Annotated in this window: 34 protein-coding genes; 18 read left to right on the top strand and 16 right to left on the bottom strand. The window is 68.6% G+C overall.

What is annotated here, in order from left to right; genetic code table 11:
- Positions 1-73: 73 nt before the first annotated feature.
- The 3 genes from V8201_RS16155 (at position 74) to V8201_RS16145 (ending at position 4,931) form a co-directional block, all read left to right on the top strand.
- Positions 74-1,450: a neutral/alkaline non-lysosomal ceramidase N-terminal domain-containing protein gene (locus tag V8201_RS16155; RefSeq protein ID WP_336545944.1), complete on the top strand. Its 1,377-nt coding sequence runs from the start codon at positions 74-76 to the stop codon at positions 1,448-1,450.
- An 82-nt stretch (positions 1,451-1,532) separates the two neighbouring features.
- Positions 1,533-2,579 carry a LacI family DNA-binding transcriptional regulator gene (locus tag V8201_RS16150; protein WP_271299077.1) on the top strand — a complete coding sequence of 349 codons (1,047 nt, stop codon included), beginning with the start codon at positions 1,533-1,535 and terminating at the stop codon, positions 2,577-2,579.
- A 168-nt stretch (positions 2,580-2,747) separates the two neighbouring features.
- Positions 2,748-4,931, top strand: a complete 2,184-nt coding sequence (locus tag V8201_RS16145; protein WP_336545943.1) for a TonB-dependent receptor — start codon at positions 2,748-2,750, stop codon at positions 4,929-4,931.
- Between the two features lie 72 nt (positions 4,932-5,003).
- Here the strand turns inward: V8201_RS16145 and V8201_RS16140 are convergent, their stop codons facing one another.
- The gene (locus V8201_RS16140; protein WP_336545942.1) at positions 5,004-5,897 is read right to left on the bottom strand and encodes an SGNH/GDSL hydrolase family protein; all 894 of its coding nucleotides are present in this window, start codon (positions 5,895-5,897) and stop codon (positions 5,004-5,006) included.
- A 189-nt stretch (positions 5,898-6,086) separates the two neighbouring features.
- Here V8201_RS16140 and V8201_RS16135 point away from each other — a divergent pair, with 189 nt between their 5' ends.
- Positions 6,087-7,409: an SGNH/GDSL hydrolase family protein gene (locus V8201_RS16135; RefSeq protein WP_336545941.1), complete on the top strand. Its 1,323-nt coding sequence runs from the start codon at positions 6,087-6,089 to the stop codon at positions 7,407-7,409.
- Between the two features lie 28 nt (positions 7,410-7,437).
- On the opposite strand, the gene V8201_RS16130 is transcribed toward V8201_RS16135, so the two are convergent.
- Positions 7,438-8,715 (bottom strand): MFS transporter, encoded by a 1,278-nt coding sequence (locus tag V8201_RS16130; protein ID WP_336545940.1) that lies wholly within the window; start codon positions 8,713-8,715, stop codon positions 7,438-7,440.
- 110 nt (positions 8,716-8,825) lie between these two features.
- Positions 8,826-10,103, bottom strand: coding sequence for a metal-dependent hydrolase family protein (locus V8201_RS16125; RefSeq protein WP_336545939.1), 1,278 nt, complete (start codon positions 10,101-10,103; stop codon positions 8,826-8,828).
- A gap of 28 nt (positions 10,104-10,131) precedes the next feature.
- Between V8201_RS16125 and V8201_RS16120 the strand changes: the two genes are divergently transcribed.
- On the top strand, positions 10,132-12,324 hold the full coding sequence (locus tag V8201_RS16120) for a penicillin acylase family protein (protein ID WP_336545938.1): 2,193 nt from the start codon (positions 10,132-10,134) through the stop codon (positions 12,322-12,324).
- A gap of 4 nt (positions 12,325-12,328) precedes the next feature.
- Here V8201_RS16120 and V8201_RS16115 read toward each other — a convergent pair whose 3' ends face one another.
- The 6 genes from V8201_RS16115 to V8201_RS16090 all read right to left on the bottom strand — a co-directional run bounded on the left by V8201_RS16115 (position 12,329) and on the right by V8201_RS16090 (position 22,141).
- Positions 12,329-14,119, bottom strand: a complete 1,791-nt coding sequence (locus tag V8201_RS16115; RefSeq protein ID WP_336545937.1) for a family 43 glycosylhydrolase — start codon at positions 14,117-14,119, stop codon at positions 12,329-12,331.
- Positions 14,116-14,790: a DUF6445 family protein gene (locus V8201_RS16110; RefSeq protein WP_336545936.1), complete on the bottom strand. Its 675-nt coding sequence runs from the start codon at positions 14,788-14,790 to the stop codon at positions 14,116-14,118. Before V8201_RS16110 ends, V8201_RS16115 begins: the two co-directional genes overlap by 4 nt.
- Positions 14,791-14,800: 10 nt before the next feature.
- Positions 14,801-17,827, bottom strand: coding sequence for a TonB-dependent receptor domain-containing protein (locus tag V8201_RS16105; protein WP_336545935.1), 3,027 nt, complete (start codon positions 17,825-17,827; stop codon positions 14,801-14,803).
- A 160-nt stretch (positions 17,828-17,987) separates the two neighbouring features.
- On the bottom strand, positions 17,988-19,502 hold the full coding sequence (locus tag V8201_RS16100) for a tryptophan halogenase family protein (protein WP_336545934.1): 1,515 nt from the start codon (positions 19,500-19,502) through the stop codon (positions 17,988-17,990).
- Positions 19,503-19,718: 216 nt separating this feature from the next.
- Positions 19,719-21,143: a glucoamylase family protein gene (locus V8201_RS16095; RefSeq protein WP_336545933.1), complete on the bottom strand. Its 1,425-nt coding sequence runs from the start codon at positions 21,141-21,143 to the stop codon at positions 19,719-19,721.
- Positions 21,140-22,141, bottom strand: coding sequence for a LacI family DNA-binding transcriptional regulator (locus V8201_RS16090; protein WP_336545932.1), 1,002 nt, complete (start codon positions 22,139-22,141; stop codon positions 21,140-21,142). The genes V8201_RS16095 and V8201_RS16090 overlap by 4 nt, the downstream gene beginning before the upstream one ends.
- Positions 22,142-22,310: 169 nt before the next feature.
- Between V8201_RS16090 and V8201_RS16085 the strand changes: the two genes are divergently transcribed.
- From V8201_RS16085 to V8201_RS16075, 3 genes are all read left to right on the top strand, one after another.
- Positions 22,311-24,590, top strand: coding sequence for a glycoside hydrolase family 3 N-terminal domain-containing protein (locus V8201_RS16085; RefSeq protein WP_336545931.1), 2,280 nt, complete (start codon positions 22,311-22,313; stop codon positions 24,588-24,590).
- 137 nt (positions 24,591-24,727) lie between these two features.
- A complete protein-coding gene (locus tag V8201_RS16080) occupies positions 24,728-26,434 on the top strand; it encodes a GH39 family glycosyl hydrolase (RefSeq protein WP_336545930.1) in 1,707 nt (568 codons plus the stop codon).
- Positions 26,435-26,594: 160 nt separating this feature from the next.
- Positions 26,595-29,195 (top strand): M1 family metallopeptidase, encoded by a 2,601-nt coding sequence (locus V8201_RS16075; RefSeq protein WP_336545929.1) that lies wholly within the window; start codon positions 26,595-26,597, stop codon positions 29,193-29,195.
- Between the two features lie 17 nt (positions 29,196-29,212).
- Here V8201_RS16075 and V8201_RS16070 read toward each other — a convergent pair whose 3' ends face one another.
- Together V8201_RS16070 and V8201_RS16065 are read right to left on the bottom strand one after the other, a co-directional pair.
- Positions 29,213-30,466, bottom strand: coding sequence for an aspartyl/asparaginyl beta-hydroxylase domain-containing protein (locus V8201_RS16070; protein ID WP_336545928.1), 1,254 nt, complete (start codon positions 30,464-30,466; stop codon positions 29,213-29,215).
- A 100-nt stretch (positions 30,467-30,566) separates the two neighbouring features.
- The gene (locus V8201_RS16065; protein ID WP_271299092.1) at positions 30,567-33,584 is read right to left on the bottom strand and encodes a TonB-dependent receptor domain-containing protein; all 3,018 of its coding nucleotides are present in this window, start codon (positions 33,582-33,584) and stop codon (positions 30,567-30,569) included.
- 232 nt (positions 33,585-33,816) lie between these two features.
- On the opposite strand from V8201_RS16065, the gene V8201_RS16060 reads away from it, so the two are divergent.
- Together V8201_RS16060 and V8201_RS16055 are read left to right on the top strand one after the other, a co-directional pair.
- Positions 33,817-34,299: a hypothetical protein gene (locus V8201_RS16060; protein ID WP_037533603.1), complete on the top strand. Its 483-nt coding sequence runs from the start codon at positions 33,817-33,819 to the stop codon at positions 34,297-34,299.
- A gap of 48 nt (positions 34,300-34,347) precedes the next feature.
- Entirely contained in the window at positions 34,348-35,991 is a 1,644-nt protein-coding gene (locus V8201_RS16055) for a M28 family peptidase (protein ID WP_336545927.1), read from the top strand.
- Positions 35,992-36,019: 28 nt separating this feature from the next.
- Here the strand turns inward: V8201_RS16055 and V8201_RS16050 are convergent, their stop codons facing one another.
- The 4 genes from V8201_RS16050 to V8201_RS16035 form a co-directional block, all read right to left on the bottom strand.
- Positions 36,020-37,855 (bottom strand): DUF885 domain-containing protein, encoded by a 1,836-nt coding sequence (locus V8201_RS16050; RefSeq protein WP_336545926.1) that lies wholly within the window; start codon positions 37,853-37,855, stop codon positions 36,020-36,022.
- 67 nt (positions 37,856-37,922) lie between these two features.
- Positions 37,923-39,350, bottom strand: a complete 1,428-nt coding sequence (locus V8201_RS16045) for a M20/M25/M40 family metallo-hydrolase (protein WP_336545925.1) — start codon at positions 39,348-39,350, stop codon at positions 37,923-37,925.
- Positions 39,351-39,419: 69 nt separating this feature from the next.
- Entirely contained in the window at positions 39,420-40,421 is a 1,002-nt protein-coding gene (locus V8201_RS16040) for an acetamidase/formamidase family protein (protein ID WP_336545924.1), read from the bottom strand.
- A 23-nt stretch (positions 40,422-40,444) separates the two neighbouring features.
- Positions 40,445-42,331 (bottom strand): gamma-glutamyltransferase family protein, encoded by a 1,887-nt coding sequence (locus V8201_RS16035; RefSeq protein WP_336545923.1) that lies wholly within the window; start codon positions 42,329-42,331, stop codon positions 40,445-40,447.
- Between the two features lie 170 nt (positions 42,332-42,501).
- Between V8201_RS16035 and V8201_RS16030 the strand changes: the two genes are divergently transcribed.
- Complete coding sequence (locus V8201_RS16030) at positions 42,502-44,328, top strand: DUF885 domain-containing protein (protein ID WP_336545922.1); 1,827 nt, start codon at positions 42,502-42,504, stop codon at positions 44,326-44,328.
- Positions 44,329-44,390: 62 nt separating this feature from the next.
- Here the strand turns inward: V8201_RS16030 and V8201_RS16025 are convergent, their stop codons facing one another.
- Positions 44,391-45,470, bottom strand: coding sequence for a sodium:calcium antiporter (locus tag V8201_RS16025; protein WP_336545921.1), 1,080 nt, complete (start codon positions 45,468-45,470; stop codon positions 44,391-44,393).
- A gap of 244 nt (positions 45,471-45,714) precedes the next feature.
- Between V8201_RS16025 and V8201_RS16020 the strand changes: the two genes are divergently transcribed.
- The 7 genes from V8201_RS16020 to V8201_RS15990 all read left to right on the top strand — a co-directional run bounded on the left by V8201_RS16020 (position 45,715) and on the right by V8201_RS15990 (position 57,551).
- On the top strand, positions 45,715-46,242 hold the full coding sequence (locus V8201_RS16020; protein WP_336545920.1) for an RNA polymerase sigma factor: 528 nt from the start codon (positions 45,715-45,717) through the stop codon (positions 46,240-46,242).
- Positions 46,239-47,261 carry a FecR family protein gene (locus V8201_RS16015; protein ID WP_336545919.1) on the top strand — a complete coding sequence of 341 codons (1,023 nt, stop codon included), beginning with the start codon at positions 46,239-46,241 and terminating at the stop codon, positions 47,259-47,261. Before V8201_RS16020 ends, V8201_RS16015 begins: the two co-directional genes overlap by 4 nt.
- A gap of 109 nt (positions 47,262-47,370) precedes the next feature.
- Positions 47,371-50,607, top strand: coding sequence for a TonB-dependent receptor domain-containing protein (locus V8201_RS16010; RefSeq protein WP_336545918.1), 3,237 nt, complete (start codon positions 47,371-47,373; stop codon positions 50,605-50,607).
- Positions 50,608-50,653: 46 nt separating this feature from the next.
- A complete protein-coding gene (locus V8201_RS16005) occupies positions 50,654-53,092 on the top strand; it encodes a glycoside hydrolase family 95 protein (protein WP_336545917.1) in 2,439 nt (812 codons plus the stop codon).
- A gap of 24 nt (positions 53,093-53,116) precedes the next feature.
- A complete protein-coding gene (locus tag V8201_RS16000; RefSeq protein ID WP_336545916.1) occupies positions 53,117-55,030 on the top strand; it encodes an alpha-L-fucosidase in 1,914 nt (637 codons plus the stop codon).
- A 618-nt stretch (positions 55,031-55,648) separates the two neighbouring features.
- A complete protein-coding gene (locus tag V8201_RS15995; protein WP_336545915.1) occupies positions 55,649-57,043 on the top strand; it encodes a L,D-transpeptidase family protein in 1,395 nt (464 codons plus the stop codon).
- A 115-nt stretch (positions 57,044-57,158) separates the two neighbouring features.
- Positions 57,159-57,551, top strand: a complete 393-nt coding sequence (locus tag V8201_RS15990; RefSeq protein WP_271299107.1) for a DUF1622 domain-containing protein — start codon at positions 57,159-57,161, stop codon at positions 57,549-57,551.
- Positions 57,552-57,671 lie beyond the last annotated feature (120 nt).

Genomic DNA, 57,671 nt, shown 5'->3' with positions numbered 1-57,671 from the left:
TAGCTATCGAGCGCTGTTGTAATCGATTGTCGAGCGGTTATGCTGCGGTAAAACAAGCAGACAGGAGAGGTTGATGACAAGGATTCCGCTGGCGATGGCTGCGTGCGTGCTCGCATTGCAGAGCCCGGCCATGGCGCAGGCGCAAGCGCAGGCCGAGGCACCGGCGGCTGACGTGCCGTTCCGCGCCGGCGCCGCCAAGATCGACATCACCCCCGCCAAATCCTCGCTCCCCAAGGGGTTCGAAGGCGTCAACGATCCGATCTACGCACGCGTCGCGGTGCTCGACGACGGCAGCAGCCGCGCCGCGCTGATCTCGGTCGACGCCGGTGCGATCCCCAATGAGATCTGGTCGGCGGTGACGCAGGGCGCACAGACGGAATTGGGCGTCGCGCCCGAACGGCTGATGATCACCGCGACGCACACCCACAGCGTCCCCTTCCGCATGGATCCGACGATGAGCGGCAAGATCATGACCGCGCTGCGCGAGGCGGCGGGCAGGTTGCAGCCGGCGCGGATCGCTTATGGCCAGGGCGTCTCCTACATCAACGTCAACCGCAACATTATCGACCCGAAGACGCATCGCTGGTGGGAAGGGCCGAATTACGAGGGGCCGTCGGACAAGACCGTCGCCGTGGTGCGGATCGAGACCACCGCCGGCCAGCCGATCGCCATCTATTACAATTATGCCGTCCACGCGGTCATCAACGGCCAGCTCGACCAGGTCAGCGGCGACATTCCCGGTGCGACCTCGCGCTACATCGAGGATTCGCTCGACAACAAGGCGGTGGCACTGTGGAGCGAGGGCGCCGCGGGCGACCAGAACCCGATCTTCTTCCAGCAGACCTACGACCTGCGCGCGATCCGCGTCGCCGATTACGCCAAGCGCGGCGAGGATATCAGCAACGCCATGCCGCCCGGCGGCCAGGGCCTCAACAAGCGCGACCCGCAGGTCGTCCGGCTGATGAACCAGCAGCGCCAGCTCGCCAACGCCATGGGCCAGATGCTCGGCGAGGAGGTGCTGCGCGTCAATCGCGACACGCTCGACCGGCCGGAGGTCGCGCCGCGCCTGTTCGGCGCGAGCAAGACGATCACCTGCCCCGGCCGCACCCGCACCGATCAGGGGCGCGCCGGCTATCCCGGCACCTATACCGACGGCGATCCGCTGCCGATCCGGCTGAGCATGCTCAAGATCGGCCATATCGAGATCGGCGGCGTCAATGCCGAGGTGTTCAACCCGATCGCGCAGCGCTTCAAGGCACGGGCCGGCTCGGCGCGGACGATGATGGCGACGCTGACCAACGGCATGGCCGGCACCGGCTATATCCCGAATGACGAAGCCTATGGCCAGAACACCTTCGAAGTCGTGTCGTCGCGGCTCAAGCAGGGTTGCGCCGAAACCGGCATCATCAACGGCCTGCTCGATCTCGAACAACAGGCGGACCGCCGCTGATTTGCCGGACAGCGGGGCGGCCGGCCTTGACGGGGCCGCCGCCTTCGCGTTCGGTGACCGCCCGTTGACGAAGAGGCGCCCCTTGGCCCGCAAGCCCGATCCCTCCCCCGCCGCCACCCGCGCCAAGCCACAGAATATCCAGGAGCTTGCCCGGATCGCCGGCGTCTCCTCCGCGACGGTGTCGCGCGCGCTGGCCGGCACGGGCAATCTGTCCGTACAGACGCGCGAGCGGGTGCGCGCGCTGGCCGAGGAACTCGGCTTCCGGCCGAGCAGCATGGCGCGCAACCTGCGCACCGGCCGGACCGGGGCGATCGGCGTCGTCGTGCCGCTGGGGCACGAGCGGACGCAGCATATCTCCGACCCGTTCTTCATGACCCTGCTCGGCCATATCGCCGACAATGTCACTGAGCGCGGCTACGATTTGCTGCTCACCCGCGTCGTGCCCAACGATCCCGCCTGGCTCGACGCGATCGTCGACGCCGGCCGCGTCGACGGCGTCATCGTCGTCGGCCAATCGGATCAGGCGGAGGTGCTCGATCAGGTCGCGCAGCGCTACGCACCGATGGTCGTGTGGGGCGCGCGGATTGAGGGGCATCATTACACCACGGTCGGCAGCGACAACCGGTTGGGCGGCCGGATCGGCGCCGAGCATCTGCTCGCCCGCGGCTGCCGCAAGCTCGCCTTCTTCGGCGATCCGCGCGTGCCGGAGGTCGAGCAGCGGCTGCACGGCTTTCGCGATGCGATCCGCAGCGCCGGACCGGGCCATGTCGGCGCGCTGCTGCCGGTGCATTTCGTACCGGAACTCGCACTCACCACCATCTCCGACTATCTCGCCATCGCCGAGGGGATCGACGGCATCTTCGCCGCTTCCGACACGATCGCGATGATGACGATCCAGGCGCTCGCCGATCAGGGTCGTGCGGTGCCCGACGACGTCAAGGTGATCGGCTTCGACGATCTCGACATCGCCCGCCACACGCTGCCGCCGCTCAGCTCGGTCCGGCAGGACCTCGCCGCGGGTGCGGGCGCGCTGGTCGATGCGCTGATGCGCCGCCTCGCCGGCGCGCCGGCCGAGGCGATCAGCCTGCAACCGACCGTCACCGAGCGCGCCTCGACCAGCGCCGGCTGATCCGCCGCCCGCCGCGTCCGGCACGCGGCGGCTGTGGTATCGAAGACGCACCCGCGGTGTCGTCTGCAATCGTTAGCCAGGATAACGGACTTCCCCTTGCATTGTGCGTCGATTGGGTTACGCAATCGATTGTCACGATAGATCAAAACGATCATCAGGGAGAGGAACATGCATTTGAAGACGGGAGCCGCGATTCTCGCGCTCGCCGCCGGCCTGGCCGCCGGCACCGCCGGCGCACAGACGACGTCGACCACCGACGGCGCGCCGCAGATCACCTCGCCGAGCGCCACCGCGCAGGAGACGACCTCCGCCGACCCGAGCCAGGCGCCCGAACAGGCCTCGCCCGATACGCAGGACATCGTCGTCACCGCATCCAAGACCGGCGCGCAGACGTTGCAGACGGTCCCGCTCGCCATCCAGGCGTTCGGCGGCGAGGACCTGCGCGAACGCAACATCAACAATGTCGCCGACCTGATCTCGAACATTCCCGGCGCGTTCGAAAGCCAGCGCCAGTCGGTCGCCTCGCGCTCCTACAGCATCCGCGGCGCCGGCGCCGGCGCGGCCAACGGCGACTCGCCGATCGGCTATTACGTCGACGACGTGCCGTTCGTCGTCACCAATTTCGGCATCGCGCCGCCGATCCGCTTCCAGGACCTCGACCGCGTCGAAGTGCTGCGCGGCCCGCAGGGCACGCTCTACGGTCAGGGCTCGGCCGGCGGTGTGTTCATCTTCCACACCCGCGATCCCGACCTCAAGAAGATCGAGGGCGCGGTCGAGCTGGAAGGATCGTCGACCAAGGGGGCGGACGCGCTCAATTACGGCGTCGCGGGCGTCATCTCGGTGCCGATCGTCAAGGACCTGCTCGCGATCCGCGTCAGCGGCGGCCATTCGTTCAATCCGGGCTGGGCCGACGAATATTACGGCGCCTATGACGGCACGCCGGACCGCAAGGGCGTCAACAAGGTACGGAACGACGACATCCGCGTCGTCGCGCTGTTCAAGCCGGCCAGCAACCTGACCTTCCGTGCGCAATATTGGCATTTCCGCCCGCGGCAGGATTTCCTCGGCAGCCTGCAATCGGTCAGTCCGCCCTATTACGAGAATACCGCCGCGCAGCCGAGCTTCGGCAACGGCGACTTCAAGCTGTACAGCCTGTCGGCGACCTGGGACCTCAAGCATTTCTCGGTGACGAGCGCGACCAGCCAGCTCGACGGCAATTTCGGCATCTATGTGCCGATCTCGCCCGCCGGCTTCTTCTCGAGCCAATTCTATCCGACGATGTTCAGCCAGGAGGTGCGGATCAATTCGAACGGCAACGGGCCGTTCCACTGGCTGCTCGGCGGTGCCTATCAGAACGGCAAGGGGCCGCAGGCCAACCAGCTCGACATCCCGCCCTTCGTCTCGATCAACGCCGACAACAATACGATCACGCGCAACTATGCGGTGTTCGGCGAAGTCAGCTACGATCTGTTCGACGGCAAGCTGGTGCCGCTCGGCGGCCTGCGCTTCTATCACGACAAGCGCACCTTCGAGGATGCGAGCACGACCAACAGCAACACGCGCGACGTGACGACGTGGCGGCTCAACCTCTCCTATCTGCCGACCAACGCGCTCACCGCGTTCATCACCGCGGCGACCGGCTTCCGCGCCGGCATCGTCCAGTCGCAGGTGCAGGCGGATCTGCTCGGCCAGATCGGCATTCCCGCCGGCACGCAGACCAAGCCCGAACGCTCGCGCAATTACGAGGTCGGGGTGAAATGGCGGACGCCGGACCGCAACCTCAGCATCGGCCTCAACGGCTATATCACGCAATATAAGGACCTGCTGACGCCGACGCCGACGCTCAACGCCAGCGTTTCCGGCTTCTCCAACTTCGGCGACGGCACGACGCGCGGCGTCGACATCGACGTCCACTGGCGCACGCCGGTCACCGGCCTGTCGGTGGGCGCGGTCGCCAACTTCAACCACGGCGAATATGACCGCGTCGATCCGGTCGTGCAGGCGGCGCTGCCCTATCTCCAGAAGGGCTCGCGGCTGGTCAACACGATCGAGCAGAACTGGCGCGTCGATGCCGCCTACACCCATGCGATCACCACCGACTGGGAGGGCTTCGCCAATGCCGCGTGGAGCCACACCGGCAACCGCCTGCAAAGCCTCAACCTGACCGCGCGGCCCTATGAGAATTTCACCGCCAGCGTCGGGGTGCGTCACGGGCCCTATGAGCTGGTGCTGTTCGGCGACAATCTGTCGGACGCCAAGGGGCCGACGATCATCCTCAACAACAATCCCAATGCCGGCGCGCGCCCGACCCCGCGGACGATCGGCCTGCGCCTGCGCGCCAACTTCCAATGAGCTGGCCGCCCCCTCCTGCCGAGGGGGCAGGAGCCGCCGTGATCCTGCGTTCGCAGGAGCACGGAAGGCGCCCTAGCGCGGCGCCTTGGCCAGCGCGCTCGACAGGGCGCGCTGCGCCAGTGGCTCCATCACCGCATAGCCGGCGCGGGTCGGGTGCACGCCGTCATTGGCATAACGCGGATCGAACGCGCCGTCCGGCTGCGCGAACGGCGTGTAATAATCGATGAAGGCGATCCGCCGCTCCGCCGCGAGCGCCTTGAGCCGCGCGTTGAGCGCGCGCACCACGGGCCGCAGGTTGAAGTCCGGCCGCGGCAGCAGGCGCGACATCGGCGGAATGCTCGCCAGCACGACGGTGATGCCATTCGCCTGCGCTAGGTCGATCATCGCGCGGACGTTGTCGATCGATTCGTCCTCGGTCACCGGACCGGTCGCGCCGCCGATGTCGTTGGTGCCGGTCATGATATGGACGACACGTGGATGCAGCGCGACGACGTCGTGATAGAAGCGCACCACCATCTGGCTGCTGCTCTGCCCGCTGATGCCGCGGTCGACGTAATTATGGCTGGTGAAGAAGCTGGGGTCGGCGTTGATCCAGCCTTCGGTGATCGAATCCCCCATGAACACGACATCCGGACGCCGGCCGGATTGCTTGAGCGCGGCATTGGCGTCGCGATAGCGGCACAGGAACGGCCAGTCGGTCGCCTGCTGCTCCGCCTGCGTCTTGCGGAAGCCCGCGCCGATCGGATTGGCCGGGTCCATGAAACGCTGCGCCATCGCCGACATCTCGTCGAGGTTGCGCGGCCGCGTCTCGAACTGCGCCGCCTGCTGCGCCGCGGCGGGCGGCACCGGCAACGGACAGCGGATCGTCGTGCCGTTGACCGCCGCAAAGGCTTCACCGAGCTGCGGCGTCGGCGGCGCGACCGGTGCCTGCGCCATGGCGGTGGTCGCTCCCAGGGCCGCGATCATGGCGGCCCGTATCGTGATACGCGGCATATCCCCTCCTGTCTTTGCGCCAGCATAGCCGGGGGAGCCGGTCAGGCAAAGGATTGTCGTGAGCCTGACAGCGCGAGATGTCGCCTCCCCGGGCCGTGGACGTAATGGTTTGCACAGGGGCTGGAGCGGTCCTAATCTCCCCGGAAAACAGGAGAGACGGGCATGAAGACACGGGCAAACGGGCGCATCGCCGCGGCGGCATCGACGATCCTGATCGCACTGGCCCCGCCGGCCGGCGCGCAGACCGCCGCGTCGCCCGTCGCCTTGCAGACCCCGGCGATGGCCGGCTGGATCGAAAGCTGGGGCACCGCCCAGCCGCTCGGCCCGGTGCCGCCGCCGCCCGCCTTCGCGCGGCCCGCCCCGTCCCGCAATGCGGCCCCGACGCCGCCCTCGCCGATCGTCCCCGTCCCGCCGACCCTCGCCGACCAGACGGTGCGGATGATCGTCCGCGCCAGCGTCGGTGGACCGCAGGTCCGGCTGGCCTTCCGCAATGCCGCCGGCGGTCCGACGGTGACGCTGGGGGCGATCCACGCCGCCCTCGCCCAGCCGGACGGTGACATCAGCACTGCCAGTGATCGCGTCGTCACCTTCGGCGGCCGGCGCAGCGTGACGATGTTCCCCGGCGCGACGATCGTCAGCGATCCGATCCCGCTCGCCGTCGCGCCGCTCGCCGACGTCGCGGTCTCGATCCACCTGCCGGCCGCCACCCCGACCAACACCGTCCATTCGCTCGGGCTCAATCCCGCCTATATCGCCGCGGGCGACCAGACCGCCGCGACGACGCTGACCGCACCGCAGTCCGTCCGGTCCTATTTCTGGCTGTCGGGCCTCAGCGTCCCCGCCGCCGCTGCGGATGCCGGCACCATCGTCGCCTTCGGTGATTCGATCACCGACGGCTATGCGACGACACCCGGCGCGCACCGCGCCTGGCCCGAGCTGCTCGCCGCCCGCCTCCAGGCAGAGGGCGGCGGTAGGCTCGGCGTGGTCAACATGGGCATCTCGGGCAATCGCATCCTCAAGATGGGCGCGGGCGAGAGCGCGCTGCAACGCTTCGACTCCGACGTGCTGGCGCGGCCCGGCGTGCGCTGGGTGCTGCTGCTCGAAGGGATCAACGACATCAACATGAGCATCATCCCCGGCGTCCCCGCCAGCGAGGGCGTGACCGCGGCGCAGATCATCGCCGGCCTCGACCAGCTCATCACCCGCGCGCATCAGCACGGCATCCGCATCGCCGGCGCGACGATCCTGCCGACCAAGGGCCTGCCCTTCTATTCGGCGGCGGGCGAAGCAATGCGCGGCGCGGTCAACGCCTGGATCCGCGGCAGCGGCCGTTTCGATGCGGTGGTCGATTTCGACGCGGCGGTGCGCGACCCCGCCGATCCGCTGCGGCTGCGCCCGTCGTTCGATCCGGGCGACCATGTCCATCCCAACGACGCCGGCAATACCGCTATGGCGCGGGCGATCCCGCCGACGCTGTTCCGCTGAACCGCCGTGCCGTGCCGTGCCGTGCCGGTCAGGCCGGCACGGCGGTGGCGAGCGTGTCGGCCGGATCGGCGGCATAATCCTCGCGGTTCCGTCGCGCGAGCCGCGCCGCGGCGGGCTTGCGCACCAGGTTCCAGCCGCACAGCGCCGCGAGCAGCGTCGCGAAGCCGCCGCCGAGCACGATGCTGTAGACGCTCGTCCCCATCAGGTCGCCGACCGCGCCCATCGCCAGCGGCGCGAGCACCGCGCTGATGCAGGTGAAGAACAGCAGAAGCCCGGCGATCGAGCCATGCCGCTGCCGCTCGAAACAGCTGATCCCGGTCGAATTGATCGTCGGATAAAGGACCGACATGAACAGCCCCGTCGCCGGCAGCGCATAGGCGGCGACATCGCGTCCGAACACCACCGCCAGCCAGAACAGGACCGCCATCGCGCCGCTGCACGCCGCGATCACGATGCTCCACTCGAGCCGCGCGAGCAGCCACGCGCCGAGGAACCGCCCCGCCGCGCGCAGCACGAAGAAGACCGACACCGTATAGGCGACCAGCCACGCCGCCGGGCCCTGATAGCCCGCGAAATAGGTCGGCGCCCATACGTAGATCGCCGCTTCCGCGCCGACGTAGAGCATCAGCAGCGATCCGAAGAACCACGCCATCGGATCACCCAGCAGCGCGAGGCTGCCGCGCATGTCGACCGGCGCGTCGGCTTTCGCCGCCGCCGGTTTCGGAAACGGCGTCACCACGGCGCCGACGATCAGCAGCACGCACAGCGCCGCCGCGACCAGATAGACCCATTTCCAGCTCGCCCCCATCGCGAGCGATCCGCTCACCACCGCCGGACCGACGATCGCGCCGACGCCGAAGAACGCCTCGATGAGGTTCATCGTGCGCGCATGTTCGCGCGTCGAGGTGGAGATGTCGCCGATCAGCGCCAGCGCCGCCGCCTTGAACACGCCGATACCGATCCCGGCGACGAACAGCAGCACGACGAACAGGCCGAAGCGATGGCCGAGCGCGAAGAAGGCGGAACTCGCGCAGAACAGCACCAGCCCGGCGAGGATCGCCCGCTTGCGTCCGATCCGGTCGGCGAGGAAGCCGAGGCCGATCGCCGCCAGCCCGATCCCCGACATGGTGGCATATTGAAAGGCGCCCGCCGCGGTCAGCCCGAGCCGGAACTCACGGATGATCTCCGGAATCACCGTGCCGACCGAATCGGTGGTCATCGCGAAGGCGGCGAACATCAGGAAGACCAAGGCCTTCACCGCACGCGCGGCGCCCCTGCCGCCGCCATCGTGCCCCTGTGCCGCCATGTCCGATCCTTCCCTGTCTTTTTCGTCGTTGCAGCGAGTGTAGCCATGGCGGGCACAATTAGGCAATCGGTTGCGTCGCGGCTTCATCGGACGGGGCGGATCGCCGGCGGCTATCCGTCGACGACGATACCGCCCTTCATCACCAGCCGCACCGACCGGACGGCATCGATGTCCGCGGTCGGATCGCCCGCAACGGCGACCAGGTCGGCGAGCAGGCCCGGCTTCACCGCGCCGAGCCGGTCGCCCATCCGCATCCAGCGCGCATTGCCCGAGGTGGCGGCGAGCAGCACCTGCGCCGGCGCCATCCCGGCCGCCGCCATCAGCGTCATCTCCCGCGCATTCGTGCCATGTGCGAAGACGCCGACGTCGCCGCCCATGCAGATCGGCACGCCCGCGGCGCGGGCCAGGCGGAACGCCTCGCGGCTCGTCCGCACCGCCGCGGGCGCCGGCTCGGCGCCGCTCCAGCCGCGGTAGCGCGCGCTCGCGTCGGCCGCGGCGAGCGTCGGGCAGAAGGCGATCTTCTTCGCCGCCATGCTCGCGAAGATCGCGGGCGTGCCGCCATAGCCGTGTTCGATCGTGTCGACCCCCGCAGCGATCGCGCGGCGCATGCCTTCCGCGGTCGCGGCATGGACCGCCACCGGCCGGCCCGCGTCATGCGCTGCCGCCACCGCCGCCTCGATCTCGGCGAGGCTCAGCGTCGCGCGGCTGTCCTCGCCGGCCCGCCAGCGATAATCGGCGTAGAGCTTGATCCAATCGGCGCCGGCGGCGATCTGGCGGCGCACCGCGGCGACGATCGACTCGACGCCCGAAACCTCCTCCGCCCCCTGCGGGATGGCGACGCCCGGCTCGAACCCCTTGGGGCCATAAGCGCCGAGCGCGACGATCGCGCGCGTCGCGACGCTCAGCCGGGGCCCCTCGACGATCCCCTGATCGATGGCCGCCTTCAGCCCGACATCGGCATAGCCAGCGCCTTCGGTGCCGAGGTCGCGCTCGCTGGTGAAGCCGGCCCGCAGCGTCGCGCGCGCCTGCGTCACCGCACGCGCGGTGCGGAGCGCGAGTGGCTCGTGCAGCACCTGATCGTCCCAGCTCGCCTCGTCATAGGGGTGGAGGAAGAGATGGCCATGCCCCTCGATCATGCCGGGCATCAGCGTGTCGCCGGGCAGATCGATGCTCCGCGCGCCCGCGGGCGCGACAAGGCCGGGTCCGACCGCGACGATCCGGTCGCCGCGCACCAGCACCTGCCAGCCGGCATGGCGCGTCCCGTCGACGCCGTCGAACACCGCCGCGGGCCGCAGGAGGATGGCGCCGCCGGTGGCAGGCGCGTCCGGCGGCGCGCCGGCGCCGGTGAGCAGCCCCGCCATCATGATCGCCAACCAGCGCTTGGCCATGTCCCACTCCTCGTTCTAGGCTCGCCTCATGGTTACCCTGCTCCGGCGCGCGTGCAATCCGCTGATCTTCGCAAGCCTGCTGGCGACGACCGCCGCCGCGCCGCTGCCGGACATGGCGCGATGGCAGGCCGAGGCGGCGCGGGTGACGATCACCCGCGACGATTGGGGCGTGCCGCATATCCGCGGCCGCAGCGACGCCGACGCGGTGTTCGGCATGATCTATGCGCAGGCCGAGGACGACTTCGCGCGGATCGAGGCCAATTACCTGACCGCGCTCGGCCGTACCGCGGAGGCGGAGGGCGAGAGCGCGGTCTGGAGCGACCTGCGCCAGCGGCTGTTCGTCGACCCGGCCGGATTGCAGGCGCAATATGCCGCCAGCCCCGGCTGGTTGCGGGCATTGATGGCGGCCTGGGCGGATGGGCTCAACTTCTATCTCGCGACGCATCCGCAGACCAAGCCGAAGGTGCTGACCCGGTTCGAACCGTGGATGGCGCTGAGCTTCACCGAAGGCAGCATCGGCGGCGATATCGAGCGCATCTCGCTCGCCGACCTCAAGACCTTCTACGGGCAGCCCACGCCGCCCTCGCCGCAGGAGCTGGGCGCGATCCCGCGCGAGCCGTCGGGATCGAACGGCATCGCCATCGCGCCCCGGCTGACCCAGGCGGGGCATGCGCTGCTGCTGATCAATCCGCACACCAGCTTCTACTTCCGCTCGGAAGCGCAGATGACCAGCGATGCGGGGCTCGACGCTTATGGCGCCAGCACCTGGGGGCAGTTCTTCGTCTACCAGGGATTCAACGCGCACGCCGGCTGGATGCACACCTCCGCCACCGTCGACAACGTCGACCAGTTCGCCGAGGCGGTCGTCCGGCGCGGCGACGGCTGGGCCTATCGCTACGGCCGCGATCTGCGGCCGGTCACCACCCGCAGCGTGACGATCCGCGTCCGCCAGCCCGATGGCAGGCTGGGCGAACGGCGGTTCACCACTTGGGCGACGCATCATGGCCCGATCGTTGCGACGAAGAACGGCCGCTGGATCGCCACCGCGCTGATGTGGCGCCCGGTGCCGGCGCTCGAACAAAGCTGGCTGCGCACCAAGGCCAGGGATCTCACCGCCTATACTGCGATCGCAGAGCGCAAGGCCAATTCCTCGAACGACACGCTGTTCGCCGACGATCGCGGCGAGATCGCGTTTCTGATGCCGCAATTCATGCCGGTGCGCGACGACCGCTTCGACTATACCCGCCCGGTCGACGGCAGCGACCCCGCCACCGACTGGAAGGGTCTGCACGCGCTCGCCACGCTGCCCAGCGTCGCCAATCCGCGCGTCGGCTGGGTGCACAATACCAACGACTGGCCGTGGAATGCGGCGGGTCCCGACAGTCCGAAAGCTACGGCCTATCCGCGCTACATGGACCAGATCGGCGGCAATGCGCGCGGCGACCATGCCGACCTGCTGCTGACCGGCAAGAGCGGCTGGACGCCCGAGCGACTGCGCGCCGCCGCCTATGACCCATATCTGCCCGCCTTCGCGCGGCTGCTGCCCGGCCTCGTCGCGGCGTGGCGGTCGCTGCCGGCGGGCGATCCGCGCCGGCGCACGCTCGCCGCGCCGATCGCGACGCTCGCAAGCTGGGATGACCGCTGGGGCTATGACTCGGTCGCGACCAGCCTCGCCATAATCTGGGGCGACCAGTTATGGCGCGAGGTCGGCGCCTTCGCCCAGGCCGAGCGGATCAACGTACCCGACTATATCGCCACGCGGGTCACCCCCGCGGCCAAACTCGCCGCGCTCGACGCCGCGGTCGCGCGGCTGACCCGCGATTTCGGCAGCTGGCGCACGCCGTGGCGTGCGATCAACCGGTTCCAGCGGCTCGACGACGCGATCCAGCCGCATTTCGACGACGCACGGCCGTCGACCCCGGTCCCCTTCACCTCGGCGCAATGGGGCAGCCTCGCGTCGTTCGGCGCCAAGACCTGGCCGGGGACGCAGCGCTATTATGGCACCAGCGGCAACAGCTTCGTCGCGATCGTCGAGTTCGGCCCGCGGGTGCGGGCGATGGCGGTGATGGCCGGCGGCCAGAGCGGCGATCCCGCCTCGCCGCATTTCGCCGACCAGATCGACCGCTATGCCACCGGACGGCTGCGCCCGGTCTATTTCTACCCGGACGAGCTCTCCGGCCATGTCGAGCGTCGCTATCGCCCCGGCGATCCGACGCACTGACGCGCTACATCGCCACGACGCGGCTGAGCGGGGAAACGCCATTCTCGTCGAACGCCTCGACCGCGACATGATAGCCCTGCCCCTTGGTCAGCGCGCGCAGCGGCAGCGTCGCCGCCGGTCCCGTCGCGACGCGATCGGCGAACACCTGATAGGTCAGCGCGAGCCGGTCGGGCCGGATACCCCAGCGGACGTTATAGCCGACCGCACCGGGAACGCGGCGCCAGCGGATCGTCGCGTCGCGCGTATCGGCGGCGCGCGTCGCCGCGATCAGCGCGGGGGCGGCGGGCGCCGCTCCGCCGGCGGTGCCGAAGACGCGCAGGTCGCTGATCGCGAGATGCGCGCCGCCGATATGGACATGGACATAGCGGACGAAGCGTGCGGCGGTCGGTCGCGGCAGTTCGAAATAGGCGTTCGGCCGGTCGCGCCGCGGCTGTCCGGTCCGCGCCAGCGGCCGCCATGTCCGCCCGTCGCGCGACGATTCGAGGCGGAATTCGGTATAGATGTCGGGCGCGTCGCCGAACCGCCCGGCCTGATAGTCGGCGAAGTTGACCTGGACCGCGCGCAGCGTCTTCACCGCGCCGAGATCGATCGTCAGCGTCGCGCCCGGCGCCGCGTCGGGCGACAGCCAGAAGCTGCGCGGGTTCTCGTCGGCGGCATCGCTCGGCGGATGCCCGGCGACGCTGCCGCTCGCCTGCATCGGCTTGTGGTAGGAGAGCAGCATCCAGCCGGTGAACAGCGAGTCCGGATCGGTGACGCGCGTCGTCGGCACGCGCTGCGGGAAATCGCCGAAGCGGGTCGAGACGCGCATCTGCCCGTCGGCGTCGAACACCGTCGGCCACAGGCCGATGCGCCGCTCGAACGTCCAGTTATAGCCGATCCACGGCGTACCGGTGTTCCACCAATTGCCGTGCAGGTCTTGGAAGGTATTGCCGTGCCCCGCCCCCTGGGCGAAGCCGCCCGGCTTGTAGCCGACCGGATTATAGGGCGCATAGGTGAACGGCCCCATCGCCGACGCGCCGACATAGGTGCCGGTGGCGTAGGAATTATATTCGGTGCCCGGGGCGCCATATTGCAGATAGTAGCGCCCGCCGACCTGGGTCATCCACGCGCCCTCCATGAACGGTTTGATCGGCGTGCCGTCGGGCAGGGTGCCGCTGTGATCCTGGCCGAACCGTTCCCAGCCATGCCGGTCGGGATCGAGCCGGATGAACGCCTTGCGCGGGCTGCCATAGGTCATCCTGCCCTCGGCGAAGCGGACCGGCGCGCCATAGATCGGAAAGACGTTGGACGAGTTCCAATAGAGGTACCAGCGCTTGTCGTCGTCGCGGAACAGGTCCGGGTCCCACGGGCCGGGCGGCACCTGATCGCCCGTGATGCTGTCCTCGAACCCCGACTTCACCGCCCCCGGCAGGACGGGCATGCGCCGGACGACATAGTCGATCCGGCCGCTCGCCGGATCGGAGGTGCCGTAGATCGCCCCCTGCCCGGTCATCGACGGCATGATCAGCAGCCGCTCGCCGTCCGAACTGACGGCCGGCGCGACGATCCCCTCCGCCGGCCAGCGGCTCGGGGTGACGAAGCGCCACGTCACCAGGTCGGCGGACCGCCAATAACCGTCCGCCAGCGTCAGGAAGAGATAATAGGCGCCCTTGAACGGCACGATCACCGGATCGGCGCCGGTGCGGTACGACACGCCCTCGTTGATCTGTTCGAAATTGTAGCGATAGTCGAGGTCGACCGGATTGGCATAGGTCTGGCCCGGCGCAGCGGCGGCGAGCGCGAGCCAGGCGATCATCGTTGCGCCTGCACGAACAGATTGGCGGTCAGCCGCCCCTGCCGCGGATCGGCGCTAAGCGGCAGGTCGTCCGGGATGATCCCCGAATGGAGCAGGCAGCCCTGATAGATGACGACGCGGTCGCGCCGCGCCTCGACCCGGCCGATCTGCTCGAACGCGGCGTTGCTCGCGGTGATATAGCCGGCAGGCGCCGCGCCCTGGTCGCGCGCGGCGGCGACGAAGGCGGCGCAATTGCCCGCGTCGACCCGCTCGATGCCGGTGGCACGCTGGCGGTAAAAAGCGGTGCCCGCGGGCTGATCGGTCAGATAATGGAGCACGGCGATATAGCCCTCGTCGATCGCGTCGAAATGCGGCGCACGTTGCACCGGGGTCAGCGCCGCGGGCGCGGCGGTGACGATCGAGAAGCTCGCCTCGATCCAGTCGAAGCCATCGACATCGAACGCGCCGCCGATGAACGGCGCGACGCGATCGAGCAGCGCCGCCGCATAGTCATAGGCCGCGCCGTCGCCGGTGCCGAGCACGCGTCGCACGCCGGGATAATGGCCACCCGCCACCGGGAACGGCGCGAGCGCCGCGGCACTGGCGACGATCCGGTCGACGTCGCCGCTCGCATCGTCGACGATGACGACCGGGCTCCGGCTGTGCCCGACGCGCAGCAGGCTCGGCGTCATCGCACTGGCCTCAGAACTTGTACCGCGCGCCGACCTGGAACGAGCGCGGCACGCCCTGCGTGTCATTCTCGCGCTTGCTCGGATTGACGCCCGATCCCGCGCCCCACGCCGAATAGGTGCGGTTGACCGAATCGAACAGGTTGAACGCCGCGAAATTGACCTCGAGGTCGGTCCCCCACGGCATCCGGAACGTCTTGGAGATGCGCGCATCGACCGAGGCATAGCCGACGATCTGGTCGGGCCAGAATACGCCGCCGAAATTGCCGTAGGCAGAGGCGTTCTCGGGTTTGACGGCCGGGAAGATGACCTGCCCGAACGACGGCCCCGAACTGAACGTCCCGGTGAGCGACAGCTTGGTGTCCCATGGCCCGCGCGCGATGCCGGTGCCGACGAAACGCCATTTCTCGACGCCGGCGACGTAATTCCAGCCATAGGCATCGACGCGCGGGCCGTTGAAGAATTCGTCGCTCTGCAATTCCTGCGCGACGTTGCTCTTCGCCTGCTGCAAGGTCAGCGTCGCGGTGAAACCCCATTTCGATCCGGTGACGAACGGCTTCTCCGCGGTGAAATAGACCGCATTATATTCGGCCTTGCCGTCGTTCGAACCGATGTTGAGCTTGCCGCTGTAGCCCGGCAGGATGCCAGAGGCGGGGAAGTTATCCTCGATCCACTGGTCGCCCTGGCTGGTGTACTGGCCGCTCGGCAGCCGGTTGCCGCGCACGTACTTGAAGATGTTGTGGCTGCGGATGTGGCTGAAGGTGATCGAGGTCTGCACCACGCCGAGCCGCTTGCGGACGCCGAAGTTGAACTGGTCGGAATAGGGCAGCTTGGTATTGTTGTTGAGCAGCCAGACGTCGCCGCCGACGCCGGTCGCCGTCGCCGCGGCGCGGAGGTTGTCGACGTTCTTGTAGCTGTCGTTCCACACCAGGGTCGTCGCGGGCAAGACCCCGCCATTGCCCTGGCGGAAGCTTGCGCAGGTCGGCTGCCCCGGACCATCGCAAAAGCTGAGCGTGACGGTTCGCTGGTACAGCGCCTTGACCGTCTCGATCCCCGACGTGATGAACAGCGGCCGATCATAATAGCGTCCGGCACCGGCGAACAGCACCGTGTCGCGGTCGCCATTGATATCGTAGGAGATACCGAGGCGGGGCTGGAATGCTTTCCAATATGGCTTACGATTACTGCCGTTCGAGATATAATCTTCGGGATTGATCCCCGCCGCCTGCCACGGCTGATAGTTGCGCAGCGCGGTGGCAATCGCATCGGGGGTGACGAACTTGTCGTTCTTGGCGTTGGTCTCGTAATCCCAGCGGATGCCGGCGTTGACGGTGATGTGATCGTTGACCGTCCAGTCATCCTGGATGAACAGGCCGATCTGCGTGTCCTTGACCTTCGCCGCCTGGACCGGAACGACGGACACCGCCGCCTGCTGGGGCGTCGAGGCATCGAAGGTCGTGTAGGTCGAAGGCGTGAAGTAGTACGAGCCGTTGCCGAGATTGTCCTCGGCGCGCGACAGGTCGTTGAGCGAGACTTTGGCGCCGGCCTTGATGACGTGGTTTTCGCTGAAGAAGGTGACGTTGTTCTTGAACGTCCAGGTCTTCTGATTGTCCGACTGCTCGAAGCCGTTGGTGCCGAGCGCCGCGACCACCGCGCCCGGCTGGCCGAGGATGATCTCCGGCCCGCTGCTCGTCCGCGGCGTGCCGTTGAAGACGGTGTTATAGGCGATCGTTGCTTCGTTCAGCCAATTGTCGCCGCGGTGGTTCCACTCGAGCTGATAGAGGTCGATCTTCGATTGCAGCAGATGGCCGTGCGACGGCACCGACGTACCGCCGAAATCAGCGAGGTTGCTTTCGCGGCGGAAGAATCCGCTGAAGTTGACCGTATCGGCGCTGCTGACGAACGCGGTGAGCTTGCCGAAATACAGCTTCTGGTGGAAATCCTGCGCATAGCTGCCGTTATATTGATCGGCGATCGCCTGCGGTACGACCTGCGTCGGCTGATCGCTATTGGTGGTGCCGAGCAGTACCGCCGCCGACGGCGCCTTCTGGTCGGTCGCCTCGAACGCACCGTAGAAATGTAGCACATCCTTGATGATCGGGCCGCCGAAATCGCCGCCATATTGCTTGCGGTCGTAATCGCCCTGCTGGAGCGAGCCGTCGCGATTGTTCGCCTTGCCCGGCCGATCGAAATATTTGGTGCCGTAAAACCCCTTGGGCTGCCATTCGCCGAAGATCGTGCCGTGGAACGAGGTGCCGCCCGACTTGGTCACCGCGGTGATGATCGCCGAACCCGCCTGCTCGTACTCCGCCTTGAAGTTCTGCGTATCGACCTTGAACTCCTGCACCGCGAGCTGCGGGAAGGGATTGCCCTGGCTGAAGTTCTGGCCGGCGACGCCGCCGTGATTGACCTGGTTCTTGAGGCTGAGGCCGTCGATGAAGACGTTGACGTTGTCGGCGCTGATCCCGCCCGCCTGCACCTGCCGGTTGCTGCGTCCCGGCGTCACCGCGACGCCCGGCGCGAGCGCGGCGAAGTTGAGGAAGTTGCGGTCGCTCTGCGGCAGACTCTCGATCTGCTGCTGCGAGACGTTGGTGGCGACCTCGGCGGTGCGCACCTCCTGCGTACGGCGGCCGGTGACGACGATGTCGCTGCCCGAGCCGCTGCCCGCATCGGCGGCGGTCGTCGTCTCGGTCGCGCCCGCCTCGGTCGCGGCGGCCGCGGTGTTGATGTCGAGCGTGATCGTCTGACCGACCGGCACCACCACCTGTTGCGGCCGCTGGCCGTCGACCGCGACGCGGTAGGTGCTCGGCCGGATGCCGGGGATGGTGTAGGTGCCCGTATCGTCGGTACGGCCGCGAATCACCTGCCCGGTGGTGAGATCGGTGATGACGACGGCGGTGCCGGGCGCGACGCCCTCCACCTTGCCGCGCAACGTCGAGGTCGACTGCGCAAGCGCCGGCGCACCGACGACGAGCGCCGCAGCCAGCGTCACGGCCGAAATGCCGCGACGGAACCGTGCGGCGTGAATCCCTGCTGCCATTGCAAACCCCTCCATCCGTTACCCGATCTTTGCTCCCGCCGGCACGTCGACGAGCGACGGCAGCGGATCGCGCTGGGCGTATGAAACCGGTTACTCGCGTCCGTAACCGGTTACAACCGGGCTGATGCTAAAGGCTGGCAGTGTTGCCGCCCGGCAACAGTCAGGCCTGGCAGTGACGGGCGATGAACGCTTCGTGCGTCGGCATGCCGGCGGCGACCTCGCCGATCACCTCCTCGACATCGTGGAGGAACGCCGTGGCCTGTTCCGCCGGCACCATGTCGACCATCGGATCATAGGTCGCGTGTAGCCGCTGGCCGAGCAGCACCTGCACCCAGCTCTCCTCGCGGAACAGTTCGGCGCTGCCGTGCAGGAAGAAGCGCGCCGACGCCGCGAACAGCGCAAGCCGTTCGGTGAGGCTGTCCGGCACCTCCATATGCTTGACGTAGCGCCAGAACGGCGTGTCCTCGCGCTCGGTGACCTTGTAATGCGCGATGATGAAGTCGCGCACGTCGCGATATTCGAAGTCGGTCTGGCGGTTGTATTCGGCGATGTCGGCGGGATGGAAGCCGCGCCCGGGAAACAGCGCGAGCAACCGCAGGATGCCGGTCTGGATCAGGTGGATGCTGGTCGATTCGAGCGGTTCGAGGAAACCGCCGGCCAGGCCCAGCGCGACGACGTTCTTCTCCCATGCGCGCAGCCGCTTGCCGGGCCGGAAGCGCATCGGCCGGGGATCGCCGATCGCCGGGGTGTCGAGATGCGCGAGCAGCGTCCGCGCCGCCGCCTCGTCCGAGACGAAGCGGCTCGCATAGACATGGCCGTTGCCGGTGCGATGCTGCAACGGGATGCGCCATTGCCAGCCGGCATCGTGCGCGATCGAGCGCGTATAGGGCGTCAGCGGCCCCTGCCGCGCGCTCGGCACCGCGATGGCCCGGTCGCAGAGCAGCCAGCGATCCCAATCCTCATAGCCGACGCCCATCGCGTCGCCGATCAGCAGCCCGCGCATCCCCGAGCAATCGACGAACAGGTCGCCGTCGACCGTCCGCCCGTCGGCGAGCACGACATGATCGAGGAAGCCGTCCTGCCCGCGCCGGTTGGCGGCGACGATCCGCCCCTCGATCCGCTCGACCCCCGCCGCCTCGGCGCGGCGGCGCAGGAAGGCGGCGTAGAGGGCGGCATCGAAATGATAGGCGTAATCGAGGTCGGCGATCGGCGAATGGGGATGCGCCGGATCGGGCAGCGCGAACCGGTTCATCCGCGCCGCGAGCGTGTTGAGGGAGTAATGGTCGAACGGCCGCGCATCGCCCGCCGCGCGCGCCTTGAGCCAGAATTGGTGGCAGTGCAGCCAGTAGAGATCCTGGCCGATCTTGCCGAAGCCGTGGATGTAGCTGTCGCCGACGCCGCCCCAGTTGCGGAATTCGATGCCGAGCTTGAACGTCGCCTGCGTCGCGCGGACGAATTCGAATTCGTCGATGCCGGCGAATCCGTTGAACGTCCGGATGGCGGGGATCGTCGCCTCGCCGACGCCGATCGTGCCGATCTCCGCCGATTCGATCAGCCGGATGGTATAGGCGCCGAGCAGCAGCCGCGACAGCAGCGCCGCGGTCATCCACCCGGCGGTGCCGCCACCGACGATGGTGACCGTCTTGAGCGGCGGATTGGGATGGGCGGCGGTCATGCGCCCTGCCCTGTCGCGGTCGGCCGCGCGAGCACGAGACCTAGGGAAAACGCCACGCTCCACCCCGGCGAAGGCCGGGGTCCAGCTGGGAGACGGCCGCCCGTCATTATCAACCCTTACCCCACTGGACCCCGGCCTCCGCCGGGGTGGGACCGTCAGAAATCGAACCAGGAGTCCGCAGCAGTCTCACGCGTTCGGCACCTTCGAGTATAAAGCTCATCCCAGCCATCCCCCCGCGAAGCCGGCGCGCTGCAACCCGCGCCGGATCGTCGGCGAGCGGCGCATCACCTGCCACACGCCCTCGTCGCGCGTGTTGGCGATCGCGCCGAGAATCGCACCCTGATCGATGCCGAGATAATCGCCATCCACCCAGCCCGACGTCGCATCCACCGATCCCGCCTCCAGTCTGGCGTCGGTGTAGCGGAACGACGGGTTGAAGCTGTCGAGGAAGCCATATTGACCGTACAGCCTGGGCCGGGCCTTCATCGCCTCGGCGCAAGGGACGACGATCTCCGGCGCGAAGGCGAGGCTGCCCAGCGCGGCGGTCGGTGCCAGCGTACCGTCGTCGCGCCCGTCAGGCTGGCCGAGCGGTCCGCGCGCCGAATAGCCGAAGAAGGTCGCGGTCCGGCCCTTGAACGGCAAGGTGAGATTGCCCGGCCCGTCGCAGGCGGTCAGCCCCCAGATATCGCGGCCATAGCCGTCCCAGCGCATTGGATTGGCGATGCAATAGGCGCGGTTGGCATAAGTGGCGCGGCGGCTGTTCTCGAAATAGTCGATCCCCGCCCGGCGCATCACCGCATCGCGGATGCCGCGGAAGTCGATCCACATCTGGCTGTATTGATGGCCGAACAGCGGTGCGAAGGCGAGGTGCCGCGTCTTGCCCCGCCCGCGCCAGAAGGCGGGATAGGTCTTGGTCCACGCCTCCCACGCGCCGTCGGCGAGCGGCTTGCCACGACTGCCGAGGCCGACGACATAGACCATCATCCCCTCGTTATACCCCTCCCACGCCCGGTCGATGAAGCCCTGCCCCGGGTGCCAGCCCATCGACACGCTGCCGCGGGCGTTGGTGAACCAGGGCCAGTCGGCGCGATCGGTGATCGCCTGCGCCAGCTGCCGGATCTCCGCCTCGGCCGGGTCGGCGGCATCGTACCAGGCACCGGCGAACAGGATGCCGAGGAAGAGGAGCGTGGTATCGACGCTGGAGAGTTCGGTGTCGCGAAAGCGCGTGCCGGTCTTCATGTCGAGGAAATGGTAGAAGAAGCCCCGGTGCCCGCTCATCCCCGCCGGCGCATCGCCCTGCGGCGCGGTGGCGAAGAAGCGCAGGGTGGCGAGCGTCAGGTCGCGCGCCTCTTCGCGGCGGATCCAGCCGCGTGCGACGCCGATCGGATAGGCGGTCAGCGCGAAGCCGACCGCGGCGATGCTGGCGAAGGACGGGGTCGGCCAGCGATCCGGCACCAGCCCGTTGTCACGATTGGCGAGGTCCCAGAAGAAGCGGAAGGTGCGCTCTTCGAGGTCGTCGAACCAGCCGGGCAGGACGACGCGCGCCGGCGCCGCCCCCGCCGCCGCGGGCAAGCAGGCGGCGGCGGTGGCGAGCGGGGCGCGGGCGAGCAGCGCGCGGCGGTCGATCGGGGCGAAGGTCATGTCGGCAAAGGTCCGGTGGTGGAACGGATGATGAGCTCGGTCGCGATGATCTCGATGTCCGGCGACAATGCGCCGCCGTCGAGCGCGTCGATCAGTCGCGCGGTCGCCCGCGCGCCCATCTCGGCGAGGGTGATCCGCACCGTCGTCAGACCGAGGTAGCGGGCGAGCGGCACGTCGTCGAAGCCGGTGACGGCGATATCACCCGGCACCGCCATCCCCGCCTCGCGCAGCGCGCTCATCGCGCCCAGCGCCATCATGTCGTTGGCGGCGACGATGCCGTCGCACGTCTCGCCGGTTTCGATCAGCCGGCGCACGGCGGCGACGCCCGATTCCTCGCGGAAGTCGCCCGCGACGACGATCGGGGCGATGCCGGGGGCATGGACCGCCATCGCCGCGAGGAAGGCATCGCGGCGTTCGCGTCCGTCGATATTGCCCTCCGGGCCGCTGATGTGCAGCAGCCGGCGACGGCCGGTCGCGGCGAGATGCGCGACCGCGGCGGTGATCCCGGCGGTATTGTCGATCCGGTAGGCGGCGCGGCCGACCGTCTCGCGGCAATTGACCAGCACCGCCGGAACGTCGCGCGGCAGCGCCTCGTCGAGCTCGGCGGCGTCGAGTTGCGGCGCCATCACGATCAGCCCGTCGACGCGGCCGCGCATCGACCGCATCGCCTGTGCAGCCAGCGCCGCATCGGCATGCATGTTCGACAGCAGCAGGTGATAGCCGCGCGCCGTGACCTCGCGATCCATGCCGCGGACGATCTCGGAGAAGAACTCGCCGTACAGATCGGGCAGCACGACGCCGATCGCATGGCTGCGCGCCAGCGACAGGCTGCGCGCGCCGGCATGCGGCACATAGCCGAGCGTCTTGGCGGCGGCGAGCACGCGCGCGCGCATGTCGGGGTGGACGCTGCTGTGCCCGTTGAGCGCGCGCGATACCGATGCCACCGATACCTCGGCGACGCGGGCGACGTCGCGGACCGTGGCGGATGCCTGTTTCATACCCTCCCCTTGCAAGCCATCCCCGGCCGTCTATCGTCGCGACACATCTTGTGCGACGCCTGCGAGCTGTGTAACCGGTTACAGGACAGCGTCAACGCGAAAAGCACCGGGGTCGGTCACGGGTACCGCCGGGCACGCGCTATGACGGCGATGAGGGGACGACCTGGATATGAGCGACTTCACCATCTCGCGGCGCGCGGCGCTGCTCGGCGCCGGAACGATCGCCGCATGGGCGGCGAGTCCGGCGCGCGCGCTAATCGCCGCCGCGGAGGACGAGGCCCTGCCCGCCGCGATCGAGGCGCTGCTCGCCCGGATGACGCTGGAGGAAAAGGCTGGGCAGTTGCAGCTCAACGCCGCGGCGTGGAGCGGCGGCATCGCCACCGGGCTCAATCCGCCGTCGAGCGGCGGCCCGAGTTTCGACGACCAGCTCGCCGACGCGGTCGCGGGCAAGCTCACCGGCGTGTTCAACGGCAATGGCGCGGTGATGGCCCGGCGGATGCAGCAGGCGGTGATGCGCCAGTCGCGGCTCAAGATCCCGCTGCTCTTCGCCGCCGACGTGATCCATGGCCACCGCACCATCTTTCCGGTGCCGGTCGCCGAGGCAGCGAGCTTCGATCCCGATCTGGCGATGCGCACCGCGCGCATGGCCGCCTATGAGGCCGCCGCGGCGGGGATCGACTGGACCTTCTTCCCGATGGTCGACATCGCCCGCGACCAGCGTTGGGGCCGGACGATGGAGGGCGCCGGCGAGGACACGATGCTCGGGCAGATGTTCGCCGCGGCGCGCGTCCGCGGCTTCCAGGGCAGGAACCTCGCCGATGCCGACGCGGTGATGGCGTGCATCAAGCATTTCGCCGCGTACGGCGCGGCGGAAAGCGGGCTCGACTATAACAGCGTCGACCTGTCGGAACGGACGCTGCGCGAAGTGTACCTGCCGCCGTACAAGGCGGGGTTCGACGCCGGTGCGCTGAGCGGCATGGCCTCGTTCAACGAGATCAACGGCGTGCCCGCGACCGGCAACGCCTGGCTGATGCAGCAGGTGCTGCGCGACGAGTGGAAGTTCCCCGGCATCATCGTCTCCGACTATACCGGTGACGAGGAGATGATCGCCGCCGGCTTCGCCAGGGACGGCAAGGACGCGGCGCGCCTCGCCTTCCTCGCCGGGGTCGACATGAGCATGCAGTCGAACCTCTATGCGCTGCATCTCGCCGACCTCGTCCGCGAAGGCGCGGTGCCGCAGGCGGCGCTCGACCGGTCGGTCCGGCGCGTGCTGATGGTCAAGCACCGGCTCGGCCTGTTCGACGATCCGTTCCGCCGCATCGACGCCAGGCGCGAGACGGCGCGCTCGCGCACCAAGGCGGCGCTGGCGCTGTCGCGCGAGGCGGCGCAGAAGTCGATGGTGCTGCTCAAGAACGACGGCGACCTGCTGCCGCTCGATCCGGCGCGGCGGATCGCGCTGATCGGCCCGTTCGCGAGCGGCCAGCACGATCTCAACGGGCCGTGGGTCGTCTATGGCGACAACAATCAGGCGATCGATCTCGCCACCGGCGTCAAAGCGGCGGGCGCGCGCGCGGTCAGCGTGACGCTCGGCTCGGGCGTCGAGGCGCCGCTCGCCGGCGGCATCGACGCGGCGGTCGCGGCGGCGCGCGCTGCGGATGTCGTCGTGCTCGCGATCGGCGAGAGCGAGACGATGTCGGGCGAGGCGCAGTCGCGCACGTCGATCACCGTGCCCGCACCGCAGATGGCGCTTGCCGAGGCGGTCGCGGCGACCGGCAAGCCGATCGTCGTGCTGCTCAAGAACGGCCGCGGCCTCGCGCTGGAGGGCGCGGTCCGGGATGCGCCGGCGATCCTCGTCACCTGGTTCCTCGGTTCGGAGACCGGGCATGCGATCGCCGACGTGCTGTTCGGCAAGGTCGGGCCGTCGGGCCGCCTGCCGCTCAGCTTCCCGCACGAAAGCGGTCAGGAGCCTTATTATTACGCGCATAAGGCGACCGGCCGGCCCGCCCCCGACGGCCCGCGCGAGCCGTACAAGGCACAGTGGCGGACGTCGCCCAATGCCGCGCTCTACCCCTTCGGCCACGGCCTCACCTACGGCAAGGTGAGCTATGCGGTGCCGGTGGTACCCGCGACGCTGGCATGGGACGGGCGGATCGAGGTGGCGGCGACGATCACCAACACCGGCAGCCGCGCCTGCGAGGAGCTGGCCCAGCTCTACATCCGCGACCGCGTCGCCAGCATCACCCGGCCGGTGCGCGAGCTCAAGGCGTTCCGCAGGCTCGCGCTCGCCCCCGGTGCCAGCGAGACGGTGCGCTTCACGCTGACCCGCGCGCAGCTGACCTTCCTCGGCCAGGACCTGCGCCCGACCGTCGAGCCGGGGCTGTTCGACGTGTGGATCGCGCCCTCGGCGCAGGCCGACGGCGTGCATGGCAGCTTCACGCTGACCCGCTAGTCGCGCTGTCCTGGCGGGCGCGGGGTGCGGCGGGCGGGGCGACAGCGGCCGTCCCGCTCGGAATCGGCAAATAGATCAGCCGTGTTGACCATGATGCTCTTGGCCCGCATCATCGGGTTCCGCAGGAGCACGACACGATGAAACGGCTGATACTCGCTGCGATCCTCGCCACTGCGCCGGCCGGTGCCGGTCCCGCCCCTGCGCCCGCCTTCCCGGTGACGATCGAGGTCGACGCGGGCCGGCCCGGCGCGGCGGTCGATCCCGTCTGGCGCTTCTTCGGCGCGGACGAGCCCAATTACGCGACGATGAAGGACGGGCGGACGACGCTGGCGACGCTCGGCGCGCTGGCGCCCGGCCGCGTCTATTTCCGCACGCACAATCTGCTGACGTCCGGCGACGGCACGCCCGCGCTCAAATGGGGGTCGACCGGCATCTACAGCGAGGATGCGGACGGGCGCCCGGTCTATGACTGGACGATCGTCGACCGGATCTTCGACACCTACCGCGCGCGCGGCGTCAAACCCTATGTCGAGCTCGGCTTCATGCCCGAGGCGATGTCGACCAAGCCGATCCCCTATCAGCATGACTGGCGGCCGGGCAGCGGCACCTTGCGCACCGGCTGGGCCTATCCGCCGCGCGACTATGCGCGCTGGGAGGAACTGATCCACCAATGGGTGCGGCACTGCATCGACCGCTATGGCCGCGCCGAGGTCGCCAGCTGGTATTTCGAGACGTGGAACGAGGCGAACCTGCCGCAATATTATTGGGGCGGCAGCCGCGAGCAATTCTTCCGCCTGCACGATGCCGCCGTCCGCGGCGTCCGCCGGGCGCTGCCGGAGGCGCGCGTCGGCGGGCCGGACAGCGCCGGCGCGGGTGACGATTTCCTGGGCGCGTTCATGGCGCATGCGCAGGCCGCCGGCACGCCGACCGACTTCCTCTCCTTCCACGCCAAGGGACAGCCCGAGGTCGTCACCGACGCGACCGGCAGCCATGTCCGCATGGGCCTCAACACCCATCTCAAGGCCGCAGACCACGAATTCGCCGCGATCGCCGCCAATCCGGCGTTCCGGTCCAAGCCGATCATCATCGGCGAGTCGGATCCGGAAGGCTGCGCCGCCTGTCAGGGGCCGGCCAACGCCTATCGCAACGGCACCGTGTATTCGAGCTATACCGCCGCCGTGTTTCCGCGCCTGCTCGCGCTGGCGCAGCGGCGGGGCCTGTCGCTGGCCGGCATCCTGACCTGGGCGTTCGAGTTCGAGGATCAGCCGCCGTTCGCCGGCTTCCGGCAATTGACCTCGAACGGCATCGATCTGCCGGTGATGAACATGTTCAAGCTGTTCGCCAAGATGACCGGCCGATACGTGCCCGCCACATCCGACCATCAGCTCGACCTCGATACCGTCATGCGCGATGGCGTGCGCGGTGCGGCGGACGTCGGCAGTGTGGCGAGCCGGGACGAAAGCTCGCTCGCCGTGCTCGTCTGGCATTATCACGACGACGACCGGCCCGGTCCGGACGCGGCGGTCCGGCTGCATCTCCGCCGCCTGCCGCCGGCTCTGTCGCGCGGCGCGCTGGTGACGCAATATCGGATCGACGACCGCCACGCGAACAGCTTCGCCGCATGGCGCGCGATGGGATCGCCGCTCGCGCCGACCGACGCGCAGCGCGCGACCCTGCTCAAGGCGGCGGAGCTGACGACGCCCGACGCCAGGCCGACCCGGCTGGCGCTGCGCAGCGGGACGGCCGATCTGGCGTTCGATCTGCCGCGTCAGGGCGTGACGCTGCTGATGGTGACGCCGGCGGCGCAATCCGGTGCGACGACACGGCGGCCGGTCGCCGGGTAGACCGCGCCTGCCCTCCTCGTCGCCGGCCGTCGACGGGAGCGAACGGCCATGCCCCGATCATCGACAGGCGACGCCCGGTCGCGTTAGGGATATCTCTCCACCACCACAGGGGGCCGACCTGCAGTTCCTCAACACCCGCCGCGCGTTGCTGCGCTCCGCCATGCTCGCGCCGCTGGGGGTCCGGACGATAGCGCAGGCCGGTGCCGCCGGCAGGTCGGCGGAGGCCGGCCTCGGGCGCGGCATCGCGCTCGATCTCGCGCGGCGGCGGGCGACGCAGCTTACCCGGTTACACTACGACCTGTCGCTCGACGTGACGGCAGCGGCGGTCGCGGTCGGCACCGTCGCCATCCGCTTCGATCGGGTCGCTTCGGCCGACGATCTGATCCTCGACTTTCGTGGCCCGACGCTGGCCGATCTGACGGTCAACGGCCATCCCCTGCACATCGGGCCGCGCGCCGACGGGCATCTGGTCCTGCCGGCGCGCCTGCTGACGAAGGGCGCCAACCGCGTCACCGCGCGGTTCGAGACGCCGATCGCCGCCTCCGGCGCGGCGATCATCCGCTATCAGGACGACAAGGACGGCCAGACGTATCTCTACACCTTGCTCGTGCCGTCCGACGCCAATCTGCTCTTCCCCTGTTTCGATCAGCCCGACCTCAAGGCACGGTTCCGCTGGACGCTGACCGCGCCCGCCGGGTGGACGGTGATCGCCAACGGCGCCTTGGAGGGACAGGAGACGACATCCGCCGGCACCCGCTGGCGGTTCGCCGAGACCGAGCCGATCTCCACCTATCTCGCCGCATTCGCCGCGGGGCCGTGGACGCGCTGGACGTCGGCACCCGCGGGCGAGCGCCCGATCAGTCTCTACGCCCGCGCCTCGCGCCGGGCGGAAGTCGATGCCGAGGCGCAGATCGCGACCAACCGCGCCGCGGTCGGCTGGCTCAGCCGCTGGTTCGATATCCCCTTCCCCTTCGCCAAGCTCGACCTGCTGCTCGCGCCCGCCTTCCCCTTCGGCGGCATGGAGCATGTCGGCGCCGTCTTCTACAATGAGGATCGCTTCATCTTCCGCGAACCGCCGACGCTGCCGCAGCGGCTGGCGCGCGATGCGACGATCTACCACGAGATCAGCCACCAATGGTTCGGCGACGACGTCACCATGCGCTGGTTCGACGATCTGTGGCTGAAGGAGGGCTTTTCGACCTATATGGCCGCGCGCATCCAGGCCGAGCTCCAGCCGGAGAGCAACGCCTGGACCACCTTCCTGCTCTCGACCAAGACGCCCGCCTATCGCGCCGATGCGACCAGCGGCACGCAGGCGCTGTGGCAGCCGCTCGACAATCTCGATGCCGCCAAGAGCAATTACGGCCCGATCGTCTACAACAAGGCGCCGGCGATCATCAAACAGCTCGCCTTCCTCGTCGGCGAGGCAGGCTTTCGTCGCGGCCTCAACCGCTTCCTGACCGACCATGCCTATGGCAACGCGACCTGGCAGGATCTGCTCGGCGCGGTCGGTGCAGCCTCGGGCGTCGATCTGACCGCCTTCGGTCAGCACTATGTCCTGCGTGCCGGGCTGCCGCGCATCGACACGCAGCTCCGGCTGGCGGGCGGCAGCATCGCATCGCTCGCCCTCGTCCAGAGGCCGGCGCGGTCGCTGCCGGGCGACCGGGGCGGCGCGTGGCCGATGAAGGTGCGCGTGCGGCTCGGTTATTCTGACCGCGCCGACGTGGTGCTCGACGCGACCTTCGACGGCCAGACCGCCACCGTGGCGGCGGCAGCGGGACTGCCCGTGCCGGACTATGTCTGGCCGAACGACGACGATCAGGGCTATGGCCTGTTCCTGCCCGATAACCGCACCGTCGCCTGGATCGTCGCGCAGGTCGGGACGGTGTCGGACCCGCTGCTGCGCGCCATGCTGTGGAGCGCGATCTGGGACATTCTGCGCGAAGGCCGTTTCGCGCCCGCCCGCTACGTCACCATGCTGCTCGATCATCTGCCCGGCGAACGCGACGAGCAGATCTCGCGCACCATCCTGTCGCGCGGCGCCACCGCGCTCGACCTCTATTTGCCGGAGGACGGCGCTGCACCGCTGAGAGGCCGCTGGGAACAGGCACTGCTCGCGCGTATCGACGATCCTCGCCTCGGTTACGGCCTGCGCAAGGATGCGCTCGACCGCCTGATCGCGACCGCGCGCACGCCGCTCGCGCTGACGCGGCTGCGCGACCTGCTGGCCGGCCGGGCGACCTTGGTCGGTGCCGCGATCCGTCAGCCGACGCGCTGGGCGATCGTCCGCCGCCTGATCGCGATCGGCGCACCCGATGCGACCGCGCTCTACGCGAGCGAACAACGGCTCGACCAGTCGAGCGAGGCGGTGAAGGACGCCTTCGTCGCGCGCGCCGCGACCCCCGACCGGTCCGTCAAATCATCCTATTTCACCCGCTATTTCGACGATGCGGCGCTCAACGAAGCCTGGGCGAGCGAAAGCCTCGGCGCGTTCAACACGATCGAACAGGCGACGCTCACCCTCCCCTTCCTGCGCCCGGCGCTCGACCGGCTGGAGTGGATCCGTCAGAACCGCCGGATCTTCTTCCTGCCCGCGTGGATCGAGGCGTTCATCGGCGGCCAGCGCGATGCCGCGGCGCTTCAGATCGTCGACCGGTTTCTCGGCGACCATCCCGACCTGCCGGTCGACGTCCGCCGCAAGGTGCTGACGGCGCGGGACGAGCTCGCCCTGACGGTGCGGATCAGAACGACGCGATACTGAGGCCGGCGGCTGACCGGTCAGGGCGCCGTGCCGCCCTGGCCGGTCAGCCGGAAGACCTCCTGCAGCATCGTCTGTTCCGCCCCGGTCAGATGGGGGTTCCAGACGTCGAAGATCAGCACGATACGGGATTGGTCGCTGTCGTTCCACGCTTCATGCTCGATGGTATCGTCGAAGGCGAAGGCCTCGCCCTCGCGCCACGCACGGGTCTCGCCGCCGACGCGGAAGCGGCACGGCTCGGGCACGACGAGCGGCAGGTGGACGATCGCTCGCGTGTTGGTCACTCCGGTATGGGCGGGGATATGCGCATGGGGCCTCAGGATCGAGAAGAACGCCGTCGGCGCCTTGCCCGGAATGTCGCTCTGCGGCACGGCGGCGAGCGCGGCCGCCGTTTCGGGGCAGAGCGCGCAGACCGGATCGTTCCGTTCGCCATATTCCCATAGGAAACAGGCGCTCCAGTCGGCATTGCCGTCGAGCGGCGACCATTTGTTCGCCGGCGTCCCCTTGTCCTGCCGAACATAGGGCCGGATCGCATCGCCGCCCGCCGCGACCAGCGCCAGCGCCTCCGCGCGGATCGCCGGCGCCTTCGCCTCGAGGTCGGCGAACCAGGGAAACAGCGCGCGGTCGAAGAACTCGTCCGCCGGCAGGAACGGAAAATGGATGCCGGCGCACTGATTGGTGTAGATGGCGCGCCGACCCAGCATATGATCGACGCAGGCGGCCATGCGCCGCGACGGATTGCCGGCAAGCGCGTCGTCGATGCGGCGGCCGAGGGCGGCGGTATGATCGGCGAGATAGGCGCGCCCGCGTTCCAGCACCGTGTCGATGGCGGGCGGGCGTTCCGGCATCGCTGCGGCCATCTGCACCACGCCGGACCAGGCTTGCGCGGCGTCGATCTCGCGCCCGCACCGCTGGTGCAATTCCGCCATGCGCAGCTGCGCCGTGAAGTTGAGCCGGTCGATCGACAGCGCCCGCTCGAGCATATCGCGCTCCGCCGCGTCGTCGCCGATCATGCGATGGACCGTCGCCTGATTGATCCAGAGGATGACGGCCTGCGGATCCTCCGCCGCCGCGCTGGCGAAAAAGCCGAGCGCCTCGGCAAGCGCGCCGTCGGCGAGCGATCGCATGCCGCGGGCATTCAACAGCTGCGGATGCCGGGGCGAGAGCGCCAGGGCGGCATCGAGCAGCTGTCGCTCGCCGGCGGCATCGCCGCGCTCGCGGGCGGCGATCGACTGGGCCACCAGGGTGCGGGCACGCGATGATAAGTCGGTCATTGTCTAAAGAAGCCTCGCGCAGCAGGGGCTTGGGATCAACGAAAAAAGGGGCGGCCCGCAGTGAGCCGCCCCTCCGCAACGATCGGTGCGACGCCAGCGCTTAGAAGCGCAGCTTGCCCGACACGTTGAACAGCCGTCCCAGGACGTCATAGGTCGAGGGATAGGTGTTGCCGCTGTTGAACGACGTCGAACCCGCGGTGGAGCCGACCAGCGGCGCCTTCTTGTTGAGCATGTTGCGCACGCCGAACGTGAAGGTGAGATGGTCGTTGACTTCGACCTGCGCGCTGAGGTCGAGGTAGTTGTACGCGCCGATGCGGTTAAAGTTGTAGGTGCCGCCGGCGAGCGGGGTCGGCCCGGTCACGACGCCCGAGAACAGCGGCGTCGTCACCTGACGCAGCGCGGCGTCGGGGGCGAGGGCCTCATATTTCACCGCGCCGATATGCCGCCACAGCAGCGACAGCGTGCCCGGACCGAAGCTCAGGCTGGTACGCTGGTTCCAGGCGAAGGCCGGCTGGATCGAGGCGCAGCTGGTGCTGAAATAACCCACGCAATCACGATCGTACGACGTCTCCGACGCACGGAAGTAATTGTGGTTGGTCCAGGTGCCCTGGAAGCCCACGTCGAGGCCGATCTCGCCCAGGGTGCGCTTGTAGTTGGCGTTGAGGTCGATGCCGTCGGTGCGCAGACGCCCGCGGTTGGTCAGCGGCTGCGGCAGGCCGGCGACCGACGCGGACGAGCCGCTGAGGCTGCCGTCCGCCGAATTGCGGCGGATGCTGGTGCAGGCCGAGGACGCCGCCTGCGCCGCGGTGATCGATGCTGGGCTCGACCCGAAGCAGGCCGACAGGATGTCCGCCGGGGTCGCGAATGCGATCGCGTTTTCGATCTTGATGTTGAAATAATCGACCGCGACGCTCAGCCCCGGCACCACGCCGCGCGGCTGGATGACGACACCGACGGTATAGGTTTTGGCGATCTCCGGACGGATGTCGGGATTGCCGCCGCCGGTGACGTTCGGCTGGCCCGAGATCGGCTCGCTGATCGAACCGATGCTCGATGCGGGCGCACCCTGGTTGCGGCACGCCAGCGCCAGATTGGCGCTGGTCAACGGCAGCGCGCCGACGCAGGGGTCGAGGCCCGGCGACAGGTTGTCAAGCCCGGTCGCCACCGGCGAGAACAGTTCGCCGATGTTGGGCGCACGCACCGCGCGCTGGTAGTTGCCGCGGAACTTGATCTCTTCGACCGGCTCGAAGCTGCCACCGACCTTGTAGGTCGTCGCCGAGAACTTCGGACTGTTGGTCGCCTGCACCTTATAGTCGGAATAGCGGACGCCCGCTTCGAGCGTCAGCGAGTGGAAGAACGGCTTGTCGGCGACGAGCGGCGCGATCAATTCGCCGAACGCCTCGCGCACGTCATAGCTGCCCGAGAAGGGCAGCACCGCACCGCCCGCACCGCCCAGCTCACCCGGGCTGAGCGCATAGGCATCGGGCACGCGGCTGTAGCTGTACTTGCGATATTCGCCGCCCGCCGCGAAGGCGATCGGCTCGTTGGCGAACGGCGAGGTGGTGCCGAAATCGCCGTTGAGCACGGCCTTGGCCTGCGACAGCGCGGTGTGGACGGCGATGCTGCTCTGGCCGCTCAGGAAGTTCGCCTGGTCCGAGCTGATCGAACCGGCGGCGCCGAACAGGTTGACCGGGACGCAGCCATTGGCCGTGTTGTTGCAGGTCGTCGTGTTCGTCGCGTTGAGCGCCTGCTGGACACGGCTGCGCAGCACGTAGCCGGTCTGCGACTGGTTGAGGTCGCTCTCGCCATAGGCGCCCGACACGTCGAGCTTGACGTGATCGGAGAAGCGCAGCCGCAGGCCCGCCTTATAGTCGAACACCGTCGTCGTGTAGGTCGAGACGCGCGGCCCGAGCTCCACCGACCGGCGATAGACCGCACCGAGCGGGATCGCGGTGTTGGTGTTGCAGGTCGCGCCCAATGCGATGCCGTTCGCCAGACACAGCTGATCGCGGATCCCCGACGGCAGATAGGGGTTGTTGCCCGGAATGGTCAGGTTTTCGCCGAACACGCCCGACGGGGCGATGATCTGCTGCACCGTATTCTTCGAGAACAGGCCACGCGTATAGACTTCGAGATTGTCGTTGATCTCGTAATTGGCCTGGCCGAAGAAGTTGTAGCGCTTATACGGCGTCTGGAAGATGTTGTACGGGTTGAAATTGAAGCCGTTGTAGAAGGCGACGAGCCCGGTGCCGGCCGGATTGACCTGCAGATTGCCAGAGGTCGGCACACCGGCGAGCGCGGCCTGTGCACGATTGAAGGTCAGCGTCGTCGGCACGCTGGTCCGCGACGAGCCCGAAGCGACGCCCGATCCCGAATCGATGCCGTAGACGGAGATGTCGCGGGCGCCCTGATACAGCGGATCGGCTTCCTGATAGCCGAGGCTCAGCACGGCGTTGCCGCGGCCGTCGTCGAAATTCGCGCCGACGGTCAGGTCCGCGCGGAAGTAATTGGCATCGCCCTTCTCGGTGATCTGCTGGCTGGCCGAGGCCTCCATGCCCGAGAAGTTCTTCTTGGTGATGAAGTTGACGACGCCGGACACCGCGTCCGCGCCATAGCTGGTCGAGGCGCCGCCGGTCAGGACGTCGAGGCGCTGGATCAGCGCGGTCGGGATGTTGTTGAGATCGACGCTGCCGCCCGACTGGGCCGGCACGATCCGGTCGCCGTCCAGCAGCACGAGGTTGCGCTGCGAGCCGAGGTTGCGCAGGTTGACCGTCGAGAAACCGCCGGTGCCGTTGTTCACGGCCGAGCCGATGCCCGGCACCGAGCCGGGCAGTTCGCGCAGGATCTGCTCGACGTTGTTGACGTTGCGCAGCGTCAGTTCGTTCTCGGAGACCACGTTGACCGGGCTCGACGAGACGAGATTGGGATTGCGGATCAGCGTACCGGTGACGACGATGTCCTGCCCTTCCGCGGCCGGCGGCGGCGTATTGGGATCGTCCGTCTGTTGCTGGGTTTCCTGCGTGGCGGGCGCCGTCTGCGCCAGGGCCGGCGACGCGACGAGCGCGACACCGACGAGCAGGGTCGAGTTGAGCAGATAAGAACGATGGCGTCGCGTCATAATTACCCCTTTGATCGCCGCTTCCCGTAAGTCGGCGCGGCGCCGTGCCTTTTTGGCCGGTCGCAGCAGATCAGTCGCAGGGTCGCGAAACGTTCACAATATTGAATCGCCCATCTGTGACGAAGACAAATCAAACGTGACATTTCAGTCACATCGTATCATCTTGCCGCCCATCATCCTACGTCATTTACCTAATAGACCCTGACCTAATATTCCTTCTGAAAGGTACGTCATGCTGTCCATCATCCTCTTTGCCATGGCGGCCGATCCAGCGCCCGGCCGGGACTTGCTGCAAAAGATGAGCGACTGTCGAACCATCAAAATCGATGCCGAACGACTTGCCTGTTACGATCGTACCGTGGTGGCGATCGATGACGCCAAGACGAAGAAGGATTTCGTCGTGCTGGAGCGTGGCGAGGTACAGAAAGCGAAGCGCGATCTGTTTGGCTTCTCGCTGCCGTCCATTCGCCTGTTCGGGGACGGTCAAGCGGACGAGCCGCTGAAACAACTTGTCGGCGTATTGCAAACGACAACCGGTCTGCCGGGCGGGCTGATGCGGTTCACATTACAAGGGGCTGGCATGTGGGAGACGACCGAGGCTACGATGGTTGGGCTGCGCCAGGGCGATACCGTGACGATCAAGGCGGGATCGTTGGGCAGCTATGTCGCGACCGCGCCGGGGCGGCGGTCGGTGCGGGTGCGTCGCCTGCGCTGAGCGGTCCTCGAATCGCGCTCCCCCACACTGGTTCCGGATCGAATCACCATGACATCACATGCCGTTATCGCCGCCCTGCTTCTCGCCGCGCCGGCGGCGGCCGCCACGCCGGGCGCGCCGGCGATATCGGCCGACCGCCTCTCCGCCGACGTCAAGGTGCTGGCGTCGGACGCCTTCGAAGGTCGCGCGCCGGGCACCGCGGGCGAGACGAAGACGGTCGACTGGCTGGTCGCGCAATTCAAGGCGGCAGGGCTCGAACCCGGCGGTCCCGATGGCGGCTGGACCCAGCCGGTGCCGTTGATCCGCACCCGGCTCGGCGCCGGCGCCGTCACCGCCAACGGCACCGCATGGACGAGCGCGCGCGACGTCTATCTGTCGACCGTCCGCCCCGTCGACCGCGCGACGGTGAGGAACGCGCCGATGGTCTTCGTCGGCTATGGCGTCAGCGCGCCCGAGCGGCAGTGGGATGATTTCAAGGGCGTCGACCTCACAGGCAAGGTCGCCGTCTTCCTCGTCAACGATCCGGATTTCGAGGCGACCGCCGGGGAGGATGCCTTCGGCCGCTTCGGCAATCGGCGCATGACCTACTACGGCCGCTGGACGTACAAGTTCGAGGAGGCGGCACGGCGGGGGGCGGTCGCCGCGCTGATCGTCCACGACACCGCCGGCGCCGGCTATGGCTGGGCCACCGTCACCGCACCCGGTGGCGAGAATTACGATGTCGCCGCGCCGTCCGCGTCGCGGGTGACGTTGCAGGGGTGGATCGCGGGTGGGGCCGCAACCCGATTGTTCGCCGACGCCGGGCTCGACCTCGCCCGGCTGAAGGTCGCGGCGCGGCGCGCGGACTTCCGGCCGGTCACGCTGAAGGGCAGCGGCTTTTCCGCCGATCTGCCGGTCGCGGTGACCCGCGCCGAAAGCCGCAACGTCATCGCCAAACGCACCGGACAGGGCCGTCCCGACGAGACGGTGATCTACGGCGCGCATTGGGACGCCTATGGCGAGGGCGCGCCGGATGCGTCGGGGCGACGGATCCGGCCCGGCGCGAATGACGATGCGCTCGGGGTCGCCGGGGTGCTCGCGATCGCCCGCGCCGCCGCCAAGGCGCCCCGCCCCGCCCGGACGCAGGTGTTCGCGCTGTGGACCGGCGAGGAGCGCGGCCTGCTCGGCTCGGAAACCTATGCCGCGCATCCGCTGTTTCCGGTCGAGAAGACGGTCGCCAATCTGACGCTCGACATCCTGCAGACGGCGGGGCCGTCGCGTGACGTGCTGCTCGTCGGCGCCGGCCAGAATGCGCTCGAGGCGCGCCTTACCGCCGCCGCGGCGGCGCAGGGCCGCACAGTGACGCCGGAGGCCCTGCCCGAACGGGGCCTGTTCTACCGCGCCGATCATTTCTCGCTGGCGCGGCGCGGCGTGCCGACGCTGCTGCTGATGGCGATCAGCGGCGCGCCGGATCTGGTCACGGGCGGCCGCGCCGCGGGGCAGCGCTGGCTGGACGACTATATGCGCTGCTACCACCAGACCTGCGACGCCTGGTCGCGCGACTGGAAGCTGGACGGCGCCGCGGCGGACGTCGATCTGCTGCGCCGCATCGGCTTCGATCTGGCGGCGGGCGACGCCTGGCCGACGTGGAACGCAGGCTCAGAGTTCAAGACGGTCCGCGACGCGAGCGCGGCGCAACGGCCGGGCGGCTAAGGCACCGCTCCGCCGCCCCGCCGCGCGATCAGGCGCGCGCGGCGATCCAGTCGTCGACCTGCCGTTCGAGCACCGACAGCGGCAGCGAGCCGGTGCCGATCAGCAGATCGTGGAAGGATTTGATGTCGAACTTCGGGCCGAGCGCGCGTTCGGCCTTGCGGCGCAATTCGATGATCTTGAGCATGCCGATCTTGTATCCGGTCGCCTGCCCCGGCAGCGTGATGTATCGGCGCACCTCCGACCGGGCCTGATCCGGCGAGGCGCGCCCGCTCGCGACCATATAGTCGACCGCCTGCTGTTCGCTCCAGCCTTGCGCATGCAGCCCGGTATCGACGACCAGGCGCGCGGCGCGGAACAGCTCCGCCTCGAGCCGCATGAAATCCGACGCGACGTCCGGATAGGCGCCCATCTCCTTGCACAAAGCCTCGGCATAGAGGCCCCAGCCCTCTCCGAACGCGACATAGCGCGTCGCCTGCCGGAATTTCGGCCCGCCGCTCTGCCGGACCTGGATGTCGCCTTGCATGACATGGCCGGGCACGCCTTCGTGGCACATCAGGTCGACGATCGCGTCGGGCGACGGATCGTCGGTGGTGCCGAGCAGATGGACGTAGACGCGGCCCGGTCGCGCACCGTCGCGGCTCGGCCCGGCGGCATGCGCGGCGCCGCCCGCCACTTCGCTGAACGAGGGTTCGCGCACCACCTCCATCCGATATTCGGGCAGCGTGCCGAACAGCGGCGCGAGCAAGGTGCGGTTGCGCGCGATCACGGCGTTGGCGTTGCGGAGATAGTCGGCGCGCGAGGCGTCGGTCCACGGCTGCGGCGGCCGGCGCCTGGCGCGATCCGCATAATAAGCGATCCGGTCGGCAAAGCCCGCCTGCCGCGCCAGCGCATCCTGTTCGCCCTCGATCCGCTTGACCTCGTCGAGGCCGATGCGGTGAATCTGGTCGGCGGTGAGGTCGGTGGTGGTGTTGAGCCTCAGCGCCGCCGCATACCAGGCCTGGCCGTCGGGCAACGTCAGCGCCCCGACCCGTCCCGACGGCGCGGTGGGGAGGTCGCCGTCCGCCCAGGCGATCACCCGCTGATAGGCGGGTCGGATCGTCAGCAATGCCGCCTGCGCGTCGGCGAGCAGGGCCTGCGCTTCGGGCGCGGTGATCTTGCCCGCGGTCTGCAGGCGCGACACCTTGGCCTGCGCATCGGCCCATAAGGGCGAGGCGGTGCCGGCATCGAACGGCGCCCCGGTGACGATCGCGCGACTGCCGGCGATCACCCGTTCGATCTCGAACCGCGGCGCGCGAATGCCCGCGCGGTCCGAGACCCGGCTCTGCGCGATCGCTTCGTCGAGCACCGCCGGGATCGCCCGCAGCCGCGCGATATAGTCGCGCATGTCGGCGGCATCCTGGACGGTGTGCGTGTTGATCAGGAAATTGGGGAGCTGCGCGTGCAGCGAATAGAGGAACGAATAAAAGGGCGGCGACCATTGCCGGTAACGGTAGGCGAGTTCGGCGCGATCGAGCTCGAACGCCCAGATGTCGTAATTCGCCTGCGCCGCGGGCGACAGGCGCGCGCGCACGAACTGCGCCTTCATCCGCGCGACGCTCGCCCGGCGCGCGACGAGCCGCCGCAAGGCCGCGGCGTCGCTGATGTCGTCGAGCCGGTCCTGGCCTTCCTTAATGCCCAATTGCGTGGCGAGCTGCGGGCGGTCGCGCAGCTCGGCGGCGAATTCCTGATCGAGGAAGGCGTAGAGCCGCGCATCGTCGGCGGCCGCGGCGGGCGCGATGGCCTGCGGCGGCGCGACGGGTGCGGCGGCGAGCGTCGGCGTCGCGAGCAGGACCAGGATCGCGGCGCGGTGGGAAGATCGGATCACATGGGTCTCCGGATGAGGATAGCCGCAGCGGGCAAAGGGAGGTCGGCGCCAGCAGGAGGCAGCAGCCTCAGCCGGCGTAGACCTTGATCAGGTCGTAGAGATAGTCGCGCCCGCTATAGACCGCCTTGACGATCGCCCGCTCGTTGAGTCCGTGCGCGCCATTGCCGTCGGGATCGCCGTACAGGCCCGGCGGTCCGTAGGAGGGGATGCCGATCGCCTCGAGATAGATGCCGTCGGTCGCGCCGGTCGACATCAGCGGCGCCAGCGGAACGCCCGGATAATAACGCGCGAGCAGCTTTTCCGCCGGCCCGACGATCTTGGGATCGAGCGGCGGCGGCACCGCGGCGGGGCCGCGATCGTCGACCTGCTTCACCGTCATCCGCGGATCGGCGACGACTGTCGCCAGCGTCGCGCGCACCGCATCGGACGAGACGCCGGGGAAGATGCGGCAGTTGATGTTGACCCCGGCACGCTGCGGCAGCGCATTGTTGGCATGGCCGCCGTCGAGCAGCGTCGCGACGCAGGTGGTGCGCAGCATCGAATGATAGCTCTTGTCGCTGTTGAGCAGCGCCTCCGCCGCATGGTCGGTGGGATCGGCGGCGAATTTGACCATCGCCGCGCCCATCGCATCGCCGCGCGCCTTGCCCGCAACGCGGAAATAGGCGCGCGTCGTATCGGTCATCTGCACCGGAAAGTCATAGTCGCGGATCCGGCCGATCGCGTCGGCGAGTTCGTAGATCGCATTGTCGCGCACCGGGGCGGAACTGTGGCCGCCAGGGTTGGTCGCCTCGATCCGGTAATTGACCGCGGCCTTCTCGCCGACATGCATGTTGGCGATCACCAGCCGTCCCTTGCCGTCGGTCCGACCGCCACCGCCCTCGTTGAGCGCGAATTCCGCCGCGATCAGATCGGGCTTGTTCTCAGCGAGCCATTTGACGCCGTTGAACGCCCAGCTGGTCTCCTCGCCGCAGGTCAGCGCCAGCTTGATCGTCCGCTTGGGCGTATAGCCGCTCTGCTTGAAGCGGATCATCGAATCGACCCAGATCGCGTCCATCGCCTTCATGTCGGACGTGCCGCGGCCGTAGAAATAGCCGTTTTCCTCGACCATCTTATAGGGATCGCGCGTCCAGTCCTCGGCCTTGGCGACGACGACGTCGATATGGCCGATCATCAGCATCGGCTTCAGCGTCTTGGACGAGCCCGGCAGCACCACGACGATGCCGCCCTCCTTGGGATGATCGGGCACGGCGAAGCGCGTGATCGCCGCATCGGTATAGCCCGCCGCCTTCAGCCGCCCCTCCACCTTGTCGGCGAGCGCGGTGCAGCTGCCGGTGGTGATGCTGGTGTCGGTCTCGACCATCTCCTGGTAGAGCGCGCGGAACGCCTGCTGATCGGGGCGCAGCGTCGATGGCGGGGCGGGCGCGACCTGCGCGCTCGCCGCCAGCGGCACGGCCAGCGCCGCCGCCCCGAACACGATCCGATGCCCCAGTCTCATGATATGTCCCCCAACGATGTCAGACCATAATGCACGATCGGCGCGCGGCCGGAAGCCGCCGGCCGGATTTTATCGCTGCGTGAACAGCGCCTTGGGCAGCACGACATGGACGCCCTTGTTGCGATCGACCAATTCGGTGACCTCGACGTCGCCGGCGACGCTGACCAGCATGTAGGCGTCGTCGCGGCTCATGCCCTTTTCGGCGACGAGGAAGTCGATCATGTTGCGCAGCGCCTTGCGCGTCGCATGGCTGAGATCGTCGTCGAAGCCCATCGCGATATAGGCCTTGGGCGTCTCGGCACGCGGATAGGCGATCGCCGTCTTCTTGTGCAGCACGAATTCGAACGTGCCGGTCAGCGACGTCTCCAGCGCGGTGATGTCGACCTCGCCATTCCCTTGCGCGGCATGACCGTCACCGGCCTGGAACAGCGCCCCCGCGGCATGAACGGGCAGGAACAATGTCGTCCCCGCGACCAGCGCCTTGTCGTCCATATTCCCGCCGTTGATCGTCGGCGGCGCGGAATCGTAGCGGCCGAAGGCGGGCGGCGGCGCGACGCCCATGCTGCCGAAGAAGGGCGCCAGCGGCACCTCGACCCCCGGCGCGAACCGGCCGATCATCCGCTTGGCGTCGAGCGGCACGATCTTCATCCGCGCATAGGGGAAATCGTCGGTAAGGAATCCCGCGCCGTAGCGAAAGGCGTTATAGGCATAGGGAATGGCGAGATCGATCTTGCGGATGCGTACCTCGAGCATATCGCCGGGCTCCGCGCCCTCGATCGCGATCGGGCCGGTGAGGATATGCCCGCCCGGCCCACGCGCGCTCGCCGGCACGCCGTCATAGACGGCGCGCAACGCCGGCTCGACATCGGCCGGCGCGACGCCCGCCTTCTCCAGCCCCGCCGGGCTGTTGGTGAGCAGCGTGTGGATCACCACCGTATCGCCCGACCGTATCGTCAGCACCGGCGGGTCGGTCGCGTCATAATGGCCCCAGGCGACCGTCTGCGGCGTCGCCTTCAGCTCATAGGTCGCGGCGGCGGCCGGCATGGCCGTCGCGGCGAGCAGCGCCGTCATCCAATATCGCATCGTCATCCCCCTCAATAGGCCAAAGCACAGCCGTCAGCGCGCATCTCGCTCGCCGCGGCATAGACGCGGGTGTCGCCGTCCATCCGATGCTCGACGCATTCGTAGCGGCCGAAGCCGCCGTCGGGCTCGCCGATCGTCCAGCCGATCTCCGCCAGCCGTTGCCGCGTCGCGTGCGGCACGCCCGTCTCGAGCCGCAGCAGGCCGCGCGGGCCGAGCCCGGCGGCATCCTCCCCCATCGACTGCGACGACCCCTCGTGATGCCAGCGCGGCGCATCGCCGGCCGACTGGATCTCCAGCCCATAGTCGACCCGGTTGACGATGATCTGCGTCTGGCCCTGCGGCTGCATGTCGCCGCCCATCACGCCGAAGCTCATCCACGGATCGCGTCCCCGCGTCGCGAAGCCGGGGATGATCGTCTGGAACGGGCGCTTGCCCGGCGCATAGATATTGGGGTGGCCGTCCTGGAGGCTGAACAGCTGGCCGCGATCCTGGAACATGAAGCCGAGGCCGTCGGCGACCAGCCCCGATCCCATGCCGCGGAAGTTGGACTGGATCATCGACACCATCATGCCGTCCGCATCGGCGCAGCTGAAATAGGTGGTGTCGCCATGGCTCGGCGCCTGTCCGGGATAGACGGGATCGAGGATGCGATCGGGCCGGATCAGCTTTGCGCGCTGGCGCGCATAGTCCTTCGAGATCAGCCATTCGACCGGCACCTTGCTGAACCGCGGGTCGGCGTAGAAGCGCGCGCGGTCCTCATAGGCGAGCCGCTTGGCCTCGGCCTGGAGGTGGATCGACAGCGGCGACTGGAAGCCCGCCTCGCCGAGATCGAACGTTTCGAGGATGTTGAGCATCTGCAACGTGGCGATGCCCTGCGTATTGGCGCCCAGCGCGTGAACGTCGACGCCGCGATAGCCGGTACGATGCGGCTCGACCCATTCGGAATGGTGCGCCGCCAGATCCTCATAGCGCAACCAGCCGCCGATCCGCTTGAAATAGCGGTCGATCGTTCGCGCGATATCGCCGGTGTAGAAGGCGTCGCGGCCACCGGCGGCGATCGCGCGATAGGTGCGGGCGAGATCGGGATTGCGGAACACCTGCCCCGCCGCCGGTCCCTTGCCATCGGCGAGGCCATAGGTGCGCAGCGCGTTCGCCGTCTCTTCGATGCCGTTACCCGGCCGGCGGAACGCCGCCATGCTGCGGCGGATGTAATAAGCGATGATGTCGGGCACCGGCGCCCCCGCCTCGGCATGGGCGATCGCCGGCTCGAACAGCTGCGCCCACGGCAGCCGCCCGTAGCGCCGGTGCATCGTCCACCAGGCATCCACCGCCCCCGGCACCGACACCGACACCGCGCCGAGCGGCGGCAGCGCGCCGCCCCGCGCCCGCGACCGCACCGTCTCCAGGCTCAGCCCGCGCGGCGACGCGCCCGATCCCGCCAGTCCGACGACCTTGCGCTGCCGGGGGTCCCAGATCATCGCATAGGCATCGCCGCCGATGCCGCTCGACGTCGGTTCGAGCATGCCGAGACAGGCGTTGATCGCGATCGCGGCATCCACCGCCGAACCACCGCGGCGCAGGATGTCGATTCCCGCCTGCGTCGCCAGCGGGTGCGCGGTGCCGGCGGCGCCGTGCAGGCCATAAGCGGCGGTCCGCGACGCGAAGCTCGCGCCGACCGGGCGATCACCGGCGGACACGTCGGGGCGCAGGAAGCGATCGGCGCCCGCCTCCCATCGGGGCGGCAGCGCCGGCGCCGCCGGTGACCGCGCGCCCCCCTGCCCCGGCCCCGGCGCGCCCTGTCCGCCCGGCACGCCGCGGCCGTCCTGCCCCGCCGCCGCGCCGGCAGCGGGACCCAGCGCCGCCGCCGGCAGGGCGGCAAGGAAGGTACGACGATGCATGATGGATCTTCCCGACGTTGATCGCTGATCCTCGCGAGCTTCGCCCGCGTGCACAAGGGGTTGCTTGACGTAGCTGCGATAGGGCGGCCGCCGGCGCGCAACCGGGTTGCGCAGGCCGATCGTCGTCGCCTAGCGTGCGGCGTTTCGGGCCTCACATCAGGATCATCGGCATGGATCGTCGCGTCTTCATCATGTCCACCGCCGCCACCGCCGGGTTGAGCCTGCTGCCCGCCCGATCCGCCCTCGCGCAGGCCGCCCCTGCCAATGCGACGCCGGCGTCGGCGGGCGACGCGCGGCTCAACGCCGCCTTCGATCAGGTGCTCGACGAGACGGTCCGCCAGTCGCCTGAATTCGCCACCTCGCTTGGCCTCGATACCGGCAAGAATGCCGCCCTGCGCCACACGCTCGGCGACAACAGCTACAAGGCGATCGCCGACGATCTCGCCCGCAACCGCCGCGCGCGTGCGCTGATCACCGCGGTCGATCCCGCCTCGCTGTCGCCGCAGGCGCGGATCGATCGCGAGGTCGTCCTCTACAATATCGAATCGAACATGGTCGGCCCGGAGCGGTTCGGGCTCGCCTCGCCGCAGGGGCCCTATCCGATCTCGCAGCAGGACGGTGTCTATTTCTCGCTGCCCGACTTTCTCGCCTCGACCCATCCGGTCAAGACCGCGGACGATGCGGAGGCGTATCTCGACCGGCTGGCGCTGATGGGCCGCCAGCTCGACAATGAGACCGAGGTGCAGCGGCGCGAGGCGGCGAAGGGCCGGGTCGCGCCCGATTTCTCGCTCGATCTCGCGCTCGGCCAGATGGCGAAGCTGCGCGCCCCCGCGCCCGCCGACAGCCAGTTGGTCCAGTCGCTGACCCGCCGCACCGCGGCGGCGACCATCCCCGGCGACTGGCAGGCCCGCGCCGCCAGGATCGTCGCCGCGCAGGTCTATCCCGCGCTCGACCGGCAGATCGCGCTGCTCCGCGCGCTGCGCCCGAAGGCGCGGTCGGCGGCCGGCATCTGGGCGATTCCCGACGGCGCGGCGATCTATGCCGCCGCCCTGGCGCAATCGACGACCACCGATCTGTCACCCGAGGCAGTCCATCGCATGGGCCTGCAACAGGTCGCGGAGCTTACCGCGCAGCTCGATCCGATCCTGCGCAGCCAGGGGCTGACGCAGGGCAGCGTCGGCGCCCGCCTCGATCAGCTCAACCGCCTGCCCGCGCAGCTCTTCGCCGACAGCGATGCGGGCCGCACCGCATTGCTCGCCAGCCTCAACGCCGGCGTGCGGGCGATGCAGGCCCGGCTGCCGCAGGCGTTCAGCAATCCGCCCAATGCGGCGCTCGAGATCCGCCGCGTCGCGCCCGAGATCCAGGACGGCGCCCCCAACGGCTATTATTTCCGCGCGCCGCTCGATGGCTCGCGCGCCGCCATCTACTGGATCAACCTCAAGAGCGTGAACGACTGGCCGAAATACACGCTGCCGAGCCTGACCTATCACGAGGGCGTGCCGGGCCATCACCTGCAGATCTCGACGGCGCAGCGCGCGCCGACGCATCCCTTGCGCAAGATCGCCTTCTTCAACGCCTATCTCGAAGGCTGGGCGCTTTATGCCGAACAGCTCGCCGACGAGCTTGGCGGCTATGCCTCACCGGTGGAGCGCGCCGGCTATCTCCAGTCCTTCCTGTTCCGCGCCGCGCGTCTGGTGGTCGATACCGGCATCCACACCAAGCAGTGGACGCATGACCAGGCGACACGATACCTCGTCGACACCGTCGGGTTCGCGCCCGGCCGCTCGCAGCGCGAGGTCGAGCGCTATTGCGTCTCGCCCGGTCAGGCATGCAGCTACAAGATCGGCCACGCCGCCTGGCTGCGCGCCCGCGAAACCGCCAGGACGATCGCCGGCGACCGCTTCGACCTCAAACATTTCCACGACGTGCTGGAGGCCGGCGCCATGCCGCTCTCGATGCTGCAACGGATCGTCGAGGAGCGCGCCCGCGCGATTTGACCGGCGCGGCGGATGGGCGTGGTCAGCGGCCTTCATGCAGAGATGCGGTTCGGGAGCCTGGCCTAGCCGCCGTTTCCTCCGGAGATCGCGAACAGGCCGCCCACGCCGAGAGCGTAGAGGACCAGCACCGTCAGGGAGTCGATCCCCATCCGCAAGATCTGCCGCTTGGGCCGGAAGATCAGGCCTGCGGCGTAGACGCAGGTCAGCAGGACGCCGAGACCTGCGAGATAGATGTCGCTGGCCTGCGCGTCTGGCAGCACCGCCTTGCCGGAAATGACGACGGCCACCAGGAAGAGGACCGGGAGAAAGGCATTGCCGCCGAAAATGTCGCTGACCGCGAGCTGATAATCCTTCATCCGAACCGACGCGATACCGGTCGACAATTCGGGTAGCGACGTCGCCGCCGCCAGTACCGTCGCGCCGAACAGGACCCCGCTGAGCCCGATGGTCTCGGCGATGGCATCGCCGCTACGTTCCAGCAGCACACCGGCCGCCAGCGTGGCCAGCGCAGCCGCGCCGAAGACCAAGGCGACGCGGACCGTGCTCTCACCCTTCCGACCGGATGCATCGTCCTTCTTGGCCTGCGAGTAACCCTTGGGTTCGTCCTGGCCATCGGGTGCGGTGCCGCTCGCGTCGTGCCATGGCAGCCCCTTACTGGCTTTGCTGGAGAGCCAAACGCCGATCACCCACAGAACCGCGATCAACACCGCCCCGGGAGTCAGGCGGGCCGCGATCAGCGTACCGGGCAATTGCGTCGCCATGATCGCCACGATCAGCACCGCGACGACCAAAACGGCTTCCACGACCAGCGTGAGGCTGGCGGCACGGTAGGTCAGGGGCATTCGTTCCGTCATGGCGACATCCATCGCCACGAGCACGACCGTCTGGATCGCGATGCCACCCAGGATGTTGCCGACCGCCACCCCCAGATTGCCAGCCAATGCCGCACTGACCGTGATCGCGATCTCGGGCAGGTTGGTGGCGACGGCGAGCACGATGATGCCGCCCAGCGCCTTGCCGAGATGGAGCCGCGAGGCGAGGATGTCGGTGGTATCGGCAAGTTTCACGCCGGCGACCCAAATCACGCCCGCACAGCCGGCAAAGATCGCGAGCAGGACCGGTAGGCTGAGACCGTTGAACATGCGTGACTTTCGATGTGCCTGCGAGCGACAGGCGATCGACCATAGCGAACCGGCTGAACAAGCGTTCCTGGACGATCCAGCTTTCAATACGGGGCCGGTTGCACGACCGATGCGATCGTATCGGTCACCGCGCCGACCACCACATCGCCTCAACTGCCGGAACCGGACCGATTCCGAGCAATCAGAGGATCGATCGTCCGCAAATATTTGCTGAGTGTATCGCCCGCCCGTACGTCTCACCATCATGCGACTGGTACGATCCGATCCGGCGGGGGGCACGCCCGACCTGCTCGCGATGCTGCGGCAGATGCGGCCGGCGCTGCTCGCCTTCTTCCTGCGCCGCCTGCACGATCGTACGCTCGCCGAGGATCTGGTGCAGGACATGTTCGTGCGGATCAGCGGCATGGACGGACGCGTCGCCGGCAATCCCGAAGGCTATATCTTTCAGACCGCGGCCAATCTGTTGCGCGATCACGTCCGCCGCGAGGCGACGCGGGTGCGCTATATCCAGTCTTGGGCGGAAGACGGCAGCGCCGACGTCGACACGTTCGACGCCGAACGCCTGCTCGCCGCGCGGCAGAGCGTGGGCTGCGTCGCGACGACGCTTGCCACCCTGCCCGACCGGACCCGCCAGATCTTCATCCTCTACCGGCTCGAGAACCTGCAACGCAAAGCCATCGCCGCGGCGTTCGGCATCTCGGTCAGCGCGGTCGAGAAGCATATCGCCAAGGCGATGCAGGCGCTGCTCGCGAATGCGGAGGAGCGGCGATGAGCGGCGACGCGGCGATGGCGGACCGGGAGGCGGCGATCGGCTGGTGCATCCGGCTCGACGCAGGCGACCTCAGCCCCGCCGAACATCGCGCCTTGCGCGATTGGCTCGCCGGCGATGCGAACCGTCAGTCGCATCTCGATCAAGCGCTGGCGCTATGGGCGGGGATCGAGGCGGACGCCGAGACGCCCGAGCTGATCGCCTTGCGCCACGAGGCCCGCGACGCGATGGCGTGCGCCGCCGCGCGGCGTCCGCTCGCCGTGCTGCGCCGGACGCCGTGGCAGGCGATCGCAGCGGCGCTGGCGCTGGTCGCCGTCGCATTGGCGGCCTTGCTCTGGCAGCAGCAGGGCGGCGCCGTCTACCGGACCGGGATCGGCGAGCGGCGCGTCGTCGCGCTCGCCGACGGTTCGCGACTGTCGCTCGACGCCGACAGCGTGGTCTCGACCGCCTTCACCGATCAGCGCCGCGACCTGACGCTGGTGCGCGGCCGCGCGCGCTTCAAGGTCGCCAAGAACCCGCTGCGCCCCTTTGCCGTCCACGTCGGCCGCGACGTGGTGGTCGCCACCGGCACCGAATTCTCGGTCGAGGCGCTGACCGGCGAAATCCGCGTCGGCCTGTTCGAGGGCCATGTCGCCATCCTCCACGATGCCGGGCGCGGCCCGGTCGCGACGCTGGCCCGCCGCGGCGACCGGCTCGTCCCCGCCGAGCGCGCCTTGGTGCCGGGCAGCGAACTGCGGCTGGCGGCGGGTGCGGCCGCGGCGTCGATCACGCCGCTCGCCGCGGGGGACGGGCTCGACGAGGGGCAGCTGAGCTTCACCGCCGAACCGCTCGCGATCGCGGCGGAGCGGATGAACCGCTTTGCCGGCGCGCGCCGGATCGTCGTCGCGCCGGCGGTCGCCGACCTGCGGATCAGCGGCGTGTTCAACGCCGGTGACAGCGACGCCTTTGCCCAGGCGGTCGCGGCGACCCTGCCGACCCGCGTCGAAACCGGTCGCGACACGCTCACGCTCGTCGCGCGCTAATAGCCAATCCCATACCAATCTGCAGGACAGGTATTAATTTCGCGCAACGTGCTGAGCATCCGGAGCCCTCGTGCGTCATAAAAACACAACATAAGAGGGGTTTCGATACATGGCAGGATGTCGCCATCTGTTCACCGCCGTCAGCCTGGCGGCCCTCGCCACGATGACGATCGCATCGCCTGCCGTCGCGCAGCAGCGTCCGGTTCGTATCGCCATCAAGGCGCAATCGCTCGGCCAGGCGCTCCGCATGTTCGGGCGGCAGGCGCATATCCAGCTCGCCTTTGACGAAGCGCTGCTCGGCACGCGCACCGCCCCCCCGCTCGTCGGCAGCATGACCGTCGAGACAGGGCTGGACCGGCTGTTGCAAGGCAGCGGGCTCGCCGTCGCGCGGACGCCGCAGGGCGTCTATGTCATCAGCCGCGCCGCGGGCCTGGTGCCGGCCGCGTTGACCGCACAGAGCGATACGGTCGGCCCGGTCGATGCGCAGGCCGATCGTCAGGACGATCCGAGCCCGGATGGCGAGGATGTCGTCGTCACCGGATCGCGCATCCGCTCGAAGAACCTCGTCGAGACCGCACCGGTGACCAGCGTCGGCCAGGCCGAGATCAAGCTGCAATCTGCGTTCAGCGTGCAGGAGGTGCTCAACCGCGTACCCGCGATCAAGAACAGCGACACCAATCTGTCGAACGGCAATGGTCGCCAGCAATTCGATTTTCACGGCCTCGGCACCAACCGCACGCTGACGCTGATCGACGGTCAGCGGATCGGCGTGACCGAAGGGATCGACGCGTCGGTGATACCGGTCGGGCTGATCGAGCGCGTCGACCTGCTCACCGGCGGCGCTTCCGCGGTCTATGGCTCGGATGCGATCGGCGGAGTCGTCAACTTCATCCTGCGCAAGGATTTCGAAGGGCTCAACGCCAATATCAACTACGGCTTCTACAACGCCGACAATCGCGACAACATCGCCGCCCAGGCGGCACGCAATTCGGGTTTCGCCGTGCCGACCGGCGCGCGCAACGACGGCGGCCGGTTCGACGCCAATATCAGCATCGGCCACAATTTCGCCGGCGGTCGCGGAAATGTCGCGCTGTTCGGCGCGTACAGCCAGGTCGAGCCGGTGCTCGCCACCTCGCGCTCCTTTTCGGTCTGTCCGATCACGCTGTCGGGCCAGACCGTGGTCTGCGCCTCCCCCTCGTCGGCGACACCGGCCGGTTATTTTCAGGCGCTGTCCGGCCCCGCCCAGACCGGCGCCATCTTCACCAATGCCGCCGACGGCGCGCGCGCCTTTGCCCCGTATACCGGCACCAACGGCTATAACTACAACGACGCTTTCTATTTCCAGCGTCAGAATACCCGCTACAACGGCGCGGTCTTCCTAAACTACGAAGTGTCGCCGGCGATCCAGCTCTACGCCAACGGCCTGTATCTCCGGTCGGACGCCACCAGCCAGTCGGCACCGGCGACGATCCAACCCGGGTCGGTGGCGTACAGCATCAATTGCGACAATCCGCTGCTGTCTGCGCAGCAGGCGCAATCGCTGTGCGGCACGGCGGCGGGCACCGCGACCAGCGTCACCACGGACGTGCGCTATCGCTTCAGCGCGCCGCAGATCACCCGTTCCCGCAACGAAATCTATCGCGGCGTCGCCGGCGTCCGCGGCGATCTCGGCAGCGCCTGGCATTATGACGTCGGCGGGGTCTATTCGACGACCCTATATCGCCAGCGCCAGCTCAATCGCGTCGATCCGGTCAAGGTCGCCAACGCCTTGCAGGTGGTGGACGTCAATGGCGTCGCGACTTGCGCCGCAGCGGCGAGCAATCCCGGCTGCGTCCCGCTCGATATCTTCACCACCGCCGGGCCGAGCGCCGCGGCGATCGACTATGTCTCCTATGCCGAAGGCGGCGGGCTGTTCCGTGAACGCTACGAACAATGGGTCGGCAATGCCAATATCACCGGTGACCTCGGCGAATATGGCATCCGCAGCCCGTTCTCGAGCAAGGGGGTGAATGTCGCGCTCGGCACCGAATATCGCAGGAACACCTATCGCTCCAACCCGGACGCCGCTTATACCGCAGCCTTCGGATCGACGGCCAATAGCCTGTCGAACCACGCCTTCGACATCTATGGCGAGATCAACGTGCCGCTGGTCAGCGACCGGCCGTTCGTCCGCGATCTGAGCTTCGGCGCGGCGATCCGCGGCTCCGATTATTCCGGCGTCGACAAGATGCGCTCGACCTACAAGATCGACGGCAGCTGGCGCCCGGTCGAGGACCTGCTCCTGCGCGCCAGCTACAACAAGGCGACGCGCGCGCCGAGCATCTACGAACTCTCGTCCAACGCCTCGGTCAGCTACGGCACGCTCGACGCCAATACATTGGGCGATCCGTGCGCCGGTGCGACGCCATCCGCCAGCCTCGCCGTCTGCCAGAAGAGCGGCGTGACCGCCGCGCAATATGGCACGATCCCGCAATGTCCCGACAATCTCTGCACCGTCCGCAACGGCTCGCAGGGTCTCGTCACCCCGGAGATCGCCCATACCTATACTTATGGTCTGGTGGTGACGCCGCACTGGCTGCGTGGCCTGTCGCTCACCGCCGATTATTACAGCATCCAGATCGAAAACGGCATCGGCTATTATCGCGCGATCGATTTCCTGCAGACCTGCGCCAACACGGGCTACGACTTCTTCTGCGGCCAGCTCGTCCGCAATGCCGACGGCAGCCTGTTCAGCAACACGGGATCGACGAGCGGTTACATCAATCAGGGCTACAGCAATCTCGGCAAGACCAACGCGCGCGGCTTCAACTTCTCGGCCAATTACGATCGGCGGCTCGGCGGCTGGGCGAAACTGTCGACCAGCTATGTCGCGACGTTGCAGACCGCCAAGGGCGGCGACCTCGGCCTGCCGGACACCGACTTCAACGTCGTCGGCCTGTTCGGCCCCTATGCCGGCCAGGGCTACCGCCGCTACCAGCATAATGTCCGCGTAACGCTCGCCTCACCGGACAGCGCGAAGACGCAGGGGCTGGTGTCGCTCAACTGGCGGCACAATTCGGGGCTCAAGAATTCACGGCTCGACGGCAATCCGATCTTCGGCGCCGACGATGCGAGCGTTCCCGACGCATACAAATATCTGCCGGCCTATGATCTGTTCGATCTCAGCACCAGCGTTACCGTATCGCGCAGCCTGACGCTGCGCGTCGTCGTCAACAATATCTTCAACACCAATCCGCCGGTGCGGCCCAGCCCGCCGCTCGAAGCGGCGGAGCGGGTCAACACCTCGCCGTCGGTCTATGACGCGCTCGGCCGATCGATCAACATGGGGGCGACACTCAATTTCTGATGATCCTCACCCCGCCGCCGCACCGGCCGATGCGTCGCGACGCGAGTTGCTCGTCGGGGGCGGTGCGGCCTTCCTGCTCGGCCTGACCGCCGTGGACGAGGCGGCGCAGGCCGGCGAGCCCGCCGGGCGGCGCGGGCATCGGCTGGTCGCCACCACGCCCGCCAGCGAATGGCTGCTCGGCCACCCGGTCGGCAACGGCCGGATCGGCGCGATGATGGGCGGCGCCGTCGCGCAGGAGGTGATCGCGCTCAATCACGACAGCCTGTGGTCGGGCCAGCCGGCGGAGCGGCCCGACCATGACGGCCGCGCCGCACTCGCCGCGGTGCGCGACGCGGTCTTCGCCGATGATCCGCGCGCGGCCGACCGGCTGAGCAAGCGCCTGCAGGGCGCCTTCAGCCAGAGCTATGCGCCGATGGCGAACCTGCTGCTCGACCTGTCGCACGATGCGCCGGTCAGCGACTATCGCCGCGCGCTCGATCTCGACCGTGGCATCGCCACCGTCTCCTACCGCTGCGCCGGGACCACCTTTCGCCGCGAGCTGTTCGCCTCGCACCCCGATCAGATCATCATCCTGCGCCTCACCGCCGATCGCGCCGGCGCGCTCGACGGCCGGATCGCGCTGGCGACGCTGTTGCAGGGCGAGGCGGTCGCGCAGGACGACCGCGTGACGCTCACCGGCAAGGCGCCGACACGCTGCGCGCCGGACTATCGCGACGTCGCCGATCCGGTCGCCTATTCGGACCGGCCTGGCCACGGCATGGCCTTTGCGACGATCCTGTCGGTCGAGACCAAGGGCGGCCGCGTCGCGAGCCGGGGCGATGCGCTGCACGTCACCGGCGCCGATGCCATCGTCATCCGCATCGCCGCGGCGACCGGCTTCCGCGGTTTCGACCGCATGCCCGACACGCCCGCCGCGACCGTCGTCGCCGAGGCGACGCGCGTCCTGGCGGCCGGCGGCAGACCGTTCGCGACGCTGCGCACGCGCCATCTGCGCGATCATCAGGCGCTCTACCGGCGCACCGCGCTGGCGTTGACCGATGCGGCGGACGATGCGGAGGCGGCGCAGGTCGAGCGGCTGTTCCACCTCGGCCGCTATCTGCTGATCGCCGCCTCGCGCGCCGGGACGATGCCCGCCAACCTGCAAGGCCTGTGGAACGCGAAGCTGCGGCCGCCGTGGAGCTGCAACTACACCACCAACATCAACGTGCAGATGAATTACTGGCCGGCGGAAAGCTGCAATCTCTCCGAATGCCACCTGCCGCTGATCGATCATATTGAGCGGCTCGCCGTCAATGGCGCGCGCACCGCGCGCACGCTCTATGGGCTGCCCGGCTGGTGCGTGCATCACAACAGCGATCTGTGGGCGATGACCAACCCGGTCGGCGAAGGCGCGGGCGACCCCAATTGGGCGAACTGGCCGATGGGCGGGGCGTGGCTCGCCCGCCATGTCTGGGACCATTATCAGTTCACCGGCGACCGCCGCTTCCTCGCCGAGCGCGGCTTCCCGCTGCTGCGCGGCTGCGCCGACTTTTGCGCGGCATGGCTGGTCGCGGATCCGGCCGGCGCGCGACTGACCACCGCACCGTCGATCTCGCCGGAGAACCTGTTCGTCGTCGCGCCCGGCCAGACCGCGGCGATCAGCGCGGGCTGCACGATGGACCTCGCGCTGATCCGCGAGCTGTTCCGGCATTGCATCGCCGCGGCCGCGCTGGTCGGCGACACCAGCGATCTCGCCCCGCGGCTGACCGCGCTGCTTGACCGGTTGGAGCCCTATCGGGTCGGCCGCTACGGCCAGTTGCAGGAATGGTCGCAAGATTATGCGGAGCAGGACCCCGGCCACCGCCACGTCTCGCATCTCTACCCGCTCTATCCCGGCGCCGAGCTGACGCCGCAGCGCACGCCGACGCTGGCGACCGCGGGCGCCGTGTCGCTCGCACGACGCGAGGCGCATGGCGGATCGAGCACCGGCTGGAGCCGTGCCTGGGCGACGGCGATCTGGGCGCGGCTCGGCCGGCGCGAGGATACCGCCCGGTCGCTGACCGCCTTCCTCGGCCATGCGGTCGCCGCCAATCTGCTCGACACGCATCCGATGCAGCCGCGGCCCGTCTTCCAGATCGACGGCAATTTCGGCATCACCGCCGCCATCGCCGAGATGCTGCTGCAGAGCCACGACGATGTCGTCGCGCTGCTGCCGGCGATGCCGGCGGGCTGGCGATCGGGCAATTTCACCGGCCTGCGCGCACGCGGCGGCCATACCGTCGACATCACGTGGCAGCCGGACGCGATCCACGCCACGGTGACGGCAGGCGGCGACGCGCTCGTCCTGCGCGCGCCGCCGGGCTTCGCCGTGACGACGATCCGACAGGGTCACCGCCGCTGCGACTTCGGGCGCGATGACGGCGTCACCCGCGTGCGCACGCGGCGCTGGCTGCGTTATGCGATCACCCTGCGTCCTGTGCCGCCCGCTCCGGCGACTGCGGCCTGACCGAACCTCCCTTCAGGACCTTTCATGCCGATCCTATCGCGTCGCACCCTCATGGCCTCGGGCCTCGCCAGCGCGGGCATCAGCCTCGCCCAGGCGTCACCGCCTGGGCCGGCCGCCCCGGCGCCCTACGGTGCGACGCCCTCGCCCCGCCAGCTCGCCTGGCACCGGCGCGAGCAATATGCCTTCGTCCACTTTTCGATCAACACCTTCACCAATCGCGAATGGGGCTATGGCGACGAAAGCCCGGCGCTGTTCGACCCCACCGACTTCTCGGCCGATCAGATCGTCGATGCGGCCAAGGCGGGCGGCTTGCGCGGCCTCATCCTCACCGCCAAACACCATGATGGCTTCTGCCTGTGGCCGACCCGGCTTACCGAGCATTGCGTGCGCAACAGCCCGTTCCGCGGCGGCAAGGGCGACGTCGTTCGCGAATTTGAACGGGCCTGCCGCCGGGCTGGGCTCGCCTTCGGCCTGTATCTGTCGCCATGGGACCGTAATCATGCCGATTATGGCCGGCCCGCCTATATCGATTATTACCGGCGACAGATCGTCGAGCTCTGCACCCGCTACGGCCCGCTGTTCGAATTCTGGTTCGACGGCGCCAATGGCGGCGACGGCTATTATGGCGGCGCGCGCGAGACGCGGAAGATCGACGCCGAGGCCTATTACAATTGGCCCGAGATCGTCGCGCTGGTGCATCGCCATCAGCCGATGGCCTGCACCTTCGAACCGCTCGGATCGGATGCGCGCTGGGTCGGCAATGAGGATGGCGTCGCCGGCGATCCCTGCTGGCCGACCATGCCGAACCACAAGCCGAGCCAGGCGGAGGGTAATGCCGGGCTGCGCGACGGCCCGCTCTGGTGGCCGGCAGAGACCAATACCTCGATCCGGCCGGGCTGGTTCTACCATGAAGACGAGGATTCGAAGGTCAAGGATCCGCAGCGGCTGGTGCGGCTGTACGACGAGTCCGTCGCGCGCGGCACCAATCTGATCCTCAACCTGCCGCCCGACCGGCGCGGCCGGCTCGCCGACATCGATTGCGCGGTGCTCCGGTCGTTCGGCGATGCGCAGCGCGCCACCTTCGCGAACGATCTCGCCCGGGGTGCCGTCGCGCAGGCCGACCAGGTCCGTGGCAGCGCCTATGCCGCGGCGCGGGTGCTGGACGGCGATCCGAACAGCTATTGGTCGCCCCCCGACGCCGTCCATACGCCATCGCTGGTCCTCGAGCTGCCGCCCGGACGCGCCTTCGACCTGATCCGCTTGCGCGAATGTCTGCCGCTCGGCGTGCGCGTCACCCGCTTCGCGATCGATCTCGACCACGGCAGCGGCTGGCGCGAGGTCGCCGCAGGTGCCTGTATCGCCGCGCAACGCATCGTCCGCCTGCCCGCGCCCGTACAGGCCCGTCGCCTGCGCCTGCGCATCACCGAGGCGCCGGCATGTCCCGCGATCAGCGAGATCGCCCTGTTCCGGCAGGTGACCCCACTGCCGGTCGCGCGCCCTGCCGCGCCCGATCAGAACGCGGTCTCACCGGCGGAGTGGACGCTGGTGTCGAGCTCCGCGCCGCATGTGCAGGCGCTGTTCGACGCGGATGCCGGGACGGTCTGGCGGATGCCGGTGTCGGGCGGCCCGGCAGAGGCGGCGGTCACGCTTCGCTTCCATACCGCGCAGCGCCTCGCCGGCTTCATCCTGACGCCTTCACGCGCCGTCATGGACGATGCCGCGCCGCCCAAACGCTATACGGTCGAGGCCAGTCCCGACGGCAGCAGGTGGCATCCGCTCGCAGACGGCGAGTTTTCCAATATCGTCAACGCACTGTCACCGCAGCATATTGCCTTCGCGTCCGGTGCGGCTGTGACATGGCTGCGCTTCGTCTTCCACCAGACCGCACGGCCCGCCGGCGCTATCGCGATCGCCGATCTTTCCATCCTGAGGCGTTGAGCGTGGGGTCTCGCCGCTGTGTGACCGTGACGGTGACGGTGACGGTGACGGTCGCATGGCGGCGCAACCATTCTCCTGCATCGACCTGACGTCTCGGCTCTCCGCGAGGCGCGGCCAGCCTATGGCTGGTCCATAAGGTGCGCCCCCCCCCCCGGCGCCCCGGCGCAGGTTCGGGAAGACCCCACCAAGGTCCGGGCGAACGGAACCTCGTCGAGATACCGCGATGGCCCGTCTGTCGACAGACGCTCCGGGCAGGTGATCGTGCTGACCGCCCGCTTCGAGACGGAGAACGACGCGCCAGCCAGGCGAAGCAATCCGATACAGGATCGCACGCTGACAGGCGTTCGGCTTGGATCGACGAGGCAACGGCCAAATCATCGTGCACATTGCGCCCGGAGGCTGGAATGGGGCGCGGTCAATCCGGCGTCGCCGGCCGTGCCGCGCGCCGGTCGTCACAGGTGCGGTCATGCGGCTTACGACGGCAGCAGGCTGGCCTTCAGGAGCCACCACCCATGGCGATCGCACGTGGGGGAGCAGACACCCGTCCCGTGCGTTCTGCCAGCGTAACGACAGGAGTCGGATGTGATTGTGAAATTGGGTCAGTTATCGATAGTCGCCTTGCTCCTGGCGGGATGCAGCATCAGCGTCGCCCCCGACAATCAAACGACGAGCGCCAATACGGGCGCACCCGCGGCCGCCGCGCACTGGACCAAAGAGACGCGCGCGCAGTTGCGCCAGGCGATCGACGCGCGGGCGGCGCACGGTCTCGACCAGATGGCATTCGCCAGCAACGCAGGTGACGAGGCCGGCGTAACGCAGCAGGCGCTCGCCTATGCCGCCGCCCTGGCGCGCGGCGCCACCGATCCGACCAAATTATACGAGGTGTATACGGTGCCGCGGCCCAATCCCGACCTGCGCGCCGGGCTGGCCAATGCGCTGCGCGCCAACGACGTGAAAGGCTGGCTCGCCAGCCTCGCGCCAGCCGATCAGAATTACACGCGCCTGTCGAAAGCCTATCTCGCGCTGCGCCAGCAGCCCGGCACGCCGACCCCCGCGATCCCCGTCCATGGCGAGGCGATCAAGCCCGGCGCGGTCGATCCGCGCGTCGCGACGATCGCGCGTGAACTGGTGGTCCTCGACTATCTCGATCAGCGATCGGCGCAGGGCGATCGATATACGCCGACGATGGCCAAGGCGGTGCAGCAGATGCAGGCCGATTACGGCATGAAGCCCGACGGCGTCATCGGCAGCGCGGTGCTCGCGATCCTCAACATGTCCGATACCGATCGCGCGCGCGCCATTGCGATCGCGATGGAAAGGCTGCGCTGGCTCGAACGGACACCGCCCGCGACGCGGATCGACGTCAATCTCGCGGCGGCACGGCTGACCTATTGGCGTGACGGCAAGATCGCCGACAGCCGCAAGGTCGTGGTGGGCGAACCCGACCGCGAGACGCCGCAACTCGGCTCGCCGATCTTCCGCCTCGTCGCCAACCCGACCTGGACGATCCCGCGCTCGATCGAGGGTGAGACGGCGGCGAAGGGCGCGGCCTATCTCAAGGCCAACAATATCGCGCGCAAGGACGGCTGGTTGGTGCAGCAGCCGGGGCCGAAGAATTCGCTCGGCCTCGTCAAGTTCGACATGCTCAACGACCAGGCGATCTACCTGCACGACACGCCCGCCAAGCAGCTGTTCGCGATGATCCAGCGGCAGCGCAGTCACGGCTGCGTGCGCGTCGACGACGCGCTCGGTTTCGCTGAAATCCTCGCGCATGACGAGGGCGTGACCGATCAATGGCATCAGGCACGCGCCACCGGCAAGGAGACGTTCGTCAAGCTGCCCAAGCAGATACCGGTGCGGATGCTCTACCAGACGGTGCTGTTCGACGATGCCGGCGAACCGATCGTGCGCAACGATCCCTATGGCTGGGATGACCGGGTCGGCGCGGCGCTGGGCTTCAAGGCGGGTAAGGCGCTACGCGTCGAGACCCGCGCCAGCGACGAGGGGCCGTGAGCCGCCCGTCGCGCGTCGTGCATCCGGGAACGGCTAGCGCGACGCGTCGCTGCCTTGACGACGATGGCATCGCGCGGCGATCCGCGCAGTCGATCCTGTAAGGGCAAGGGGCGCGATGTTCACGAGCGAAAGCGGCTGGATCCACCTTGCGACCAATGCCGTCGAGATCGTCGGCACCGCGATCATCGTCGTCGGCGCGTTCGCCACGCTGGGGGCGTTCCTCATCGGGATGATCAAAGGCGCGACCGACCGGGCAGTATTGATCGCCGATTTCCGATCGGGACTTGGCCGGTCGATCCTGCTCGGTCTGGAGTTTCTTGTCGCGGCGGACATCATCAATACAGTGGCGGTCGAGCCGACATTGGAGAGCCTCTTGGTCCTCGCCGGCATCGTCCTGATCCGGACTTTCCTGAGTTTTTCGCTGGAAGTCGAAATAGACGGGCGCTGGCCGTGGCAGAAACGCCGGTCGGCCCGAGCGACGCCCTCTGCCGGCGACGCGGAAGACTGATCCGACGCATCCGCGAGCCCATCAGCTTGCCCCGCCCGGCACGCGCGCAGGTGGAGCAGCAGCGGGAGCGGCTGCTGGGGTGAGGCCGAGCCCTCGGGAACGCACGAAAGCCCCGGGCCG

It is taken from the genome of Sphingomonas kyungheensis, from assembly GCF_037120395.1.
GTDB lineage: Bacteria > Pseudomonadota > Alphaproteobacteria > Sphingomonadales > Sphingomonadaceae > Sphingomonas > Sphingomonas kyungheensis.
The sequence above is the reverse complement of the archived record's forward strand: the minus strand, read 5'-3'. Positions and strand labels throughout refer to the sequence as shown.

Bases quoted from the DNA above. Each gene is read 5' to 3' on its own strand.
- V8201_RS16125 (WP_336545939.1), bottom strand. From the start codon at position 10,103: ATGGCCAAGCGCTGGTTGGCGATCATGATGGCGGGGCTGCTCACCGGC.
- V8201_RS16055 (WP_336545927.1), top strand. From the start codon at position 34,348: ATGACATCACATGCCGTTATCGCCGCCCTGCTTCTCGCCGCGCCGGCG.
- V8201_RS16140 (WP_336545942.1), bottom strand. From the start codon at position 5,897: ATGATCGCGGCCCTGGGAGCGACCACCGCCATGGCGCAGGCACCGGTC.
- V8201_RS16105 (WP_336545935.1), bottom strand. From the start codon at position 17,827: ATGGCAGCAGGGATTCACGCCGCACGGTTCCGTCGCGGCATTTCGGCC.
- V8201_RS16115 (WP_336545937.1), bottom strand. From the start codon at position 14,119: ATGATCGCCTGGCTCGCGCTCGCCGCCGCTGCGCCGGGCCAGACCTAT.
- V8201_RS16100 (WP_336545934.1), bottom strand. From the start codon at position 19,502: ATGACCGCCGCCCATCCCAATCCGCCGCTCAAGACGGTCACCATCGTC.
- V8201_RS16130 (WP_336545940.1), bottom strand. From the start codon at position 8,715: ATGGCGGCACAGGGGCACGATGGCGGCGGCAGGGGCGCCGCGCGTGCG.
- V8201_RS16020 (WP_336545920.1), top strand. From the start codon at position 45,715: ATGCGACTGGTACGATCCGATCCGGCGGGGGGCACGCCCGACCTGCTC.
- V8201_RS16120 (WP_336545938.1), top strand. From the start codon at position 10,132: ATGGTTACCCTGCTCCGGCGCGCGTGCAATCCGCTGATCTTCGCAAGC.
- V8201_RS16065 (WP_271299092.1), bottom strand. From the start codon at position 33,584: ATGACGCGACGCCATCGTTCTTATCTGCTCAACTCGACCCTGCTCGTC.
- V8201_RS16095 (WP_336545933.1), bottom strand. From the start codon at position 21,143: ATGACCTTCGCCCCGATCGACCGCCGCGCGCTGCTCGCCCGCGCCCCG.
- V8201_RS16040 (WP_336545924.1), bottom strand. From the start codon at position 40,421: ATGACGGCGCTGCTCGCCGCGACGGCCATGCCGGCCGCCGCCGCGACC.
- V8201_RS16070 (WP_336545928.1), bottom strand. From the start codon at position 30,466: ATGACCGACTTATCATCGCGTGCCCGCACCCTGGTGGCCCAGTCGATC.
- V8201_RS15990 (WP_271299107.1), top strand. From the start codon at position 57,159: ATGTTCACGAGCGAAAGCGGCTGGATCCACCTTGCGACCAATGCCGTC.
- V8201_RS16030 (WP_336545922.1), top strand. From the start codon at position 42,502: ATGGATCGTCGCGTCTTCATCATGTCCACCGCCGCCACCGCCGGGTTG.
- V8201_RS16000 (WP_336545916.1), top strand. From the start codon at position 53,117: ATGCCGATCCTATCGCGTCGCACCCTCATGGCCTCGGGCCTCGCCAGC.
- V8201_RS16025 (WP_336545921.1), bottom strand. From the start codon at position 45,470: ATGTTCAACGGTCTCAGCCTACCGGTCCTGCTCGCGATCTTTGCCGGC.
- V8201_RS16015 (WP_336545919.1), top strand. From the start codon at position 46,239: ATGAGCGGCGACGCGGCGATGGCGGACCGGGAGGCGGCGATCGGCTGG.
- V8201_RS16080 (WP_336545930.1), top strand. From the start codon at position 24,728: ATGAAACGGCTGATACTCGCTGCGATCCTCGCCACTGCGCCGGCCGGT.
- V8201_RS16090 (WP_336545932.1), bottom strand. From the start codon at position 22,141: ATGAAACAGGCATCCGCCACGGTCCGCGACGTCGCCCGCGTCGCCGAG.
- V8201_RS16075 (WP_336545929.1), top strand. From the start codon at position 26,595: ATGCTCGCGCCGCTGGGGGTCCGGACGATAGCGCAGGCCGGTGCCGCC.
- V8201_RS16045 (WP_336545925.1), bottom strand. From the start codon at position 39,350: ATGAGACTGGGGCATCGGATCGTGTTCGGGGCGGCGGCGCTGGCCGTG.
- V8201_RS16145 (WP_336545943.1), top strand. From the start codon at position 2,748: ATGCATTTGAAGACGGGAGCCGCGATTCTCGCGCTCGCCGCCGGCCTG.
- V8201_RS16135 (WP_336545941.1), top strand. From the start codon at position 6,087: ATGAAGACACGGGCAAACGGGCGCATCGCCGCGGCGGCATCGACGATC.
- V8201_RS16110 (WP_336545936.1), bottom strand. From the start codon at position 14,790: ATGACGCCGAGCCTGCTGCGCGTCGGGCACAGCCGGAGCCCGGTCGTC.
- V8201_RS16060 (WP_037533603.1), top strand. From the start codon at position 33,817: ATGCTGTCCATCATCCTCTTTGCCATGGCGGCCGATCCAGCGCCCGGC.
- V8201_RS16035 (WP_336545923.1), bottom strand. From the start codon at position 42,331: ATGCATCGTCGTACCTTCCTTGCCGCCCTGCCGGCGGCGGCGCTGGGT.
- V8201_RS16155 (WP_336545944.1), top strand. From the start codon at position 74: ATGACAAGGATTCCGCTGGCGATGGCTGCGTGCGTGCTCGCATTGCAG.
- V8201_RS16085 (WP_336545931.1), top strand. From the start codon at position 22,311: ATGAGCGACTTCACCATCTCGCGGCGCGCGGCGCTGCTCGGCGCCGGA.
- V8201_RS16010 (WP_336545918.1), top strand. From the start codon at position 47,371: ATGGCAGGATGTCGCCATCTGTTCACCGCCGTCAGCCTGGCGGCCCTC.